We start from the raw sequence: 57,671 nt of genomic DNA on the forward strand, positions 1-57,671 counted from the left end.
ACCTACGACTGGGTGCGGGCGAAAATCTGGAAGGCCAAACTCGGCAATGGAGAGAAACTCGTGAGACTCGAATCCTTCGACGACCTCTCCAAGCACCCGATGGATATGGAAATGGCGGCCGACGGCTCCATCTGGCTGCTCGACTACGGCACCGAATGGTGGTTCAACAAAAACGGCAGCCTCATCCACGTTCTTCCGGAGTCCGCGAACCGCCCGCCGCAGATCGAGATCGAGGCGGTGGCCGACAAGCCCCTCACCTACACCGTCAAGTCCGCCACCGATCCTGAGAACGATCCCATCACCGTGACCTGGTGGCTCACCACCGGCACGACCGAGCGCAAGCTCGGCAGCGGGAAATCCATCACCATCGAGCCGAACAGCGGCAGCGAGATCCGCGCCGTCGCCTCCGACGGAAAAAGTCCGAACGCCGTCGCCCGCATTTCCCTCACCCAGGAAGCCGCCGCGCCCGAGCTGAAGCTCTCGCTGGATGGCGACCCGAAATCGCTGGGCTTCGGCGAAAGCGTCGGTTTCAAGATCACTGCGGAAAAATCGCCGGACGCCGCACAGGTGAGCGTCCGCGCCCGCTATATCCCCGCGACCGGCCACGATGCCGGAGGCCCGCAATTCCCCGCCGCCATCAACGCCCTCGTCACCTCGAACCTCTGCCTCGCCTGCCACCAGGTGGACGTCACCTCCGTCGGTCCGGCCTACGTGAACGTCGCGCTGAAATATCGCGGCCAGGCCGACGCCCTCGATAAGCTGAAGGCGAAAGTCAAAGCAGGCGGCGGCGGCGTCTGGGGCGAAGTCCCCATGCCGCCCCAGATCGCCCTCAAGGACGAAGATGCCGACACCATTCTCCGCGCCGTCCTCGGCCTGGCAGAAGGCATCAGCGAAACCAAGGGCAGCAACGAGGGAAAAATCACCCTCGCACCAAAACCTGCGGGAGCCGAAGGCGGAGCTTGGGAATTCAGTGCCGAAGCGCCGGGCTACACCACCGCGAAGTTCAGGATCCCGGCAAAGTAGCAGTCAATAGTAAGGGGCGGGCCCACTCCACGGCTTTCATCAAGTGACATTGAACAAGCCGCTTGATAACCAGTGCCTATGATGACAATGCTGAATATCGGGATTCTGGAGCCCCTCCGGAGCAGTTCCATCTTTTGGAACCCTGATGCGGAACCTTGAATCCGCCCGTATTACTGATTGGCAGCTCCGAAATCGCCGCATAGCTTCGCGCCCTTCGATGTCCGACAAATCTCATTTTCACTTCACCGGTATCTGTGGCACGGCCATGGGGGCCGTCGCCGCCGCCATGAAACAACGCGGGTTCACCGTCACCGGTTCGGATGCGAACGTTTACCCGCCGATGTCGGATTTCCTGCGCGGGCAAGGCATCACCATCACGGAAGGCTACCGCGAGGAAAACATTCCGGCGGACACGGACGTCGTCATCATCGGCAACGCCATCTCCCGGGGGAATCCCGAAGCCGAGGCCGCGCTCGACCGCAAGCTGCTGTATCATTCCCTGCCGGAGGTGATGAAGGAGTTTTTCCTGCGCGGGAAACGCAATTTCGTCGTCTCGGGCACCCACGGCAAAACGACCACCTCGTCCATGCTGACGTGGATTTTCAAGAACGCGGGCCGCGATCCCGGCTACATGATCGGCGGATTGCCGAAAAACCTCGGCTGCGGCGCCCATTTCACCGACTCGGACATCAACGTGCTGGAAGGCGACGAATATGACACCGCCTTCTTCGACAAGCGCTCGAAATTCCTCCACTACCTGCCCGAGTGCGTCATCGTGAACAACGTGGAATTCGACCACGCGGACATCTACAACTCGCTGGACGAGATCAAGCTGACGTTCCGCCGCCTGCTCAACATCGTCCCGCGCGGAGGCTGTGCCTTCATCAATGGGGACGAGCAGAACTGCCTCGATGTCGCGGACAAGGCCCCCTGCCCCGTCACCCGCGTGGGCTTCGGCGAGAACTGCTCCCTGCGGATTGAAAACCTGAACTACGAGACGGACCGTAGCTCGTTCACCCTCGGTGGTGTGGGCTACTCGATCCGGATGACCGGCGAGTTCAACGTCCGCAACGCCGCGATGGCCGCCGCCGCCGCCTCCTTCGCCGGGCTTTCCGCCGATGAAATCCGCGACGGTCTGGAATCCTTCGACGGTGTCGCCCGACGCCAGGAACTCAAGGGCGAGGTGAACGGCATCAAGGTCATCGACGACTTCGCCCACCATCCGACCGCCATCCGCCTCGCGGTGCAGAGCCTGCGCCAGCGCCACCCCGAATCCCGCCTGTGGATTCTTTTCGAACCCCGTTCGAACACCACCCGCCGCGCGGTTTTCCAAAACGAACTCGCGGAATCCCTCGCGCTCGCGGACTTCGCCGTGGTCGCGGCCCTGACCGACGTTCACAAGATTCCGGAAAACGATCGTCTGGATCCTGACCGGCTCTCCGCGGACATCGCCCGCCTCGGCGGCCGGGCGTGGTATCTCGCGGATGTGGAAACGATCGTCGGAAAAGTCAGCGAGCTTGCCCAACCCGGCGACATCATCGCCGTGCTCAGCAATGGCGGCTTCGGCGGCATCCACCAGAAACTCTTGGCCTCACTCGCGTGATCTGGCAAACTCCGCCCAGCACCGCCATTTCTCCTGATCAATGAAGTTCCGTCCTGTCATCACCTCCCTCCTGCTCGCCTGCGCGTCCGCCGGCCTCACCAGCTGCTTCAGCAGTTCCAAGGTCAATACGAAGAATGAAACGAGCGTCGGCCAGCAGCTCAGCGACCTGGACAACGCCTACCGGCGCGGCATCATCACGGAAAAGGAATACCTCAAGTTGAAGAAGGCCATCATCAAGGCCAACGACTGAGAGTTACCGCGTCGAATCACCATCACTCCTGGCAACAGGAGCGGATACCAGCCCTGGACGGTGTGAAGCCGATCCGTGGGTTTTTCATTTTCTACCACTTCCGGGGTATTTTCACCGCTCCCGCATCGCCGGAGCCGCCCCCATTAAGGGGGGCAAGCGTGGAGTGGAGTTGCTTTCGCAAACTTCGTGGGATTGCAATGCGGGATCGGTCTTCACCTGTCGGGTGAATTCCTCCCACCGCCCCAAACCCATGAAAAACAAGTTATCGCTCCTTTCATTCCTCACGCTTGCCGCCTCCACCCAGCTTCACGCGGCCACCCGCATCTGGGATGGTGGCACCGGCGGCACCGGCACCGATCTCGGCCAAGGCATCAACTGGTCCGGCGACACCCTGCCCAGTGCGGCCACTCCCGACACGGCACAATGGGACGGCTCCGTCACGGGTCCGCTGACACTTCTCTACACCACCGCCAACATCGGCGGCACCTCGGGAAACGGAGGCATCAACCTCGATGTGACCTCGGGACAAACCAGCTCGCTGACCCTCGATTCCGGAGCCGTGACCTCGGCGATCCGCATCAACAATGTGACGCTCGCGAGCGGCAGCGGAGCATTCAAGCTGGGAGATGCGGCGAATGCCTTCAACATCACCCTCGGCGGCGCGGGCGGACAAACCCACACGTGGACGAACAACTCCGCCAACACCGCAACCATCGAATCCGAAGTCCGCTTCGGAATGGGAGGCAGCGGAACCCACACGCTGGCACTGGACGGTTCGGGAAATTGGGAGGTGAAAAACAACCTCGCGGCATCGAACGCCGGCGCCATCCTCAATGTTTCAAAAGCCGGAGCCGGTAGTTTGATCGTCAGCGGAACGAGCGTCTTCGCCACCGGTTCGCTCGGAGCCATCAATATTTCCGCAGGAAAAACCGACATCGTCACCAATGGTTCGATGACCCCCATCGGCATCACCTCCGTCGGCACCTCAGCCGTCACGAACGCCCAGCTCCTCATCAGCGGTGGCAGCTTCAATGCGAATGTCGGAAACAACGCCTACGACGCGAGCATCAGCGCGGGGACCACCTCCGGAGGAGCGGGCGACATCCGCCTCACTTCCGGGACCCTCACGGTGAAGAGACAGCTCGGCCTCGGAACCTCATCCGGTGGCTACGGAGCCTACACCCAGACCGGCGGCACGGCATCCGTCGGCGGATTCCTCGCCATCGGACTCGGCACCGGCACCGGAGTGTTCAACCAGAGCGCGGGAAGCTACACGAATTCCGCCGGAGCCGTCACGAACGGAGCCGGGACGGGAAGCCGTGGCGTCATGAACCTCGGCGGCACCGCCATCTACAATCAGAGTGGAACGGGCGACACCGGAATCTGGCTGGGAGAAAACGGCAACGGAACCCTCAACGTCTCCGGCAGCGCCACCCTCACCATGGCAGCCGTGAACAATGGCATCCAGCTCGGCCGGTTCGCTTCCGGCAGCGGAACGTTCAACCTGAACGGCGGCACCGTCACGACCTTTTCCGTGAACAAGGGCGCGGGAGCCGGAACACTGAACCTCAACGGCGGCACGCTCAAGGCGGCGGCGGCGAATGCCGGTTTCCTCACCGGACTCACGAGCGCCTTCGTTAACAGCAACAGCACTGTCGACAACAACGGCTTCGCCGTCACCATCGGCCAGGCCCTGCTCGCACCCACCGGAGATGGGGTTTCCGCCACCGGGCTCGGTGTCAGCGGCGGAGGATTCATCAACACTCCTCTCGTCACGATCACCGGCGGTGGCGGTAGCGGAGCCACCGCCGTCGCGAACATCGACGCCAGCGGCAACCTCACCGGCATCACGATGACCAATCCCGGGGTGGGCTACACCTCCGCGCCCACCTTCGCCCTCGTCGGCGGCGGCAGCGGGAACACGGGGGCCATCACCGGCACCGCCACCCTGGCCGCCAACACTTCCGGCGGGCTGACTTTCACCGGCACCTCGGCAGGCTCCACCACGCTTGCGGGAGCCAGCACCTTCGCCGGAGACATCACCATCAGCGGCGGCATCTCGCTGATCGCGAACCGCTCGAACAATACCGACAATCCCACCAGCAGCGCCCTCGGAAACAACCAGGTTTCCCGCGTCATCAACATCACCGGCGGCTCGACGCTCCAGTTCAACGCGGGCGACACGCTCGGCAGCGCCGTTTCGAACTTCGGCACCCGCATCGTTGTCGGCCCCGGCTCCACGGTCACCAACGGTGGCGGAGTTTTCAACCGCCTCGGCTCGCTGGACCTGAACGGTGGCACGCTCTCCACTGTCAGCGGCGCGGTGGCGGGTTACCAGTCCTACAGCTTCGACGCGAACGCGGTCGTCACCGTGGGGGGCAGCGCGGCCTCCGCCATTTCGGCAGGGGCGGGCGCGTTCTCCGGCGTCCACCTCAATACGAACACGGAATTCAACGTTTCCGACGCGACCGGCGGCAGCGCCGCCGATCTCGTCATTTCCGCACCGCTCATCGACCGCAATGGCAGTGAGTCCGCGGCGGGAGGGTTGAAAAAAACCGGTGCCGGCACCCTCACCATTTCCTCCGCCAGCACCTACACCGGTCCCACCGCCGTGGAGGCGGGCACGCTGCTCGTGAACGGCTCGCTCGGGGACACCGCGGTCACCGTCGCTTCCGGCGCCACCCTTGGCGGCACGGGCGGCAGCATCGGCGTCACCACGGGTTCGGTGGATGTGGCCGTCGGCGGCATCCTCGCCCCGGGTTCCTCCATCGGAGGGCTGATCGTGAATGGCAGCGTGACGGTGGCGGGAACCTACTCGTTCGAATATGACGGCGGCACCGGCACCGCCGATTCGCTCGATGTGAACGGCACGCTCACCCTCAACAACGCCACGCTCGTGCTGAACGACCTCGCGGGAAATTCCTATACGCCCGGCGAGAAATTCACCCTCTTCGCCTACGACAGCCTCACCCCCGGCAGCCTGTTCTCAGGCTACTCGGACGATACCGGATACACTTTCGGCGGCGGAGACTGGATCTTCAACTATGACGACACCACGGCGGGTCAGAATGGCGGCATCGGCACCCGCTTCATCACCATCACCGCCGTCCCGGAACCCACCACCGCACTGCTCGGCGCGCTTGGTTTGATGGCGCTCCTCCGTCGCCGCAGGGCCTGATCCGAGGGGCGGTCCACCCATTGCCAATATGAGCCAGGGAGCTGCAACTCCTTGGCTTGTCATCGCCAGATCGGCTCGTTAGAAGTCAGTCCTCACAATGAAGGACTCACTCCTCCACGCGCTCGACATCGGGACGCTTGCCCTGTGGGCGAGTGTCACCTTGCTCGCCGCGGTGGCCATTGGAGTTCCTTCGTCCATTCCGCAGGCAGCCGTCGCGGCGGGAGGAATGACTACCGAAATCGGGTCGGATTTTTTGATCGGCGACACCCCGGACGAGTCCCCTGAGGAAGATTGGGCGAAGGAAATGGAGGAAAATACCACCATGCCCGCCAAGGCGGCCCTGCCCTCCCCACCCTCGATGGCACCGAGGAAAAGCGTGAGTCCGCTGCCGGAAATTCCCAAGTTGCCCCGTCCTCCCGGCCGCGCCGTTCCCTCCTCGTCGATTGATACCCGCCTCGCCGCCGGCCACACGCCCGGTCCCGCCTATCCCGCCGCCGCACGGGCGGCCGGCCAGACCGGCACCGTCGTCATGAGCTTCACCGTGAATGGGGCGGGAAAGGTGGTTTCCGCCTTCGTTTACACCTCGTCCGGCTGGCCCCTGCTGGATCAGGAGGCCCTCCGCACCGTGAAGACATGGACCTTCCCACCGGGTGAGGCCATGGCGTTGATCCGTCCCCTCGTCTTCGAACTTCCCTGACCACCAATGCTCGCAAACGTCGTCGTCGAGACCCTGGAGAAAGGCGGTTGGGTGATGTGGCCCATCGTCCTCATCTCGTTCCTCGCGCTTTGCACCATCCTGGACCGGGTGGTCTGGTGGAACCGCCTGCGGATCGGCATGAATCCGCAGGCACGTGAAAACGCGCGCGCCGCCCTCCGGACCGGAGATTTCACCACCGCGTGGAAACTCGGGAAAAACTCCGGCGATCCGTTTCTGGCCAATCTCCACCACGGCATGACCCATGCGAAAACCTCCATGCTCGTCGCCATGCAGCTTCACGCCAGCCAGTTGCTGGAAAAATCCGAGGCCCGCCTCTGGGTCATCAGCACGCTCATCACTCTCGCCCCCTTGTTGGGGTTGTTCGGAACGGTCGTCGGCCTGATGGGTTCCTTCGCCAGCATCGGCGAAGACCAGCTTGCCGTCACGAAAGTCACCGGCGGCATCGGCGAGGCGCTCATCGCCACCGCCTGCGGCATCGCCATCGCGGTGCTTTGCCTGTTGCCCTACAATTTCTTCCGCAAGCGCACCGCCCGGCTCCGCGGATCGCTCGCGCATTGGATCAACCACACCGAACTGCTCGTCCTCGCCGCAGGAAAAAACGGTCACCGGCTGGGAAACATCACCTCCAGTCCGAACAAACACGGATCATGAATTTCAGCTCGCTTCCCATGCTCAACGCCATCGGCTGCCTGTTTCTCGCAGGGGTCGTTTTCACCCAATGGGCGAAAGAAAGCCGCGACGCCGATGCCGCGACCCAGCTCCGCTCCGAACTCGCGGCGGCCCAGGACTCCGCGAAAACGGAAAAAAGGCACTCGGACACCCTGGAACGCGACATCGCCGTGCTGAAACAATCCTTCGAAGCCACCCGGCTCGCCGCCGCCAAGGCACAGAAAAGCAGCGCCGCCACCGTGATGGAAAGCCAGCTCGCCACCGCCACCGAACAAGTGGAGACATGGAAAAACTCGCTCGCCGACCGTGACTCCCGCATCAGGGAACTGGAAAACGATCTCATCGCCACCCGCCGCCGCCTCGATGAAGCCATCGTGCGGATCAAGCAGGCCGAAGTCCGGTGATTTCCGGGAATCAAGCTGGTTCCATTCCCAAAATCATCTCTCCTCAACCTGCGAGGGCAGCATCAAGGCGAAGGCCGCCGCCGGGATGAAGAGCCAGGACGCCGTCAGCAACACTCCGGCGAAGTCGCCCTGGACCTTGTTGAAAATCCCGAAGAACACCACGCCCACCGCCGAGAGAATGCGGCCAATGTTATAACAGAACCCCGCGCCCGTGCTCCGTAGCAGAACCGGGAACAGCGGCGGCAGGCACATGGTGAAAAGTCCGAAGCAACCCTGCATCAGCCCGATCACGGCGAACAATGCATACGTCACCGACAAGCCATGCGTGCCGGAGAAGGTATACCACATCACCACGAAATAACCGCCCAACATCAGCGCGATGGCCCTGCCGTAACCCATCTTCACCGCAAGTGCTCCGGCCACGAAATTTCCCACCAGCGATCCGACCATGATCCACAGCAGCGCCATCACCGTCGCGCCATCCTTCGCCGCTTTCGCGGTTCCCACTTCCGGCAGGCTCCGGATGTAGCTCTGCTGCCAGAACATGAACGTCCAGTGCGCCGTGAGGGAGACCGCGCAGATCAACATCACCCGCCACGTGACGCTCCTTACCTCCGGCCCGAAAAGCTCACGGATTCTGGGTGCGGGCAGGTCCTTCCTCGCCTCGCTCCACTCCTCGGTCTCCGGCACCGCACGGCGTATCCACAACGTGATGAACGCGGGCAGGACGCCCACCAGGAAAATCCACTGCGGCGGATGTCCTTTCAACAGGGCTCCCGCGAGACAGGCCAGCAGGATCCCGCAGTTCACCGCGCTCTGGAGCGTCGCCGCGATCCACGGACGCCACCGCTTCGGCCACGTTTCCGACAGGAGCGAGGCTCCCACCGCCCACTCGCCACCGATGCCGAGCGCCGCGAGGAAGCGGAAGACCAGCAGGTGCCACCACTCGGTGGAAAAATACGACAGTCCGGTGAAACACGCGTAGGTGAGGATCGTCAGCACCAGCGCCCGGCTCCGCCCGATGAGATCCGCCACCCGGCCGAAGAAACCACCACCGAGAGCCCAGCCGACAAGGAACGCCGCCTGGATGATCGACGCCTTTTTCCCGACCTCCGGGTCACTCTCGCCCGTGACCAGCAACTGCGCGACAAACGCCGTCGCCACCAGTGTGTAAAGATGCATGTCCAGGCCATCGAAAAGCCAGCCCAACCAGGCCGCCAGACCGGAGCGGCGTTGCTCGGGAGACAGGTCACGCAGATGTTGGATTTCCTGTGTGGAATGTGGCGTAGGGTTCATGGGTTCCCCATGTAATTGGTCTCCAGGCATCCTCCGGCGAGCAAAAAATAGGACCAGGAAACGGACAGGTCACGCCTCCCCTTGCCAGCTCATCTTATCGGCCCAACATCTCGATACACTTTTCCCGCCATTCGATGGACTTCTTGGCGCGGACCCTGTGGAACCACGCGTATGTTTCCGGCTTCAGCGAGTCTTTGGAACGGACCGCCCGCGTATACGCCATCGCGAGCATACTCTGGCGCTTTTTCTGGATTTCAGCCGTGGCGGCGGTTCCCCTTGGTCCGCCCCCCCCCAGATTCATCTCGGAATAGGCTTTCACCAGAGGGTGTTCACGGTTCTTCAGGTACAGCTCGGTCTCCTCCCCCGTGATACCGAATCTCACCCTGCGGCCTACCAACCCGCATACCAATGTTTCGGTTTGATAATCCAACAAGGCTTTTCCGTCCGCCAGGAACTGGCCGATTTTCATCGTTTTCCATTTGAGATCCCGGTCAAGCCGGCAGGCGAAGCGGCGGGCCTGTCCCTGGCGGGTGCCTTCGGACCACACGCTGTCCTGTTCGTCGCTCATGTAGCTTGCCAATCCCACCACCTTGCCTGTGGCCACATCCAGGATCGGCCCGCCGTTGTTATCCTTGTTGTTCTCAGCATCCACCTCCAGGGTTTCGGCACTGGTTCCAAGCACCAGGCCATTCCTCACCGTGACCGCGGCATTTTCTCCACCCGCCCCGATGGCCGCGATCTTCTGATTGATCCGCAACGGCGGTTGGCCGGGATAAAAATCGAGAAAATCCTTCACCTCCTCGGTGATCTCCATCCGGACGGCATCCACATTTTCCGCAGCCTCGAGATTTCCGAATTTCTTGAAGCTGACTCCCGCGGAGTTCTGGATCACCAGCCTTGTGTTCCCCATCAAAACGCCGGCGGTGGTATAGACATAGGTTTTGCCGCCACTTGAGCCGACGAATCCGGTACCCGCCGATTGATCTCCCTTGATGTAAAGGACGGCATTCGAGATCCGGGGACCGACCTGTCCCTGCGCGTCAAGAATACCGCCTGCCTCCTGAGGCACGGGAGCGGGGTTTTTCGCCAATATTCCCGCCCTCTCGCTTTTCAGCGCGGCGATCTTCAGGTCCAGTTCCCTGATGCGCTGGCTCGTCGCGTCATCCGCCATGGCACAAGCCGCCGTGCAAACCAAAAGCCCCAATGTCGAGATAAGCTGATTCTGTTTCATGGCCCGTTTACTTCAGTTTCTGCAACTCCCGGTTCAATTCCACGAGACACTCCTTGCGCTCCACGATCGCCTTCATGGCGCGGTCGCGGTGGAACCATGCGTAGGTCTCCGGTTTCAGGGAATTCTCCGACTGGATGGCCCGCGAAATCAGGGTCGAGACCAGAATTCCGAATCTTCTCCTGATCTCCATGGTGCTGGGATCGCTTTTGCCGCCAAGCATCTCGTTGAACATGCTCCGGTACGCCTTCACCATTTCGTGATCCTGGTTATCGCTGAGGATCTTCTGAATGGCCGGATCATTGGAGCCGATCGACCTCACCCGGCTGCCGCCGTACTCCGGCAATCCCGCCATGATGGCCAGGCAGACATCGTTCAGCGCCTTGTATCGATCCACCGCTTCGCTGCTTTCCAGAAAGGCGCCGATCTTCATGGACTTCCATTTCCATTCCTTGTCGAGCCGGCAGGCGAACCGGCGCACCTTCTCCTGAGGGGCATCCCGTTTCGTCGTGGAATTCCGCAAAAGGGTGAGGTGGGTGGCGAGCCCGACGACCCTGCCGGTCTCGACCTCCACCACCGGCCCGCCGCTGTTGCCCTGGATGATGGCGGCGTCTATTTCCAGGCTGTCCGCGCTGGTCCCGAGAACCAGTCCCTGCTCCACCGAGACAACACCGTTGCCGCCGCCGTTGCCGAGTGCCGCGATCTTCCTGTTGATTTGCAATGGTGGCTCCGCGGGACGGAATTCGAGGGAATTTTTCACCTCCTCCAGGATTTCCATCCTGACCAGATCCGCTCCTTCGGCGGCCTCCAGGACACCGAATTTCCTGAAACTGGCGCCACTGGAATTGCGGGCGGAAAGCTTGCTGTTCCCTGAAAAGACGTGAGCGGCCGTATAAACATATTTTTTCCCGCCCACCGATCCGATGAAACCGGTGCCCACCGATTTATCGCCCTCGATGATGACCACCGAGTCGGTGATTTTCGGATTCACCTGGCCTTGCGCGTCGAAGAGGCCGCCTGAATCGACCGCCGCCGGCGCGGGCATGGTCTCAAGGAGCCTGGCCCTCTCGCCCTCCAGCTCGGCGATCTCACGGTCGAGTTGCTTGAGACGCTCCGTATCCGCCTCATCCGCCTCACTCACGGAAGAAAAAACCAACAATGCCAGCGTGGGGAGGAGGAACTTCGGATTCATGCGGGAATGCGGTGACTCGGCTGTCTAGGAGCAAACCGTATTTGAAATTTAACGCAACGATGTTCTGTTCCCATCGTTTTTTCTAACACACCGGGACCCGGTGGATGCGGTTGCGGATCATGTGAGGCTCCCGCGCCCTCTCATCTCCGCCTCACCGGAGCCTTCCTCGCGGAAGCGATCTCCACAATCAGCCGGTGCAGCACGAGCCGGTGATCGAGACCGGTGGTGACCAGGGCCTGATCGGCCTTTAGCGTGGCTTCAAGCACGTGCTGGAGACCGGCGAGTTCGAAATTTTTCGCATTGTCGGCGGCGAGGAAAATCGGAAAGACATTCACCCCCGAGCCGTCCTTTTTCTGAGGCAGCCACGCGCGGTCCGCTTCGGGAAGGCGGTTGAGACCACCTGAGAAGGCGCTGTAGTTGCCCGTCGGAACCTTGAGCTTCTCGATGATGAGCTTCGCCATGAAAAGATTCCTTACGACGCCGATGACGGAAGCGCGCATGATTCCGATGGCGGATTCGTCGGCTTCGAGCTGCTCGTCGATGAGCTGGATGGCGCGTGACGCATTGCCCATCTGGATGGCCTTGCCGATCTCGAAGACCACGGCGGCGCGGCTGAGCGGGACGAGAACGCGCACATCCTCCTCGGTGACCTCCCGGCGCCCGGTACCGAGGTAGAGATCCAGTTTTTCAAGCTCGTTGCCGATCTGCTGCGACTGTTCGCCGGCCAGCATCACGAAAAGAGCCAGCGCGTCCGGTTGAAAACTCAGATCCAACTCGCGCGCGCGCCGGGTGACGAGCGCGGCGACCTGGTCCTGCCAGTCGTCCCGGCTGGTGTCGATCCGGTCGTGGACCTGGACGTCGGCGGCCTTTTCGATGAATTTCCAGAATCCCCGGCGCTTGTCGATGCCTTGGGCGGTGAGGAGGAATTTCACCCCATCCGGGATGCCGCGTTCCAAGGTGGCACGCAGGCTTTCCACGCCGGCCTCGGTGCGCTGCGAGCGTCCGGTGACATTGTCCGCGAAGAAATTGGCATTGCGCAGCCAGACAACCTTGTCCCCGCCGAACATCGGCAGCGTGAGCAGCGCCTGCACGGTGGAGGAACAGATTTCAAAGGCGGACTCGGAATTGTCCGCGATGCCGTCGATGGTCTCGTGGGTGAATCCATCGTCCACCCCGCCGGTGAGCTGGTTGTAGAGATCGAGCGCCTTCTCCCGGACCAGCCCCTCGTCGCTGCCGACAACGGCAAAGAAATTTCCGGATTTCTGGGGAGTTGTCTTCGGTTTGGCAGCCACGGGGATTTCCTAGAGTGATGCGGCGGGCGGTGCAAGCGCGGGGTAAGCCGCCCGTATTTCGCCAACCGGGGCTTGACGCGGCAGGCGGATCACCGAACCTGCCCGCCGATTGCCACAAGCCGCTGACATATCGTCGTTTCTCGGGGACTCCCGGTGGAAGGACCGCTTCGACGACGAGATCCTCGCCGCGGCGAACCCGTTGGTCGGCAAGGTGAAAGACCTGCGGACGGAAGAAACCGCACCGGGTTCCGTGAGCCTTTTCGGCACCGTGGCGAAGGACGACGCGGAGGTGAATCTCTGGCAGGCGGGAAGTGGCTGGGAATTCGAAACGTTCTGCTCGTGCGACATCGGTAGCTTCTGTCATCACGCCGCGGCCATCCTCACGAAAGCGGCGAAGGAACGCGATCCCTCGCGCCTTCACGGCCGCGGGGTGGCGGGTGCCGTCGCCGCCGCTCTCCCGAGCGCCCGCGAGCTGATGAAAGCCCCGCCGGAAGACCTGCCGCGCGTCCGGCTGGATGCGGCGTTCGAGCTGCGCGTCACCCGCGAGCCGGTGGACAAGGCCACCCGCCTGCTGCTCCAGTCGCTCGGCCAGCCGAACGTGGATCACTGGATCATCGCCGAGGCCGCGGTTGCCTACGGCAAACATCGTAGTTCGCTGCGCTCGAGCGCCCCGGACTGGGTGAGCACCATCACCCACGAGGGCCAGGCCGCCATCCTCCAGCACGACACCGCGGCGGAAAACGCCGCCGCGCAACAGCTCCGCGACACCGGACTTTCATCGCTTCAATCCAACTCCGCCTGGAGGTTCCTGCTGAACCTCAAGTCCCGCGAGGAGTCCCACAGCAAGGGACCGGACCGCTGGTTTCCCGATCCCAGCCGGATCGAAACGGACGCCTTCTGGCACCAGTTCCGCGGCGAAATGGTCGAACGGCTCGAATCACTCGGCTGGACGGTGCGCGTCTCCGACAACGTGGGCCACCGCGTGCACGAGGCGGATCCCGGAAAATGGAACAGCTCGCTTTCCGCAGGCGACGGCGGGTGGTTCAGCCTTTCCGTGGGGTTCGACGTGGGCGGCGAGCGCTACGACCTGCTGCCGATCCTGGCCGGATTGCTGGAAAACGATTTCCTGGAGGAAACGCTGGATCGCCCGAACAACGGCCACATCTACGCTCCCCTTCCGGACGGCGACGCTCTGAAACTGCCCATCGGCCGCGTGCGCAAGATCCTGCAACACCTCGCCGCGCTGATCGATCCCAAGTTCCCTGACAAGGCACGGCTTCACGCGCTGGACGCGGCGTCTCTGGCGGGACTGGAAGGCTTGGGAATCGACACCCCTCCGGATCTGAAGGAGCTGGCGGACAAGGTGCGGGATTTTTCCGGAATCGATCCGGTCCCCCCGGCGACTGGCCTGCAAGCGACCTTGCGCGACTACCAGCTGGCGGGATTCCACTGGATGCAGTTTCTCGCACGACACGGGTTGCACGGTATTTTGGCGGACGACATGGGTCTCGGGAAAACCCTGCAAACCCTCACCCACATCCTGACGGAAAAGAAATCCGGCCATTCGCGTGGTCTGCCGGTGCTGGTCGTGGCCCCCACCTCGGTCGTCCCGAACTGGCGGGCGGAAGCGCTCAAGTTCACCCCGGAACTGCGGGTTCTCGTCCTGCAGGGTGCGGATCGGAAAAAATACTTCCGCTCCATTCCCCATGCGGATCTGGTCCTCACCTCGTTCGCCCTGCTCCAGCGCGACATCGACAAGCTGGCGACGGTGCCCTTCCATCTCGTGGTGCTGGACGAGGCGCAATACATCAAGAACCCGCGCTCGAAGATGGCGCAGGCCGCCTGCAAGCTCGACTCCCGCAACCGGCTCTGCCTGTCCGGCACCCCCATCGAAAACCACCTCGGCGAGTTGTGGAGCCTGATGAATTTCCTCGTTCCGGGCTTCCTCGGCTCGGAAGACGCATTCAACAAACGCTTCCGCACCCCCATCGAAAAAGACGGCGACCAGGAGCGGAATGCCGTGCTGAAATCGCGGGTCGCGCCCTTGATCCTGCGCCGGACGAAAGACCAGGTCGCGAAAGAACTGCCGCCGAAAACCGAACTGGTCCACCTCATCGAGCTGAACACCGGCCAGAAGGACCTTTACGAGACGGTGCGCGCCACGATGAACAAGCGGGTGCGCGAGGCCATCGCCGCGCGGGGCGTGGAGCAGTCACAGATCGTCTTCCTGGACGCGCTGCTGAAACTCCGCCAGATCTGCTGCCACCCCAAGCTCCTGCCGGAAGACTACGAGCATGATGTGGTGGACTCCGCGAAGCTGGATTTCCTCACCGAACTGCTGGCGGTATTGATCGAGGAAGGCCGGCGAATCCTGCTGTTCTCGCAATTCACGACGATGCTGTCCTTGATCGAAGCCCATCTGGTGAAGGAGAAGATTTCCTATTTGAAACTCACGGGCGCCTCGAAAGACCGGGGAAAACTCGTCGAGGATTTCCAGAACGGAAAGTCGCCCGTTTTCCTCATTTCGCTGAAGGCGGGAGGCACCGGCCTCAACCTGACCGCCGCCGACACCGTAATCCATTACGACCCATGGTGGAATCCGGCCGCCGAGGCCCAGGCCACGGACCGGGCCTACCGCATCGGGCAGAACAAGCCGGTCTTCGTCCACAAGCTGCTTTGTCAGGAGACGGTGGAGGAGCGCATTCACCAGATGCAGCAGGCAAAGGGCAAGCTCGCCTCCGGCATCCTCGCGGACGCGGACATTTCCAACAGGCTCGACGCGGAGACGGTGAGGGCGTTGTTGGACTCCTGAAAGGCGGATCAAATGAATTTGACTAAATTTCTGGTCATTTTACATTAGCCTCCATGGTCACCAAGCAACTCAGCATCTCCGAGTTCAAGGCGCACTGCACCGAGGAGATCCGCGGCGTGGAAAAGGGCGACACGATCATAGAGCTCACACGCCACGGCAAAAAAGTGGCGGTGGTTCAAACCGTCCTCCGGGAAGTGTCCCCCCCGGATCTGGCAAGCTGGATGGGCAGTGGCAGGGGAATGGTCGCCTATGGGCCTGGCTACGATGCCTCGGCCTCCGCCTGGGAGGCTTCCGATTGGGAAAGTTGACACGCCCCGCTCACGCATATGAGTGCGAATTATTTGCTGGATACCTGTGCGTGGCTGGATGCGTTCGCCGCCCCTGAGCTGTTGAAACCCTCCGTAAGGAAGCTTCTGTCGGAGGAAAGCGTGCTCCATGTTTCGGCCATCAGCCTCCTCGAAGTTTCTCGCAAGGAGGCCGAAGGAGAGCTCATTTTCGGGGTGGCGCTGGCCAAATGGTTCCAGCTCGCCCTGCCGGAAGGCCGGGTGCGGGTTTTGCAAATCACGCCGGATGTGTCGATCGACGCCACCCGTCTCCCTGCATGGGAACACAAGGATCCCGCCGACCAGATCATCGTCGCGACCGCCCGTGTCCATGGGCTGAAGGTCGTGACCTCGGATTCCAAAATCCTCAAATACCCGCATGTGGCGAGCATCGCCTCACGCAAATCCTGATCGCCCGTGAAACTCACCCCCATCTCTCCAGCCAATCCGCAGGCATTCTCAGCGGTTTGCCCTCCGGCATTTTCACGAGGGCGAGTGATTGCCGGGCGGTGACGAGCAGCGCGCCGTCGGACTCGCGGATCATTTCAAACCCACACCAGAAGCGGGCGCGGGAGACCTCGCCGAGCGTGCCGCGGATCGTCAGCCAGTCGCCGAGCTTCGCCGGGCGCTTGTAGTCGATCTCGGTGCGGGTGACGACGGGGAAAATGTGGGTTTCGAGCATGGACGGGAGATCCATGCCCAGCTTCGCGGCGAGACGGGTGCGGCAGGTCTCGATCATCCGCAGGTAGGCGATGTTGTGGACGACCTGGCCGCAGTCGGTATCGAAAAACATCACTTCTTCACGGGTTTCGAGGGTCGGGGCGCTGTCTGGCATGGGTTGAATCTGGCCGAACCGGCCCGGATCTGCAATGTTCGCTTGTGACAAGGCGTAGGGATGGCGTTATCTCAGTGCGAATGGAGTCAGGAAAATTTCGTCTTCTCAAAATGGTGAGCCTGCTGGGGGTGTTGTCCACCGCATTGAGCGCCGGGGAATTCTCCCCGCCGGCGGAGGGCCCGGTCGCATTCCGCCGGGATCGCATGCCATTGGACGTGGAGACGATGGCGGATGTCGCGGAAAAGCTGGCAACCCTCGCGGATGGGCTTGACCCGCAGACAGCCCGGGAAAGGCGTGGGGCGGCGCAGATGCTGGCGCTTTCCCTGGCACTTGATCCGGGAAACAGCGCGGCACGTGGATTGATCGAGGATTTCACCGCGGGAAAACACAAGCGCGATGCGGATGACGGCAAGATGGAAAAAAGCCGTGCGTCGCTGTGGCAGGTCATCGGCTGGCTCGACACGCCGGAAGCCGGGCCCCAGGGGCAGTCGCTCGCGGCATGCCTGAAGGATGTGCTCGTCATTTCAGATCCGAAGGACCCGCGCGGAGAATCCCTCCGCGAGGCGGGCGAGCGGGGCAAATGGGCGGGCTGGATTCCGCCGCTCGCCAAGTATGAGACCGTGGTGGCGGCCGCCGGAGACACGCCGGTGGAGCCGGTTCCCGCCGAGGTGCGTCTTGAGAAGGCGACGGTGAAGACCATGCTTTTCTCCGCCGTGAACACCGGCCGGATGCCACAGACCGTGCCTTTCGTCGCGTCTGTCTCCATGACCTCCGAGCGGACGGACAACGACGCGCCTTTTTTTGTCCACGTCGGTTCCCAGGCGGGAGCCATGCCAACCGGGGATCTGATCAAGCTGCTGGAGAAACAGCATGGCAAGCTCCCTGCGGGAATCCGGGTGACGATCGGCGTGGAAGGATCGCAAATCCTGCCTCCGGCAAAAAACACTCCCGCGATCAATGCCGCCGCGGCGGTCCTGGCCAGCGCGGCGGTCACCGGGAATGAACCGGATGCGACGATCATCGGCACCCTGGATGAAGCGGGAAATTTCTTGGTGCCTCCGGATCTCTGGAGCCAGCTCCGGTCGCTCGGCAAGGGTAGCGGAGGCCGGCTGATATTGCCCGCGGGCGCGGCGGATACCCTCCCCTCCCTGCTTGCGATGGAGCAGCCCCAGTTCTTCTTCGACTACGAGGTGCTGCTCGCGGTCAATTTCAAGGATGTGCTCGAACTGTCGGTAAAAAATCCGGAAGGTCCGCTCGCAAGCGCCACCAACAAATTTCGCGAACTCCGCGAAAAATCGACCACGCTGCCGGTGGGACAATACGTCGGAAATCCATTCGTCCGCCGCCGTTTGTTGGAGACCGCGCAGGAAGTGCCGAATCACTACTCGGCGAGGATGCTCGCCTTGCAGGGATCGGGAAACCGCCCGGTGTTCCTCCCGAGGAAACTCCTGATCCACGAGCTGCGCCGCGCCATCGAGCCGATGGAGTGGATCACGAAGCGCACGAGCCCCGGCTATACGGACGAGGAAATCCCGCGCATCGCCCCCACCTACGAGACCTGCCGTAGCGCGGTGGACGGCTTGTTCCGCTATACCGAGAAGAGCGACCGCGACCTCCTGACCTTGGTCCAGGAACTCGTGGCGAAGCTCCGCCCTCTCGACCGGGCGACCACGAAAGCCCGGGATTATTATGACACGGTGAGCCCGATGCAGGCCGCCCAGACGGCGATCATGACGACCTACGCCCAGGTTTCCCTGCAACTCGCACTGGATGGCACACGTTAGAATCACCAAGCAGCGAATCATGCGTCTCATCCCATTCATTCTCATGATGGCGGCGTCCTTCTGCCCTGCCGTGGAAATTCCGGCAGGCGGCGTGGAACTGATCACGACACAGGAAAAAACCACCGCCTGGACAGGAACGGTCGGACATGCGGAAAAAGTTTCCGTAGATGGACAGGATTTCTCCCAGGCGATGCGGATCACCGTGGACAAGGCCAGTCCGGAACAACCGTGGAACGCGCAACTGGCAACTCCCCTCACGACCGGGCCGGTGAAAAGCGGCGACAAGCTGCTGATCACCTACATGGCGCGCTGCCCGGTGGAAAAAGAGGGGCTTGCGATGGCGAAAGTGCAGTTGAAAACTCCGCCCCATGACATGCTCGGGATCACCGAGAATGCCAGGATCGGCACCGCATGGCAGGCTGTCCATCAGGTGATCGTGGCGAAGCTGGACGCGCCGGAGGGCACGGCCGAACTGGCGATTTTCCTCGGCGAACAAACCCAGACGGTGGAAATCGCGAACGTCCGGGTGCTCAACTACGGCCCGGACTTCGACATCACGAAACTGCCGCGTCAGAAAGACACCTACGAAGGACGCGGGCCGGGAGCCCCGTGGAGAAAAGCGGCGCTGGAACGCATCGAAAGTATCCGCAAGGCGGACTTTTCGATACGGCTGCGGGGAAAAGACGGCGCCCCGCTCGCCAACACCGCGGTGGAGATCGAGCTGGACCGCCACGAATTCGGCTTCGGCACCTGCGTGACGCGCGGGATGTTGACGATGGAGGGACCGGATGGCGACCGCTACCGCGACATCGTGCGACGGACGTGCAGCCGGGTGGTTTTTGAAAACGATCTGAAGCCGGATACCTTCCCCCATGACACGCAGGGCAAGGCGGAGCTGGAGAAGAGCATGGCATGGCTGGAAGCAAACGGAATTTCGATCCGTGGCCACTACCTGATGCAGGAGGCGGTGGATGGTTGGACCCGCGAACGCCTGGCGGATCCGGCGAAGGCGCGGGAAGCCTTGCTGGCCAGCTCGCGGGAACGCATCGCCGCCATCGGTGACCGGGTGACGGAATGGGATGTGATCAACCATCCCATCGCGTGGAAAGGGGCGGAAATGCTCGGACAGAAAGGTCCGCCGCTCGACGGCGTGGGCATGGAGATCTTCCGTGAGGCGCGCCAACTCACCAACCTGCCGCTCTGCATCAATGAGGATCAGATTTTCCGCCCCGGTCCCCAGCAGGACAAGACCTACGAGTTATTGGAAAAACTCAAGCGCGACGGCGTTCGGGTGGATGGACTGGGAAACCAGGCACATTTCCACAGCAGCTACCTGCCCTCGCCGGAGGAACTGCTGCGCGTGACGGACCATTTCACGTCGGTGGTGCCGAAGCAGGTGATCACCGAGTTCGACATCGCGACGAATGGCGACGACCAGCTCGCCGCGGATTATCTGCGGGACAGCATGATCGCTTGTTTCAGCCACCCCGCCTACGATGGTTTCCTCCTGTGGGGTTTTTGGGAAAACCGCCACTGGATTCCCGAAGCGGCCCTTTGGAAGAAGGACTGGACACCGAAACCCGCCGCCCTCGTCTGGGAAGAATGGCTGTGTGAAAACTGGCACACCAAGGAAACCCTGGTCAGCGATGCGGACGGCAGGGTAAGCTGGCGGGGATTCAAGGGCAGCTACAAGGTGAAAACCGGAGCACGCGTGACGGCTCCGTTCCAACCTGGCAAGACGTCCGAAATCGTGATTCCGGATTAGTGCGGCTTCGGCTGCGGTTCGTCGCCCAGGAGCTTGTCCAACTCCACGACACGCTCCCAAGGCAGCCGCTTGCGCTGGTATTTCTTCCAGATGATGTCGCGCAGTTCGCGCAAGGCTTCCTCGGACGGCGGGGTCATGTCCGTCCAGGTGGGATTGCGTTTCTGGGTGGTGGTCATGATGGTCCACTTGCCGCCGAGGTAATAATTCGCTCGGTAGTAAACCTTTCCCTCGTCGGTATTTTCGAACCACTCGTGACTTTCCATGCCGGAGACTGGCCCGCCGGGGGGGCGGAGGCAAGTGATATGGGACCGGGTTGAGAAATCGCCATCGACTCGCCGCCGCATGCCCGGCATCATGCCCGCATGGCACACATCGGCACACGCGACTCACTCCGGATCCTGAACGAGAAAACCTTCGGGCTTTATCTCGATGGCGGCGATCTCGGGGAAATCCTGCTGCCGCGCCGCGAAATGCCGGAGAAGTGGACGCTCGGGGAGTTCGTGGACGTCTTTCTCTACAACGACTCCGAAGACCGCCCGGTCGCCACGCTGAAGATGCCGAAGGTCATGCCCGGCCGGTTCGCCCGGCTGAAGTGTGTGGCGGTCACGGGCGTCGGCGCGTTTCTCGACTGGGGGCTGCCGAAGGACCTGCTGGTGCCTTTCCGCGAACAGAAGGTCCGCATGGAGGTCGGGAAAAACTACATCGTGCACGTGCATGTGGACGAGCAGACGGCACGCATCATCGCCTCCACCCGGCTCACCCGCCACATCGACCAGGAACCGCACGACTTCCGCACCGGCCAGGCCGTGGACCTGATGGCCTATGCGAAAACCGATCTGGGCTACAAGATGATCATCAACGACACGCACAGCGGACTCATTTTCGCCAACGATGTCTTCCAACCCCTGCACCCCGGAGAGATGCTCAAGGGTTACATCGCCGACGTCAGGCCGGATGGAAAAGTCGACCTCACCCTGCACGCTCCCGGCCGGGCGAAGATCGACGACCTGGAAGGCCAGATCCTCGCGGAACTCAAGGCGCGCGGCGGATTCTGGGCCATCGGCGACCATACCTCGGCTGCGGAAATCAACGAAGAGCTGGGGGTCAGCAAACGCGCCTTCAAACAAGCGACGGGAGCGTTGTTCAGGAAACAGGTCATCCGCATCGAGGAAAGAGGTCTGCGGCTGCTTGAGGAAACCGATTGGTCGCCCAGCGAAGGATGAGACCGGGATCGATCCTTTGAATCCCGCGCCTATTTCCTCTTCTTCACCGCCTTCTTCTGCTCGAAGCTGACGGCTTTCGGGTCGAACGCTTCCGGATCATACCCCGGGTGCGCCCACTCGATTTCTCCGTGCAGGGCCTGCATGTATTGGAAAGTCCCGCCAAAGTCCTCCGGGGGACAGGCACGCTCGCCTTCCAACACCACCGGACCGCCTTCACCGGCGGCCCATTTTTCGAAAACGATCTCATGGATCCATTCGTCCGCGAAATCGTAACGATAAAGGATGCGGATCGGCAGACGGCGCTTTCCAAGGAATTCCTTCACCGTCAGCACGGCCTCGTCCTGGAACTCACCCGCCGTCTGGTCTTCCAGACCCACCGGGCCGATGACATCGACCAGCCGCTTGCCTTTTCCGTGGCGGAACTCGTGCGGGCTTTTGTTGTCCCAGCCCATCACCGACTGGATCGCGTCGCTGAACTGGATGAACGTGACTTCCGAGGAAATGGAGAAACGCCGCCAGATCTGAGGCTGGATCCCATACAGAAACACCTTCACCACCACACGGTTCTCGTCTTTCGCCTTCGCCATGCCAAGAGCTTGTGGACATCCCGCCGGAAAAAATCAAACCCGGATTTCCTCCAACATTTTCCCGCCCGCGCGAATCCCCCAAAACCTCGGCTCGACCGACCGCCATCCGTCACGCTAATTGAATGTCATGGAAAACGAATCCTCCGCCGCCATTTCCACCGCTCCGGCAGTTGGTAAAAAGCACCATTTCCGCTTTCACGCGCGCCACCTCCACCTTGCCCCCACTTTCGGAAACGACTGGTTCGCGCTCAAGGCGGAAGCCTTCGCGCGTTTTTTCGGCACCCCCACCTTCCTCGTCGGGCAGACGGTCATCGTCGGGGCATGGATCATCCTGAATACCACGGGAGTGGTGAAATTCGACATCTACCCGTTCATCCTGCTCAATCTCGCGTTCAGTCTCCAGGCCGCCTACGCCGCTCCGCTGATCCTGCTCGCCCAGACGCGCCAGGCGGACCGGGACAAGGCCCATGCCGATGCCGACGCCCAGCACCGCGAAGACCTGGCCGCCGCCAGCGAACAGCGGGAAAAACTCGCCTCCGCCCAGACGGCCACCCTTCTGGAGCTCGTCCGCCAGAACACCGAACTGACCGCCATCACCAAGACGCTGAGTGAACGGATCGAAGTCCTCACCGCCGAAGTCCACCAGCGCATCACGGAAAATTCAGCAAACTGAAACCACCGGCCACGCCGCTTTCCTGCCAGAACCGACTCCGCGAAATGAAGCTTCCCGAACCCGATGCGACCGAGGTCGAGCGAGACATCGCCATCCACATCTTCACCGCCTCCGCGGCGCTCGTCGGCGTCTGCCTCACCGTCATCAGCATCGTGGGCCGCATCACGGTTGGAACAAAAATCCACCGCCTGGAAGACGACCTGCTGGCGGTCGATGCCATGGTTTTCCTCGTTTCCTGCCTGCTTTCCTACGGCGCGCTGCGTGTCCGGACGAAACGCCGCATGCACCGGCTGGAAACCGCGGCCGACATCGTCTTCATCATCGGCCTCTGCGGCCTGGTGCTGGCCTGCGGCCTGATCGTCTGGACCGTCGTTTGACGGCATCGGGAACATGAACCACCTTTCCCCATGGCCGACGTCTTCACTCCGGAAAAACGGTCCGAAGTCATGGCGAAAATCCGCGGCCATGACACCAGGCCCGAACTCATCCTGCGCTCCCTGCTGCACCGCCATGGCTACCGGTTCACCATCCGTGGCCCGAAAAACAAACTGCTGCCGGGCCGTCCGGATCTCGTCCTGCCGAAGCACCAGACCGTCATTTTCGTCCACGGCTGCTACTGGCACGGCCATGAGCACTGCAGACATTTCCGCATCCCCAAATCCCGCAGCGACTGGTGGACCCTCAAGATCGATGGCAACCGCGCCCGGGACCTCCGGGTGGAGAAGCAGCTCCGGGCCCTCGGCTGGCATGTCGTCACCATCTGGGAGTGCGCCCTGAAAACCGCCGCCGCGCGGAGCTGGTTGGAAAAGCGGTTGCCGAAGCTTCTGGGGTGATCGCGGCGTTTTCATTCCGATTCAACCCGGAGTTGTGATCCGGCGTCCATCTGCTAGTTTCCCGCCGCCCGATGAGTTCCACCCAGTCTCCAATCCCGGTTTCCACCGGAGTCGTCTTCCAAGCCCGTGGTGTCCGCAAAGTGTATCACACCGGTGAACTCGACGTGGTGGCCCTCCACAGCGTGGACATCGACCTGAACGCCGGCGAACTCGTCTGCCTGTTAGGCGCGTCCGGCAGTGGAAAATCAACCCTCCTGAACATCCTTGGCGGATTGGATGTGCCCAGCTCGGGCGACCTCATTTACAAGGGTTGGCCGCTGGATGGATCGGAGGAGAACACGCTCACCCTCTTCCGCCGGAACTGTGTCGGCTTCGTCTTCCAGTTCTACAATCTCATCCCCAGCCTGACCGCCCGGGAAAATGTCGCCCTCATCACGGGGATTTCCCGCAATCCGATGACACCGGAGGAAGCGCTGGAAATGGTCGGCCTCAGCGGACGGATGGACCACTTCCCTTCCCAGCTCTCCGGCGGCGAGCAGCAGCGTGTCGCCATCGCCCGCGCCATCGCGAAACGCCCGGAGGTCCTGCTCTGCGACGAACCCACAGGGGCGTTGGACGTGACCACCGGCATCGCCGTGCTGGAGGCTGTCGAACGCATCAACCGCGAGCTCGGCACCCTCACCGTCATCATCACCCACAACGCCGCCATGGCGGATATGGCGGACCGGGTGCTCCACCTGTCGGATGGGAAGATCGTCAAATCCTACCGCAACGACGTCCGCCTGCCCGCAGCCGAACTGAAATGGTAAATCGTCAAGAAGTTGAGTGTCTGAAACCGGGCGTTGAGAGCAAGATAAAGAATCCGATTCCAGCATCATCCGCTTCTTTCTCCGTCAACTCCCAACCATCCACTCTCAACCGTCTTTCATGATCTCCCCACTCGACCGCAAGCTGCTGCGCGATCTCGGCAAGATGAAAGGCCAGATCATCGCGGTCAGCCTCGTCATGGCCTGCGGTCTCGCGATGATGATCATGACGCGGAGCCTCATCATGACTCTGGAGAGCACGCGCTCCGCCTATTACCAGAAATACGCGATGGCGGACGTCTTCGCCAATCTGAAGCGCGCGCCGCTCTCCGTCGCCGAACGGCTGGCCACCCTGCCGGGAGTCGCCACGGTGGAACCGCGGGTCGCCGTGGAAGTGACGCTCGATCTGCCCGGCCTCTCGGAACCCGCCACCGGCCACATCATTTCCCTGCCTGAGGACGGCGGCCCGCAGAAGCTCAACCGCCTATTCCTGCGCACGGGCAGGTTCCCCCGCTCGGACGAACGGCGGGAGGTCGTGCTCGGCGAATCATTCGCCGATGCCAACGGCCTGAAAACGGGCGACTCCCTCGTCGCCGTCATCAACGGCCGCCGCGAAACGCTGAAGATCTGCGGCATCGGACTTTCCCCCGAATACGTTTTCGAGGCACGGGCCGGGGAAACGCTGCCGAACCACAAGCGCTTCAGCGTCATCTGGATGAACTACCGCGCGCTCGCCGTGGCCTACAACCTGGACGGCGCGTTCAACAATGTGGTCATGGACCTCGCACCCGGCGCCTCTCCCCAGCCGATCATCGAGGAAATGGACCGCATCCTCGCGCCCTACGGCGCGGGCGGAGCCTACCTCCGCAAGGAACAGGCCTCGGCCCAGCGTCTGGATGACGAACTGCGGGTGCTCACATCCCTCTCGGTCGCCTATCCGCTGGTTTTCCTCAGCGTCGCCGCCTTCATGGTGAACGCGGTGCTCGCGCGCATCGTGCGGCTCCAGCGTGAACAGATCGCCCAGATGAAGGCGCTGGGCTACTCGTCCGGCCAGGTCGGCGGGCACTATCTGAAGTTCGTGCTGGTCATCGGCATACTCGGAACCGTCATCGGCGGAATCGCCGGGCGATTCCTGGGTAGCGGCCTGGTGGACATGTACACCATGTTCTTCCGTTTCCCCTCGCTGGTCTTCAAGATGGATTACAGCGCGATGGGCCTCGCGCTGTGCATCAGCCTCGGAGCATCCGTGCTTGGCGTCCTGACCGTCGTCTGGCAGGCGGTGAAACTCCCGCCCGCCGAAGCCATGCGCCCGGAGCCTCCCGCCGATTTCAAGCCCTCCCTCTTCGAACGCGTGGGCCTCACCCGTTTCTTCAGTCCTGTTTTCCGCATGGCCCTGCGGAACATCGAGCGCCGTCCATGGCAGGCGGTTTTCACCGCCGCCGGTCTCGCACTGGCCACCGGCCTCATGGTCCTGCCGGGTGCCATGGCGGACAGCATCGACTACCTGCTCACCTTCCAGTGGAACAAACAACAGCGCCAGGACGTCGCCGTTTTCCTGACCGAACCCGGCTCCGGCCGTGGCTTCCATGACCTGGAGCACCTGCCGGGTGTGATCCGCGCCGAGCCGATCCGCAGCGTGCAGGCCCGCCTGAAATTCGGCCACCGCCACCGGAAACTCTCCGTCACCGGCATCGACAAGACCGCGGATCTGAACCGCCTGCTGGATGACCAGGGGAATGCCATCAAGATGCCGGAGGACGGGCTCATCATGTCCGCCATGCTCGCGAAAATCATCGGTGCGCGCATCGGCGACGAAGTGGAGGTGGAGGTCCTGGAAGGACGGCGCCCCACCCTTCACATCCCCATTCGTGGCCTCGTCACCGACTTCGCCGGGGTCGCCGCCTACATGGACATTTCCGCGCTGCGGCGGTTGATGAAGGAAGGTGACACGGTGAACGGCGCCTATCTCGCGCTGGACCACAAGCGCTGGGACGAGTTCATGCGCGAGCTCAAGGACACGCCCGCCGCCGCGGTGGTGATGGTGAAACGCGACCAGCTCGCGGCCTTCCGCGACACCACCGGTAAAAGCATCGGCATCATCCGGAAGCTTTATTTCGTCCTGGCCACCATCGTCGCCTTCGGTGTGGTTTACAACAGCGCCCGCATCGCCCTTTCCGAAAGAAGCCGTGAGCTTGCCACTCTGCGTGTCGTGGGTTTTTCGCTGGCGGAAGTCCGTGGCGTGCTCGTTGGAGAACTGGCGATCCTCGTCCTGCTGGCCCTGCCCTTCGGGCTGTTGTTCGGGCGCGGACTGGCGCTTTTCATCATGTCCTCCTTCAGCACGGAGACCGTGCGCCTGCCCATCGTCATCAATTCGTCCACCTATTCCATCGCCATCCTCGTCGTGCTCACCGCTTCGGTCATGTCATTCGCGCTCGTCAGCCGGATGATCGCGAAACTCGACATGGTCGGGGTCCTGAAAGCCCGCGACTGAGATTGCTTCTTGGATTTTTTGAAACCGGATGATCAAAGCGGGCGGAGATGAGGAAGATGAGAACAACAATCGGTCTGATATGGATGCTCGCCCTGGCGGTGGCGAATGGAAAACCGGGGGATCCGGACCAGAACTTCACCCCGGAACTGCGGGCATGGGTCGCCCCCGACCACGTCACGGTGGCGGCCGACGGCCGGATCTGGATCGGTGGCGGCTTCGAACGGGCGGACAAATCGCCCTCGTCGGATCTGGTGCGGCTGGGAGTGAACGGGGGAATCGCGGACGAGCCCGCGCGCGGCTATCTCGCGGAGAAAAACGCGCTGGGTTTGGGAGGCTCGCCACCGGCGGTCGCACCATTTTTACTCGCCAATGGAGAATTCCTGCTGCCGGACGAATCCGACGGCTGGCTGCGGATGAGCGCGGCGGGCAAGGCGCTGGGCAAGGCGCTGGGCAAGGCGCTGGGCAAGGCATTCCCCGACCGGCAGGCAGGTCAGACGATCACTCCCCAGTTCGAACAAAACGGCTGGCTGTGGGTCATTCGTGACGGAGCGGACGGCCGGAGGGTTTTGGAACTGAGAAACGCGAAAACCGGCAGGCTGGTTCCAGGATTCACCCAAGCCGCCGACTGGCCGGGAGACCCGAGCGGCGTGGTCCCCGGACCGGCCGGGACCTTGTGGGTGCTCACCGCGGATTATTCAGAGCCATGGTTCGGTGCCTCCCCTCCTCCCGTTCCAGACAGGGTGTTTCAAATCGATGGAAACGGAGCGTTGATCGGAACCGCAAGGCAGTTGTTGAGCGGAAGACGGGCGGAGCGGTTGGCGGCCGGTCCGCAGGGGGCGTTCCGGGTCATCTACCGGCCGGACATGTCCCTCTGGAATTACTGGCCCGCTCCGAGCATCGCCGTCCACCGGGTCGACTGGCATGATCCGGATGGAGAACTGTCACGTTCCCAAGATTTCCAGGTTCCGATCTTCGGAGCGAAGTTCTGCTGGGCGGAGGCGGCGGATGGCTCCTACCTCGCAACGGGCATGTCCTCGATGTTTGCGGCGAGTCTTTACACCGGTTTCCCCACCGCCCTGCGACGCTACCACCCGGATGGAAGCCCTGATCCCACGTTTGAAAGCCATCAGGATGTCCGTTCCGTGGTGTCTCTGGCAGGTGGAAAATGGCTGCTCGACGGACTGCTCCGCATCAAGGCGGACGGCAGCAGGGATGCCACGTGGAAGGTTCCCCAGTTGGATCGACCGGCGGATGTGAATGTGATCGCTCCCCTGCCCGACGGCAGCACGCTGGTGGGCGGCGATTTCGCGACGGTGGACGGGCGCGTCCGGAACCGGTTGGTGGTGTTTCGCGAAAATGGAACGGTGGACCCGAAGTTCATTCTGGATGAACGGATCAGCGAGTGGAAGTCCGTCGCGGTTTCCGGAAAGGCGATCTATGTCGTCACCTCACAGCCGGTGAGCTATGGCGACGGGATCGTTTCGAATCTCGTGAAACTGCGTATGGACGGGACATTGATCGAAAGCTACCGGCCTGACATACAGGGATCCATATTCGACGGGAATTCCGGTCATCCACTTGTCACCGATGTTGTCAGCGTGCACGCCATCGGCCGGGATGGGATCCTTGCGAAAACATACAGCGCGAATGAGGTGGTAATCGTGAAGCTCCATCGGCTCGATGCGGACGGCTCACGGGTGGCGGGATTCCAAATCAACGACCAACAGTCGGTCTCCGGAAATGTCATGACCCGGAAGAACGGATCGTTCGTCGTCGGCGGGGTCATTTATTCAGCGAATGGCGGAGTCAAACGGGACCTCACCACCTACGATGTGGAGCTCCAGCCCCTGTGCGAAACACGCGACGGCGTGTTGTTTCTCGAGACCCGGAAGGCAACGCAACGCCGGCTGAGATTGTGGGAGAATTCAGGCTGGGCGTCATGGTTCCGCGCCCCGGCGCCGGACGCATTCAGCCAGGTTTCCGCAGTGCCGGGCGAATCGGGAAATCTCTATCTGTCGGCCGGATTTCAGAAAAAAGGTGCCAGACTTTTCAGGCTGTTCCCGAACGGCCGCATCGACAAGACCTTCATCAGTCCGGCATTCGCAAGCCGCGACAGACAGGCTGCGGGCAATTGGTGGAAAGCGAAGGAGTCCGGCAAGATCCCATGGAACCTTGCTCTCAATCAAACCGGGACCCACCCGCTCGCCTTGTCCTGGAATCCGCGGACGAAACGGCTCTGGGCGGGAGGTGATTTCAACCTGGTGAATGGCAAGGCCCGTGATGGACTGGCCTGGATCAAGGGCGGCCCGGCAAGCGGGTGGTCGTGGCGCTGAGAAAAACATCCGTTTTCTGAAACCCGGCATTCCTCTCCGGCGGATGACATGAGAGAAGGAGAATCACCAATGGGCGAGGCGGCGAAAAAAATGGACGCGGGCGGACGGACTGACGTCCGGGATGGGTCGCGGCTGCTCGCACGCATCGCCCGCCGGGATCCGGAGGCGCTTGCCGAGCTTTACCGGATGTGGGGCGACCGCTTGTACAGCATGGCGCTGCACTGGATCCGGGACGAGGGCGCGGCAAAGGAAGTGCTGCAGGATTGTTTCCTGCGGGTTTGGAAAAAAGCCGGAGACTTCGATCCTGAAAAAAGCCGGGGATTCACCTGGTGCGCGATGATCCTGCGCGGGCTGTGCCTTGATCATTTACGGAGCCGCAGGCGGAGGTCCGGAGTCTGGCATGATTGGGAGGCCGGGGCCGCACTCGAAGTCCCATCCCGTGGCGGCGTGGAGGATCTGGTTTTCCGGGAGACGGTCACCCGCGTGAGATCCGCTCTCGCCCGGCTGGATGACGCGGAATCCGAGAGCGTCCGGGCGGCGCTTTTCGATCCGGGCAGCATGCGGGACCACGCGCGGCGATGGGGCATACCGCTGGGCACCGCGAAAATCCGCATCCACCGGGCGATGTTGAAACTGAGAGAGCTTCTGCAGAAAGGAGATGACGATGAATCCAAATGACCTCGCGGACGCCACGGCGCGCGCGCTCGACCTGCTGGACCCGGACGATCCAGCGAACCCGGATCCAAGACTTTTCAGGGAACCTTGCCTCGCCGCTGAGATCCGGACGACGCGCGAAACTGCGGCAGATGTCTGGCTGGCGGTTTCCCCGCTTCACGTGGCACCTGCCGAGGTATTGCCCCGGTTGATGGCTGAGATCAGCGGATCAGGAACGCCTGCCCGGAAGAAGGGCTTCCCCATGATGCCATGGCTTGCGGCCAGCGGGTGGGCTGCCGCGGCAGTGGTGGCCATCGTCCTCTGGCCCAGCGAGACCAACCTCGGGTTGCAAAACCAAAGGGAAAAACTGGCGGAGGAGTCATTTTCATCCCATGCGGACCACCAAACGAAGGCCGAGCCTCTTCCGGCGTCGCGGGAAAACCGCATCAGTCATGACATCGCCCGACTTCAGGAACGTCTCGCCGACGCCAGGCGGGATCGTGGAGACCTGTCTCCAAGAGTGATCAACCTCACCGCTCCCGGGACCGTTCCACGCACTGAAGAGGAATCCCGGCAGCGGGTGCGGACGATCCTGTCACACGCGTTGCGTTCCACACTGGAAGTGGAAAGCGCTGCATCATCGGACCCGGCGACGCTCGTCATCGAACGTGGCTGGCTGCCCGACGGACTGCCTTTCCCGACAGATGACGGGATGATCCGACATCGGAACTTCCCCGAACATGCCTGGCGGGAAATGGGCCTCCTGCGGTCCGAGGACGGCGAGTTTTATGATCCCGAGGCGGACATCGTCTGGTCCGCCGATCCCGAAGGCAGGGGATTCATCGGACAAAAAGCCACCGCGGACGAGGATATCACCCGCTTCAACGACCATCCCGACACCTCTCCCCGGATTGCGACAAAACCCAGGACCTTACCCGAAGGATTCATCATCAAGAGCGCGGTTGATGACACGGCGGAGGTGGTGATCGACCAGGTCCCTCCGCCGGCCACCGGGACACAGCACCTCCTGATCGTCACCGACTCGTCCGGACACCAGGAAACGATCCCCGTCACACCTCCGGCTCCATCAACCGCACCGGATGAAGGCGGGGTGTCCACCCAATCCGGCCCTCTGCTGGCCGGAGGAGACACGCAACCACCCACCGGCGTCCACATCCCGGAGGGATTCGTGCCTCTGACTGTCGGTTCCGGAACCATTGTGATGACGATCCCCAACTTCTCCTCCACGAATTCTTTCCAACTGATAGAACGCTCCGATGTGCCCAACGGACAGCCGGACAGAATCATCGTCGAGAGTGGTCCTTGAAAGTGGTCGCAGGCTGGTCTAAACAAGGCAAGTCAGACATCATGGCAACACAGGACTCCGCCGCACCCTCCACCGCGCCTTGGGAAAACAAGCGCAACCCATCGGGAAAAAACCTCATCCGCCGTTCGATCCCGTGGTTGGGAGGCCTCGTATTGGTCGCCCTCATCGCATGGGGACTCTGGCCGAAACCCGTTGTCATCGAAACCGGTCTTGTCGCCCGCGGCCCCCTGACCGTGCGGGTTTCCGAGGAAGGCAAGACGCGGGTGAGGAACCGCTACATCGTGGCCGCACCCGTGGCCGGAAAAATGCGCCGCGTGCCGCTCAAACCCGGTGACGAAGTGAAGGCGGGTGAGACACTGCTAACCGCCATCGAGCCCGCCGTCACTCCCCTGCTGGATCCCCGTTCCCGAGCCCAGGCGGAAGCCGTCGTTTCCATGCGCGAGGCCTCCCGCAAGCAGGCCACCGAATCCCTGGCGGCCCGCAAGGCAGCCTTGGAAATGTCGGAGGCCGACCGGGACCGCATGCGCGCGGTCACCCAGGCAGGCTCCCTGTCCGATTCCGAACGTGACAGGATGGAGGCGGATTTTTCGATGAAATCCGCGGAACTGCGGGCGGCGGAGTTTTCCCTCCAGGTCATCGACTACGAACTCGCCCAGGCCCGTGCGGCATTGGCACGGCCCGAAGCCGACACCACGGGGAATCTGGTGGAAGTGAAATCCCCTGTCAGCGGACGGGTGCTGAAGGTGATGCAGGAAAGCGAGATGATCATCGCTCCCGGCACACAGATCCTGGAGATCGGCGATCCGGCGGATATTGAGATCGAAGCGGAAATCCTTTCCCGGGACGCGGTCTCGATCAAACCGGGTGATTCCGTGGAAGTGGAGCAATGGGGTGGCGAAACACCGCTCAAGGGCCGCGTCCGTCGCGTGGAGCCTGCCGCGTTCACGAAAATCTCAGCCCTCGGAGTGGAGGAACAACGGGTCATCGTCCTCAGCGATCTTGTGGAAATCCCTGAAGCAGCCAAGGGACTCGGCGACCGTTACCGTGTCGAAGTGCGGGTCGCCATCTGGCATGGAGACGACGTGGTCGTGGTCCCCGCCGGCGCCCTCTTCCGCGAAGGAAATGCTTGGAAAACCTATCTCTTCAAAGACAACACCGCAAAGCTGACACCGGTCGAGGCGGGCCACAGCGACGGGCGGTTCACCGAGATCCTGTCTGGTGTGGCGGCGGGAGACGAACTGCTCCTCCATCCGCCGGACACGGTGAAGGACGGCACCCCGGTGGTCAAACGCGCCGAGTGACGTCCATGCATCCCCCGTTGCGGATCACCCGGCTTGCCGCACGTCGTTTCGCACGCCGTGCGCTCGGGCTGGACACGCCGTTTCCCGACGTTGGCAGCGCGCTCGCCCACCACGGATACATCCAGATCGATCCCATCAACGTCTGCGGACGCATGCACGATCTCATCCTGCGGAACCGCGTGGAGAACTACCGGCAGGGTGACCTGATGCGGCACCTGCATGGAGACGGATCAACCATCCCCGCGGAATTCCGCACCGGCTTCGAACATCACCTGCCGGACAGCGGCGTGCTCGTCGCATTTCCATTGGACGCTTGGCCGCACCTGCTTTCAGCCATGCACCACCGCACGGAACGCGACAGCGCATGGTCGGGAAAACTGACGGCGGAGGAGATTGAACTTTCAAACCACATCCTCGCGGAGATCGCCATCCGGGGTCCGCTTTCCTCGACCGACATCGACGACAAACGCCGCAATGTCTCCGCGATATGGGGCAGCGCGACCCTTGCGAAATCCGTCCTCCAGAAGCTCTTCTTCCATGGCCGGGTCCTCATCGCCAGACGTGATGGAAACCGCCGTCTCTACGATCTCCCGGAGCGCGTCCTCCCCGCCGCCACACTCGTCGCCAAAGAACCCGATGCGACCGACACCGCGCGCTGGCTCGCCCTCACCAAACTCCGCCAGCGCCGCCTCGCCATTCTCAAGCGCGAGGAACTTAAACACGTCGCCGATGATGTCCAGGCCATCAAGCTGACCGACGCCGACTCCCCCACGTTCCACTGCTTGCGCGAGGATCTCGCACTCTTGGACGCCGCCGGCGCTCCATCCCCCGCCATGCTGCTGGCTCCGCTCGATCCTCTCATCTACGACCGCAAGCTCACTTCCGCGTTGTGGAGCTTCGATTACACATGGGAGGTTTATACTCCTCCGGGCAAACGCGTCCGAGGCTACTACGCGCTGCCGATTCTTTCCGGCGACGAGCTCGTCGGCCACGTTGATCCCAAAGCGAACTTCAAGACCAGGAAACTCGAAATCATCTCCCGCTCGGTGCGCCGTGGGCATCCGGTGGCGGGGTCTGTGAAATCTCTTGCGAAATTTTTAGGCCTGCGCTGAGAGAAATCCGCTCACTCCGGCTCATCGGGAGCCCTTCGGATCAACGCTTGGGTGATATCATCCGAATACGATGCCAGAAAATAAAGCGCCAAAGCCGGGTAAACAAAAAACCAGTTCTTCATGCTCAGCAGTCGTTCCATACGATGTGCCACCTCCGCAAGCACCGCTTTGGCCTGCTCCGGATCGCCGGATTTCTTCAATGAGTCCACGAGTTCCAATGCCAGTGGAGTGAGCAATATTGGAGGCCCGATTAAAAACCATGCCGCAAGCACCGAGGCAACGATAGCTAAAGCCAACACCCGTCTTCTGACCCATGGGTGCCTGATGGAAAAACCTTCGTGTAAAAGTGTGGAAACCGCAAACCATCCCATACCAGCGAAGGGTAACGAACGTCCTCCATTGGAAATCCACAGGCCCAGACACACGAAACCGATGAATAACGGAATGACACTCCAGCGAACTCCTTTCATTTCATGAGGCCCCAAGGCCTCGCGTCCTTCCCTGCTTAGCACAAGAATCCCGTCAAACATCGGACGCGCCACCATGGCGAGACAGATGAACAGCATGAAGGCCGTGCCAATCATCCGGCCAATGAGCCTCACCGCCTCGGGGTTGCTCCGTGACATCAGAAAATTTGGCAAAATCACACCCAACAAAACGCCGAAGACGACGATTTTCAGGATGGATAATCGCGACAGTGAAATTAACAGCCGCAGCAAAGCTCCCAATACCGGATTCCCTCGTTGGAGAGATTGGGCGAGACCCGTTCTCGCGTCTTCATTATCAGGATCGATACGCAGCGCCTCTTGAAAATGCATTCTCGCCTCAGGAACCGAATCGCGCTCCAGCAGAATCCATCCTCTGGCGGAATGATTGGCAGAGTCCTCCGGATCATCCGATAACAGTGCCAACGCCGAATCCTCGGCTTCCTCATGCCGACCGAGCTTGCCCAATGCGATGGTGCGGAAAAACCGGCAGACGTCATGATCCGGATCCATGGCTAGACCTTTCCCCGCATGCTCCAATGCTGTTTCCCATCGGTCACGATCCAGATAGATCCGGGTCAGCAGGGCGCGAAGATCCGCATCATCCCCACCGAGCGCCATTGCGGCATCAACCGACTGCTCAGCTTCCTTCAAATTCGTCGAAGCCAAAAGCGCCTCAGCCAGAATTTCATGGGGATAGCTCCATTCCGGTGCCAGACCAATGGCACGGCGGGCGGCTTCCTGAGCCTCCTTGGGCCGGTCCAACCGACAAAGCAATTTTGAAAGATGAAGGTGCAGTTCCACATCGTCGGGCTCCTTGGCAAGCAATGACCGGAGAATCGGCTCGGCTTCCGCAAAACGACCTCTCCGGATCAAAAAGGTGAAATGGACGGTTTCAGTGCTCATGGCTCGCGGACAGAGCCTCTGGATAGCAGGGCCTCCAACGGCGCGCGAGCAAGAAACGAAACAGAAAAACCAACCGTCAGGTGATCACACTTGACGTCACCTCACGAATTCCAGCTTCAAACTGAAGTTCGACGATCGCAAGCTAAGCGATGATCTCATGGATCACCTTGCCGTGCACGTCCGTCAGGCGGAAGTCCCGGCCGGAATAGTTATAGGTGAGCTCCTTGTGGTTCAGGCCTAACAGATGCAGGATGGTCGCGTGGAGGTCGTGGACGTGCACGGGCTTTTCAACGGCGCGGAAGCCGAATTCGTCGGTCGCCCCGTGGACATGGCCGCCTTTCACTCCGCCGCCCGCCAGCCAGGTGGTGAAGCCGTAGTGGTTGTGGTCGCGGCCTTTCATGACACCCGCGTTCGATCCGGCCTTGGGCAGTTCGACAACCGGAGTCCGTCCGAATTCGCCGCCCCAGATGACAAGCGTCTCATCCAGCATGCCGCGCATTTTCAGATCCGACAGGAACGCGCCGATCGCCTGGTCGCACTCGCCCGCGAGGCGGCGGTGGTCCTCGATGTCGTCGTGGCTGTCCCACGGCTGGCCGTCGCCGTGCCAGAGCTGGATGAACCGGACACCGCGTTCCAACAGACGACGCGCCATCAGGCACTGGCGGGCGAATTTTCCGGGGCCATACATCTCACGGATATTGGTCGGTTCCTTGGAAATATCGAATGCGTCCGTCGCCTCGCTCTGCATGCGGTAGGCGAGTTCGAAGCTGCGGATGCGGGATTCCAACTGCGGGTCATGGCCGCGTTCCGCGAGGTGGCGTTCGTTGAGCTTGCGGAGGAATTCCAACTGCCCCGCCTGCCGTGGATCGCGGGCGGAAGGGTTGCGGAGGTTTTCGATCATCCGGTCCACGTCCTCGATGGAGCTGTCCAGATAGGTGCCTTGGAAGCGGCCGGGGAGGAATGAGGCACGCCAGTTCTCCGCCCGCTTGATGGGCATGCCGCCGGGGCACATGGAGACGTAGGTGGGGAGATTTTCATTCTCACTGCCGAGGCCGTAGCTGACCCACGATCCCATGGAGGGCCGGGCGAGGCGGCCATCCCCGCAGTTCATGAGCATGAGCGATGGTTCGTGATTCGGCACGTCCGCCGTCATCGAGCGGATGACGCAGAGGTCGTCGGCGTGCTTCGCGGTGTGTTTGAAAAGCTCGCTCACCTCCAGCCCGCACTTTCCATAGCGATCAAAGGTGAAGGGCGTGCGCAACGCGGTGCCGGTGGGCCGCTCGGTTTTCAGGCCTTCCAACGGGATGACCTTTCCATGCTGATCCTGCAACGCGGGTTTGTGGTCGAACGTGTCCACCTGGGAGGGACCACCATTCATGAAAAGATGGACGACGCGTTTCGCCTTCGGGGCGAAATGCGGAATGAGGTTTTCCGTGGAGTTCACCACCATCCCGGACGCGTTCGCCGCGCCGCCGAACAGCCCTCCAAGCGCGAGACCGCCGAAACCCATGCCGCAGCGGCGGAGGAAGTCGCGGCGGTCCAGGATGATGTCATTGGCAGTGAGGCGGTGGGACATGGTCAGTCGATGAAGTGAAATTCGTTGGATGCCCAGAGCATCTGGATGAGATCCGCCCAGGGATCCGCCGCTCCAGGCATGGCTGGCGGAGCATCGGTGGTGGGAAACTGCTTCTTGAGATTTCCCACTTCCACCGGCTTCCCGTCCGGTTTTTCCCGGCCCATCACGCGCAGGTTCCAGCCGACGGAACCGACGGTGTCACCCTCGGGAGCGCGAAGTACGAAGTCCACCGTATCTCCGGCGGCGACACCGGCCCACTCTCCCTCGATGGCCGCTTCCGAGTCCGGGGCGAGCGGGTGGCTGATGAATTCCGAACTGCCGGACTTCGCCAGATTCCATGCCAGCGTGGCTCCGCCTTTTCCCGTGCGTTTGATGGTGCCGGTCATGCGGACCTCTCCCGCACCGAGCGCGCGCCAGCGGAGGATGAGATCGTGACCCGCGGCGGGATGGCCGCCGCCCGCTCCGGCGTTCAGCCAACGGATGGGCGCGGTCGCCGCGTCAGGACCCGTTTTCCATGTGCCGTCGGAAAAAATGGGAAATGCCTGGGCTTCACCCGGCAGCCCGCCGGTATCCGGCGCGTGGCGGATTTCCCACACTCCTGAAAGCCGTGGCTGATAGTCCGCCGGATTCACATGGTGCAACCATTCCAAGGCATCACGGCTCTCGTCCGCCGTGGGCGCGCGCTGATAGATGCGTTCGAAAAGCCAGTTGAGCTTCGCCGCATCATCCCCCAGCGCATGGAATTCGGGATCCGCCGCGAGCTTGGCCGCCTGCCGCAGGACGAGCGGGCCATTGAGGAAATACAACGCCTGCTGCGGTACCGTGGTTTCCACACGTTTCGGACTGTGATGGTCCGGATGCGGAAGATCGAACGAGATGAAGGTGCTCGACAAGGCATAGCGGTCCACAAAGCCATAGACGCTGCGCTTCGTGTCGGAGCTGCCATTCTCCAACGATATGGAACGGCCGCCGACGCCCTTTCGATCGAGGGTTCCCGCAGTGGCCAACAGGCGGTCGCGCATGGATTCGAAATCCTCCCGCCGCCGGTTCCACTTCCAGAAAAGCGTGTTCGCCTGGTCGATGGACTGGTTCGCTTCCGGCCCCTCCGCGGCGAGGCGGAATGCCTGGGATGTCAGGATGAGACGGTGGAGGTTTTTCAATGAACGGCCTTGTTCGTTGAAGCGCAGGGCGAGCCAATCCATCAGGGGACGCAACGCCGGGTCCAGTTGTTGGACTCCGAAATCCCCGGGATCCGCGAGAGGGTTTCCGAAGTGCCATGCCCACACCCGGTTCACCATCACGCGGCTGGCGAGCGGGTTCGCGGGATCGGCGATCTTTTCCGCAAGCGAGAGGCGCGGGCTCTTTCCTTCGGGGAACTTTCCACCACCGAGGAAGCTGAGCCACTCGCGGTCGAAGGCCTCGCCCTTGTTATCGGGGTTCCCCCGGACAAAAACCTGCGCGGGTGAGAAGTTTTTCCGATCCGCCAGACTCATCGCCCGTGGTGGCGAACCGGCGTGCTCGGTGAAAAGCCGGGTCTTCGCCCCCGCCCGCGCGCGGTTCTGGTTGCCGTCCTCCTGATCGAAAATTTCCGACACCCGGGCGGTATCGTAGGACAACGGGCAATCACCTCTCGCAGCCAGGGCTTTCAACTCACTGCCGTCCGGCGCGGCGGACCATTCCTGAGCGAGCGCGAGGCAGAGGGCTTTCCGGCCTGCCTCGTCGGCGGCATCCATTTCCCTCGCCCATGTGGCCAGTCGCGGCACGGCCTTGTCGCTCCATGCGGGTTCATTGAGGAAATCACGCCATCTCACCACGGCGGAGGGGCGGAAACGACCGCGCTTGAAGGCGTCGGCGGTGGATTTCCCGACGTCCCAGTTTTCCTTTTTCGCGATCCATGCGAGTTCCAGATAGACGCCGAACGACTCGGGCGTCCGGATCTGGTCCACGATGACCTGCCGTGCGGCGCGGTCGGCGTCCTCAAGCTTCGCCAGCTCGACATTGAACGCGGCGAAGGCGGCCTCGTCCTTCGGCTTGCCGATCACCGGCTTCTCGCCCGGCTCGTCCGTGTTTTCAAAAATCGAATACAGCGAATAGTAGTCCTTCGTGGTGATCGGATCGGACTTGTGGTCGTGGCAACGCGCGCAGGCGACGGTGCTGGAGAGAAAACCCCGGGTGACCACGTCCACGCGGTCGTCGATGGTTTCCAACCGGCCCGCGCGCGGACCGACTGTTAGAAAACCCAGTGCGGCGAGATCCGGGTGATCCGGCCTGTCGGTGAGCAGATCCGCAGCGATCTGGAGCTTGATGAAATCCCCGTAAGGCAGGTCTTCATTGAACGAACGGATCAACCAGTCCCGATAGGTGTAGGCGAAGGGATAACGGTTGTCCTGGTCGAAGTTGTAGCCCTGTGTGTCCGCGTAGCGGGCAACGTCCATCCAGTGGCGCGCCCAGCGCTCGCCGTAGGCGGGGCTTTCCAACAATTCATCGACAAGCGACTTCCACGTCGCATCGTCCGGACGCTCCTCGATCCGTCTGATCTGTTCCGCCGTCGCGGGCAGTCCCGTCAGCGTGAAGGCCGCCCGCTCGATCCAGACGCGCGGTGGGGCTTGTTTCGCCGGTTGGATTCCCGCTTTTTTCCACGCAGCCGCGAGGATGGCGTCGATGGGATGCGCTCCCGCTTCCGCGGATACCTTCGGTTCCACCGGTGGCAGATACGCCCAATGATCCTCGGCCTCGGCGTGTGCCGGGAGGACTGTCAGACTGATGGCCAGGAGGAAAAAACGCATGGAATTAGCACAAGATACACTCGTTCCGCCCGGATGTTTTCAAAATCGACAGAGAGAGTTCCGGTCTTGCCCTGTGCGAAATGCACTGTATCCGTGATCCATATGTCACCGAACATTTTAAAAGCCCTGCCCCTGGTCACGCTGATGGGCTCCGCCAACGCCGCCGACTGGACTCCGCTGTTCAATGGCAAGGACATGGACGGATGGACCACCGTCCTCGACAAGTCGAAGCCCGGCGAGGACCCGAATCACTACGTGCAGGTCCGCGACGGCTCCATCCACATGTATGCGGACACGGACACGTCCGCAACCGTGCCCTTCGGCGTGATCGTGCACGACAAGACATTCTCCCGTTTCCATCTGAGTCTCGAATACCGTTGGGGAGGGAAAAGATTCGCACCCCGGAAGAATGACATCCGTGACGCGGGTGTCATCTACCATGCCACCAACACCGGCAAGATCTGGCCGGATTCGGTGGAGTATCAAATCCAGGAAGGTGACACCGGCGACATCGTCTACCTGCCGAAATCCGGCCTCACCTGGATGCATCCGGATCCGAAAAGCGCTCCGGAGGGACAAGGCGACCCCGGCATGCTCCCTGAGGACGGAGGCACGCCGAAGGACTTCACCGGCACGAATTTCGCCTACGTCGGCCGCTACCCGGTGCTCGATACCGTGGACGGCTGGAATCATGTCGAGGTCATCGTGCAGGCGGACCGCTCCGCCGAGCACATCGTGAACGGCAGGACACGCGCCCGCATTTCCCAGCTTCAGGAAAAAAACGGTGACTCGCTGAAGGAAGGAAAAATCGCCCTCCAGCTAGAAGGCGCGGAGATCCTCTACCGCGACGTGAAGATCCGTGAACTCGGCGAACCGCTCGCCGCCGACCGCGGCGTGGTGTCGATGAGTGCCGTGAAGGGCCAGAAAACCCGCAAGGCCACGCTTACCGTCAAAAATCCCTCCGGCGGGCCCCTCGCGGCGGACATCTCCGTGGTTGGAAAAGATGCCGCCCTGTTCAAGGCCACCGCCACCGGTGCGACCATTCCCGCAGGCGGCTCGACCGTGGTGACGGTGGAGTTTTCCGGGACGGACACACCGGGCCGCTTCAGCGCGGGATTGCAGATCGGCAGCAAGGAAGAAGGCGCGTTTGTCATTCTCCAGGGCATCGGCCTCGCGGCGTTCGAAGGCAAGAACGAGCCTCCGTTGCAATCCATCGTCCACGCGCTCGGCATCCCGCTGGATGTGGGCGGCGGCAAGCTCGAGCTGGACAGCAAGAAGGACACCATCGGCCAGAGCGTCGCGGTTCCGGCATTCCAGGCGGCGGGCGCGGGGAAGATCCGTGTCACACCGCTGGCGAGATTCTCACCACCTGAGGACACTCCGTTCGGCATTGTGCTTTCCGGCGGGTCCGAATTGTCGGAATTGGGCAAACTCAGCGACTCCTCCGCGGAAATCCCGGACGCCCACCAGACCTTGTTCCCGCCTTTGGTTGGCGGGGCGGGCTCGGTTGAGTTCGACGCCCCGTCGAAGCCGTTCGCCTTCTATATGAAAGGACACAAGTTCGATTCGTTCAGCGATCCGGCGATTCCGACGAAAGCGGAAATCCCCCACACCGCACGGGTTTACCCTGTTAGAAACTACCAGGGCCGCAAGATGGAGAACGCTTGGCTGGTAGGCTTCGAGGAAGCGAGCAACGGCGACTACCAGGACGCGCTCTTCCTCATCGAGAACGCCGCTCCGGCGAAATAGAAACGCCGCACGCTTTTGGAACCCTGATCAAGTTGACGCAGCCCGGGCGGACTCCTAGGCTGCGTTTCCTTTATGAATGAACGCGGTTTTTCCACACTTCTCCGCCCTGGCGGCATCCTGCGATGGTCCACGGCATGCATCCTCGCCGGCACGCTTTCGAGCTGTGAGCGCAGCTATGTCGCCACCGAAAAGGATGTCGAGATGGCTGACATACAGGCGCGGATCGAGAAATTGGACGGCATCAAATCTTCGCTGACAAGCGGGGAGGTGACCAACAATTTCCATATCCCCGGCGTGGGTTATTACCATGCGGAGATCGGCAGGTTCCTCGAACATCCCTATGGCTTCGTGAAGGACGGTCTTCACTATATCAATGGCGAGTGGGAGTATTTCGCGAGGGAATCAACCGTCGCGGCGAGTCATCCGACGGCGAAAGCGTTGAGGCAGGTCGAGATGGCCCTGGAGGAGGAACAGAAAAACACGGCTCTTCCCCAGAACCAGCACCAAGGCGGGCTGGGAATGGGCAACGCGCTGATGATGTATTGGCTTCTATCAGGAAACCGCGGCGCTTACACCTCCGGTTCCGGATTTCAACAGGCCCGGCAGAATGTCAGCGGTTGGCAGCAGGACGTGGAGAAGAAGCGTGAGGAGACGAGGACATACGCCGCGATGAATCCCGGCTACGGCCGCGTCGTTGAAAAGGCGAAGGCGGGTGGAACGACCGTCAAGGTCGGCCAGTCCGTGCGGGGAGGCTTCGGCTCCTCATCGTCACGTAGCGGCGGCTTCTCGTATGGCGGATGACACAGCATGTTTTAGAAGCAAATATCACGGAAATGAAAACCGACATCCGCCTTGAAAACAACGCACCGCGCGCCGGATGGCGGCAGCGCGTGGAGGAAGCGGGCCTCATCTGGCATGGCGCCGATGGCGAACCGTATTGGACGGAGGATGAGCACCTCGTGCTCACGATGAAGGCCGCTGAAACCTTGGAAGATGCCGCGACCGAGTTGCACGCCCTGTGCCTGGAAGCCTGTGAGGAAATCATCAGACGCGACTGGTGGGGACGTCTCGCCATTCCGGAATCCGCCATCGGATTGGTGCAGACCTCGTGGATGACCCAGGACCTGTCCTTGTACGGCCGCTTCGATCTCGCATGGGATGGCAAGGGCGACCCGAAGCTGCTGGAGTATAATGCCGACACCCCGACATCCCTGTTGGAAGCCGCCGTGATCCAGTGGCAGTGGCTGGAGGAGGTCGCACCGGAGAGCGACCAGCTCAATTCAATCCATGAGGCATTGGTGGAACGATGGAAGTCAGTCTCGGAAAACCGCATCCACTTCGCCTGTGCCTGGGAAAATCTCGAAGACCGCCAGACAATCGCCTACCTCGCGGAAACCGCCGAGCAGGCGGGAAAAAGCGTCGAACTGTTGGACATTTCCGATATCGGATTTTCCCCTGGAGGACGCTTCACGGATCCGGACGAACAGGACATCGACAAGTTGTTCAAGCTCTACCCGTGGGAATGGATGGCCCAGGAGCCGTTCTTCGCCGAGATCGGCCAGGAGCGCCCGCGCTTCATCGAACCGGCATGGAAGATGATGCTGTCCAACAAAGGCATCCTTCCGATCCTATGGGAATTGAATCCCGGGCATCCGTTGCTGTTGCCAGCCTATCTGAAGAAAGAAGAACTGCATTCCCAAGGCGTACAGTTCTGGGTGGAGAAACCGTTTTTCGGGCGTGAGGGAGCCGGTGTGTCCGTGATGAACAGGGGAGACCGGATCCATGCGGGAACTTCCGGCCATGAGAGCGAGCCGGTGGTCTATCAGAAGCACGCGAACCTCTTCAACGCGGGCGGCAGGCATTTCGTCTGGGGCCTGTGGATGGTCGGCGACGAATGCCGCGGCCTGTCCGCGCGAGGGGACCGCTCTCCGGTGACCGGAAATCTGAGCCGTTTTTTCCCGCACCGGATCGACGGCTGAAGCGGCATGGTCAACGAACGGAGATGACGCGCTTTCCCCGGTCCGCCGTTTCGATGGAGAACCGGACGGGCAGGAATTTTTCAATGACGGAGATGTTGGTGGGGATGTGGTCGTCCGGTGCCATGGTCGTGAAGCTCCCCTCGCCCGCCAGGGCCATGGGCAGCAGGAGCTGGTCCGCCAGACAACGGCCGACCGCGGCTCCCGAACCGATGAAATCCTGTATGGTTTTCGCCGCACGCCTGCCGACACGCTCTGCGGTGACGTTGGTTTCCCCGAAGGCACTGGTGAGTTCGCTGGTGTGTTCAAAAACCGCTTCGTAAAGGCAGCAGACACCACGCCCGGGACCGGGTTCGCGGATCTCCACGCTGGCGTCGTCGCACGGATATTGGGCGAGCGCGGAGTCGAGGATGCGCCCGGCGATGTGGATCGGGAGATTCCGCGAAGGAACACGCAGGACCAGGGATTTCACCTCGCCCGGTTCGTGGAGATGGAAAGCCGCCAGCTTTTCACAAGGCTGGATCGTGGCTTCGATGATCCCGCCACCGACGGGCGCGAAGCCGCTTTGCACGAGCGACACCGTCGCACGGCCTCCCATCTTTCCCAAGGCCGGCAGGAACACACGGTCGATGAACTCGAACGGAGGCGCGAGCGGGTTATGGGTTCCACCTTCCAGCCGCAGCGTGCTGGCACCACCGGCATGCAACAGCGCGGGAAGCAAGGTCTGGAACAGCAGGCTGGTGCTGCCCGCGGTGCCGATGGAGAACCGATAATCTCCACCGCAGGTTTTACCGGCGCGGAAGACCAGCTCGGTGGAACCGATCTCCGCTCCGTCGGCGGTTCCGTTGGAGATTTCGCACGCGGCTTTCACACAGGTGAGATGCTGGCGCATGAGGCCGGGTTTCGGGCGCTTGCCACGGATGCTGGTCATGCGGAACGGCTGGCCGGTGACCATGGCAAGCGAGAGCGCCGTGCGGAGCATCTGCCCGCCACCGTCGGTGCCGTCGAGTTGGATGAGTTTCATTGGAAAAGAAGGGGAAGACCGGACGGATCGATGTGACCCGTCCGGTCTGTTAGAATCAATCATCCGCCGCACTTTCGTCCTTGATGACGAAGCGAGCTTGGAGTCTGGCCACCTGGCGTGCAAGACCTGCGGCTTCCACGCTGCGGAGGACCTCCGGGAAATCCTTGTAGGCGTCCGGGGCCTCGTCGATCGGATACTTGCGGCAGTTGGTGAGAATGTCGGAAGCATCGAAGTCCGCATCCACGGATTTCTGGTCGAGCGTGCGGGCGGCGTTCTTGCGACCCAGCCGGCGGCCGGCGCCGTGGTTGACCGACCAGGCGGTGCGCTCGGCACCACCTTCCGCCACCATGACGACGGAGCCGTCGCGGGGATTCCCGGGAAGCAGGATCGGGTGGCCGGTCTCGGCGAAACGCGTTCCTGCCAGCGCGAAGTGGCCGCCGGGGACGGCGCGTGTGGCACCCTTGCGGTGGACCCACGCCTTTTTCCCGGCAACGATCTCCTCTCGGGCGATGTTGTGCGAGATGAAATAGACGAGTTGTCCGTCGCATCCGGGCAGGATCTCCTGGAAGGCCTCCAACACGAGCGCGTTGATGAGCAGGTGGTTCACGGTGGCGAAGTTCGCGCCGATCGACATGTCGTCGATGTAGGCGTCCGCCTCGGGTGTGCCGAGTGGTGCGTAAACGAGCTGCTTGTCACCTGCGGGGAATGGCGTCGCCCAGTCACGGAACTTTTTCTCAAGATCCCTGAACTGCCCCTGGGCCAGCAGATTTCCGAGGCCACGCGATCCGCAGTGGCTGAGGAAGGAAACATGGCCGTCCTTGAGGCCGAACACGTCCGCGGTTTCCCTGGCGGACGGACGATCCACGACGCGGGTGATCTCGCACTCGCCGAAGTGGTTTCCACCACCGTAGGAACCGAGTTGCCCCACCTTGTCGCCGAAGTTCCTCACACGCCCGGTATCAAGGATGAATTCGAGCCTGCTACGGAGGGCGTCGTAGGTTCCGTCGTGACCACGGTGGGTGGAATCCTCGCAACGGTCCGCCCATTCCGCAGGGATTCCGAGCGCATCACAAACACGCTCGGTAGCCCCCTCGGTAACGGCGAGGAAACCAAGCTCGCTGTTGACCCTGCGACCCTTTTTCACGCTCCTCTGGCCACGACCGGCACCGGTGGGCGTGCGCTCGACGATGGCGTTGATGAGCGCGCGGCGCGTCACCTTGTCGAGGATCGCGTCCTCGGGAATGTCGAGCTGCAGCAGGGACATGGAGCACTTGATATCGACTCCGACGGGGCCGGGATAGATATGGGTGGGAGAAACCATGACGCAACCGATCGGCGCGCCGTATCCCACATGACCGTCGGGGTTCAGGATGACATCGGTGACACCGGGAGCCATGCGCGAGTTGACGGCCTGCTGGAGGCACATCTCGTCGAAGTTGTCCCGGATGGCGTCGGTGCCGATGACGGTGATGGGCTTCCCCGCGTCGTTGGGAAGAGGAATGAAGCCGATGGCTTCGTCGGTTTTATGGATGGTGTTCATGGTAATTATATAAAAAGTTTGATGAGGTGGTAAAACCCGAAAACTGTTGCGGCTAGAAAGATGCAGAAAACGATGAGGTATAGGTAAATGAGCAGTCGTTCCTTCCAGCCGGGGATAATTGGCTGAACCGGTGTTTCCTCATTAAGCACGACGAGTTCGACGCCGAGCTGTCCTTCATCTATCAATGCAGATTTCTCTCCGCCATCCAACAGGCGGGTGATTGCGTCGCGTAGCAGGCCCAAGCCGGGACGATTTCCCGTTAATACGCAATGGTCATGGTCGACATCTGCTTCAAGGAATGATTTTTGAAAGTCTTCTTTCATTTGATATGGGAGGAGGCGACAAGGAGTTGGTGAAACATTCCCGCTCTACCGCTGAGCTACCGGGCCGTCGATGGTGGTCCGGACGGGACTCGAACCCGCGACATGGTCATTCAAATGATGTAGTTCCACCGGCATTCGCCAGTTGGTTGGATGTTTTGTTGATTGAAAGAGAACCCGCGGCAAGGATTCGAAAGACATTTCCATCGCTCTATCCTGGCTGAGCTACCCGCTTGCGCGGGGTCGGATTCGAACCGACGACCTATGGGTCCCAATGTAGTCTTTCCGGGCATTCGCGGGAAGGTGGCGCTGGCAAGGGATTGTGAGACATTTCCGGTCTTGCGACCGGCGTGGGGATCGAACCCACTCGCGGAATTGAACTCCCGCTCACCTGTAGTCCCACAGGCATCCAGCGATGAAGGTTGGAAACCGCGACAAGAGAGGGAAGGATCCGATAATTGCTCTACCACTGAGCTACCCTGCTTTCGCAAGGGCCGGGATCGAACCGGCGACCAATGTAATCCTTCTGGCATTCGCGATTTCAAAGAAACTGCCGACAAGTAGTTCGGGGACGGGCCGTTGAGTTGCCATTACTCTATTCCGCATCTGCGGAAGTGGGATTCGAACCCACATCTGGCGGCATCATGTAGTCCCTGAGGCATCCGGCAGGAGGGGGATGTCAGCGCGGCGGCAAGGGATGATGAGAGGAATGGGTTTCGCAACCCGACGGTTTGTAACGTTGTAGTCTCATCGGCATCCGCCGCGCTGACAAAGGTTCATGCGGTTTTCATGTGTTTGGCGAGGGGTTGAAGTTCGATTTCCTTGATCCAGTGATGAGCTCCCTCCGCCCCGGCGGCGAAGCTGGCGATAAGGTCGAAGACGCTGTCGCTGAAACCCGCGATGTTGAGGATGTCCTTGCGATCGGGGGCCTGGGTGGTGGTGTTCGGGACGATGTCGATGCAGACGAGCTTCGCCTTCGGATTGCGGTTCTTGATTTTTTCCCACTCGGCCATCATCGAGGTTCCACGGCCAGCCTTCGGGTCCGCCCATGATTCGTTGTCGGAAACGAAAATCACGAGATCGGGGACGGCCTTTTCCTGGTTCAGCAAGGCAAGTGGGGCGGAGCAGTTGGTACCTCCTCCGCCGATCTTCGCGAGGGCGGTGGCATTGGTCATGACGGAGTCACGGGGATTGAGAGGCACTTTCACGACCTTCACCTCGAACGGCAACACCCGGGCCTCACGGTTCTTCCGGAGAAACGCGGCGGCGACGAGTGCGGCCACATCGATGCAACGGACCTTCGTGCTACCACCCTGGCGGTAGCCTGTGACGGGCGATTGCATGGAACCCGAGACATCCGGACAGATGACGACTTTCCCCTCGATCTTCGGGACATTGCCGATGGCGGTCTCCATCGCATCCTGCAAGGCGTTCTTCAAAACCCATGGCACCTCGGCCCCCGCATTCATGAATGCGATCAGAAGCTGGTAAGGGAAAACCCGGGCGCGGCGGACCTGGTCGGGATCAGCCAGACGGGCGGCGAGCCGCTTCACCATCTCCTCATCACGGAGCACGCCATGACGGGCGAAGGTGTTGAGGTTCATCCGCGTGGTCTGCCATGAGGCGTTGCTTGCGATGGAAGTCCATTCCTTTTCTCCCAGATCCTGTGCGGTGAGCATTTGGAACGGGACGTCCGGCACCTCGCCCTCACGGGAAGTCTTCCATGCTTCGAAGGCGCGGAGTGTTTCAGGCAGCGCGGCCTCGTCCCAAGGCTTGCCCACCAACCAGGCGTAGAACGCCTCACGGGTGGAGTCTGAAGGGCGGGGATGCACCATCTTCACCACATCGGCCAGAGAAGGATCATTGCCGACGGTCGCCTGGATGAGCTGGCGCTCCGTGGCACGCTCGAGCCATTTACGGACGAGGCGCTTCGGGGCGGAACCGAGCGATTTGCGCCCGGTGACTCCGGAACGGAGGATCTGTACGAAGTTCCGCAGCATTTTCCCGTTATCGATGACCTGGGGGAAAATCTCGATGAGCCGATCCAGATCGCGTGTCGCGAGCACGGCGCAGAGCAGGGCTGGCATGTCCTTCATGAATCCCTTCCGGCGGGCATAAAGCGCGGTCTGGGCGAGGAAATCGACATCCACTTTGTTGGCGAGATCCAACACGAGGTCGAGTTGGGATCCCGCGGAGGCATAATAGGTCCTCGTCAGGCACCCGGTGGCGGCGAGCCGGGCCAGAGCCGCCTTTGGAGACAGTTCGTAGGCGGGCGCTCCTGCATCGTTGACGGTGGTAGTCACAGGGATGAGCGCGCCACGGAGGGTTTGGAAAAGGGTCTTGTTAGCCATTTGGATTCGTTCGGTATCGTTCGAACGATTTCCTATTGGCATGCCCCGTACCAGATTTTCACCATCTCAAAAAATAACGCATAACATATTTATTATCAATGTTATTTTCGCCTGATATTTTTACGCAATGGCAACGACAGCGAATTCATTTGCCACATTTATATCTTTTAAGCTAGTTTTATATCCATGAAGCGAGTTCTGATCGGATTAATTGGAACAAAGACAGACAGCGGCACGGACGTGGCGCGTTGGGATTTCTGGCGACCCACGGTTTCGCTCTTCCAGCATCAGGATCTGCTGTGGGACCGGCTGGAACTATTGGCGGAGTCGAACTTCGCGAGGATCTCCCAACAGGTTCTCGACGATGTCCGGCAGGTCTCACCCGAGACAGAGACACGGCTGCACACGGTGAGCTACGGCAACGATCCCTGGGATCTGGAGACGGTCTATGCCACGCTGCATGATTGGGCGCGCGGCTACACATTCGATCGCGACAATGAAGAATACTTCATCCACATCACGACAGGCACGCACATCGCGCAGATCTCTCTCTTCCTGTTGAACGAGGCGGGCACCCTGCCGGGAAAACTGATCCAGAGTTCTCCGCCGCCATCGGCGCTTTCACGGCAGAAGAAGCCCGAACCAAGGTATTCGGTGATCGACCTGGACCTGTCGAAGTACGACCAGCTCAGCACCCGATTTCAAAAGGAACATGTCGAGGTAACGGACTTCCTGAAAAGCGGCATCGCGACGCGGAACGCCGGATTCAACCGGCTCATCGAACGCATCGAGCAGGTCGCCCTCCGGTCACAGGCACCGGTGCTCCTGACCGGCCCGACCGGCGCCGGGAAATCCCACCTCGCCCGGCGGATCTATGAACTACGGAAACAACGCGGCGGCTTGCGCGGGAATTTCGTGGAGGTGAACTGCGCCACCCTTACCGGAGACACCGCGGCATCGGCATTGTTCGGCCACACCCGCGGATCATTCACCGGAGCACAGAAGGACAGGCCGGGACTGTTGCGCGAGGCGGATGGCGGGCTGCTGTTCCTCGATGAGATCGGTGAACTCGGAACGGACGAGCAGGCGATGTTGTTGCGGGCGCTGGAGGACAAGACCTTCCTGCCGGTGGGTTCGGACAAGCCGGTGAAGAGCGATTTCCAACTTATCGCGGGGACGAACCGCGACCTGCGCGAAGCCGTGGTGACCGGACGTTTCCGTGAAGACCTGCTGGCCCGCATCCACCTCTGGACCTTCGCGCTGCCCGCGCTCGCACAACGCCGGGAGGACATCGCCCCGAATCTGGAATACGAACTCGACCGCCACCGCCGGTCGACCGGGCGGGAGGTGAGCTTCAACAAGGAGGCGAAGCTGGCTTTCCTGAAATTCGCCGAAGCTCCCGACTCACGCTGGAGCGGAAACTTCCGCGATCTGAATGCGGCGGTCACCCGCATGGCCACTCTCGCCCCACGGGGACGCATCCGGGTGGAGGAAGTGGAGGAGGAGATCCAGAGATTGCGGGAGAACTGGCATCGCCCGGGAGCCCAAGGGCGTGAAGCCGCCGTTGATCTCAAGGCCGTCATGAACGCTGAACAGTTGGATGGCATCGACCCCTTCGACCGGGTCCAGCTCACCTATGTGGTGGAGGTATGCCGGCGTGTGAAGACCCTCTCGGAAGCCGGACGGGAGATTTTTGCCATATCTCGAAACAAGAGAAGCGTCACCAATGACGCGGATCGTTTGAAAAAATACCTCGCGAAGTTCGAACTGAAATTCGAGAGCCTGCGCTGTTAGAGATCCTTCCGATTTCCCGTGACGTCCCTCCATTCTGTGCTTAGAAGCAGTGGATTATGAAATGGTCTCCACAGTGGTTGTTGTTGCCGGTCGCGCTCGGGGCGGGCTACCTGACAGGCAGGCAGGGACAGCCTCCGCAGCCGGGGCCGGCGACCGAGGAAAGCCGCCCGCGTGATACCCGCGCCGCCATCCGCAGTCCCAGAAACGACCCCTTCGGAGGCCAGGGATTCTCGCTTTCCTCGATGGAGGATCTTCATGAGCTGTTCAGGCGGCAGGGACGCTCGGTCGCATCCGCACGGGTGACGCTGGCGGTGAATTCGCTTTCTTCGGCGGAGATCCCCGCCCTGGTGGAGATGATCCAGAAGGAGGCGAAGGAGAATCCGAACCGCTACGATTCCGACAGCTACATGCTGATGGGCGCCCTCTTCGAGCGCTGGACGGCGGTCGATCCCACCGCGGCGCTCGCTTTTGTCGATTCCTGCAAGTCCCGTTCCTTCCAGAAGAATGCGGCGGGAAGCTGTTTCGCCGCGCTCGGAAAAGTCGATCCGGACCGGGCGATGTCGGAGTTTGAAAAACTGCCGAAAGGCGAGATCCGCGAGACGGCGGGCATGGCGCTGGTCTCCGCCTTGTCAGACAAGGACCCGGCCGCCGCTTGCGATCTGTTGGAAAAGGAAGCCAGCCCCGGGGCCTTCGGCGATTACTACACCGCGGAAATATTCTCAAGCTGGGCAAAGAAGGATCCCCTGGCCGCGGCGAAGCGGCTGGAGTCGATGCCGCCGGATCGCGTGGGTGATTACAGCGCCGGCCAGCTCGCGGCCAGTTGGGCACAGAAGGACCCGGCGGCGGCGCTGAAATGGGCGAAGACGCTCACGGGTGACCGCAAGTCGAACTCGGCGTCCGAGGTTTACAAGGTGATCGCCCGGGATGATCCGGCGAAGGCATGGGAGCAGCTGAAGGGCGAACCCGGACATTTGCGCGGCCGGATCTTCGGATCGATTCTCGAAATCGTGGCGGACGAGGATCCGAAAAAAGCGATGTCGATGCTGACAACGCTGGGCAGCAAGTCGGACCTGCGCATCGGAACGGACAACTTTTTGAACAGCTTGAGCTGGAATGACACCCGCCTTGCCTTCGAGGTGATCGACCAGGTCAAGGATCCTGCCACGAGGCGCGAAAACCTGGGGAACCAGATGTACAACGCGGCGTGGTCGTCACCCGAGCTGTTGAAGGAGCAGATCGGAAAACTCACCGACCGGGAGAAGATCGACACATCCGGCGCGGTCCTGCGCGGACTGGTCTCCTCGGACCCGGCGGCGGCCGAAAAGTATTTCCTCGAACTTCCCGAGGCGCAGCGAAGCACCCAGACCCTTTCGCAGATGCTCGCGCAGTATTCGAACACGAATGCGAAAAAGGCTTTCGAATTCGCGACCTCCCTCACCAATCCACAGGAACAGGCGGCGGCGGTGCGGGGACTTTTCCAAAATTGGAGCCGTGAGGATCCGGAAGCGGCGGCGGAGGGATGGAAAAAGCTCCCGTCCGGCCAAGGCCGTCTTGAAGCACTGGACAATGTGGCCGGCTCCTGGAGCCAGAGCGATCCGGAAGCGGCGAAATCATGGGCCGACAGTCTCACAGGTGTGGAAAAAGCGCGGGCGCTTGCCGCGGTCCTTCCAGCTTTGGCAAGGGACAATCCGGAAACGGCAAGCAGGCAGCTCGCCGCGATCATCGCCTCGCCTCCGGACGGTATGGGTCAGAACCTCGCATCATCCGCCGGCAACCTGGCGGGTCAATGGGCGGACGATGATCCGGCAGCGGCATCCCGATGGGCGGCATCGCTGCCAAACGGACCATCGCGTGACGAAGGACTGCAGGCGGTTTCCCGCGCTTGGAGCCAATATGATGCCGTGGCCGCCGCACAATGGCTCGGCACGCTGGAAGCCGGCAGTTCCCGTGATGCTGCGATCCAGCCGCTGGTGAATCAGGTGCGGAATACCGATCCCGACACCGCTTTTTCGTGGGCGGCCTCGATCAGCGATGAAAATCAGAGGATCAACGAGCTGCGGCAGACCCTGAAGTCATGGCGCAGGTCGGACTTGCAGGCGGCGAGGGCGACATTCGACGCGGCGAACCTTTCCGAGAAGGAACGGGAGAGCTTGGCGAAAGAGCTGGAATGACGCCAGTCCCGCCAATGGGAGCCATACGCCCATCGGTCGGTGGCATCCCGCCAAAATCCCTTGCGCCGCCCTATGCCCCCCGGACTTCTTCCGCGATGATCCGCAACCCGGCCCTCACGACCGCCTCATCCATGGCATAGGAAACGCGGATGCATTGGTGACGGTGGGGCCACCCCTCATCATCAAGTCCGAAGAAAAAGTGCTGTCCCGGGATGACCAGGACCTCACGCTTCTTCAAGCGCTCGTAAAGTTCCTGGGAGGTGATCTTCAACTGTGGAAACCAGAACCACAGGAACAGGGCACCTTCGCTGCGGTGCATGTACCACTCGATGTCATCGCCAAACGCATCCACCGCCGCTTGTCTGGCAAGGTTGCATTTCTCCTGGTAAAACGGCCTGACCACCTCGCGGCTCAATGACAGGATTTCTCCCGAACGAATCAATGGCAGGGTGATCTGCTGGCCGATGTTCGGATTCGACAGGCCCGCGATCGCACTCATCGAGCCAAGCGCCCGGATGAGTTCCGGAGGACCGATGACGATGCCGGTGCGCGTCCCGGGCAGGCCGATTTTTGACAAACTGTAGGTGAGCACCACATGCGTGTCCCAAAACGGCGTGGCATCCGCGAAGATGATGCCGGGAAAGGGAGCTCCGTAGGCGTTGTCGATGATGAGAGGGATGTTGTTCTCCTTCGCGATGGAGGAGAGGCGGGCGATTTCCTCATCTGTCAGAACATTTCCCGTGGGATTTGTGGGTCGGGACACGCAGATCGCCGCGATGTCCGGCGTGACTTCGAGCGCGTCAAAGTCGACCCGATATTTGAACTCATGAGGCGCGGTTTTTTCAATGAGCGGAGGAACGGCCCGGAACAAATCCCCACCGACACCCTGGTTCGCATAACCGATGTATTCGGGCACGAGCGGAAGCAGGATCTTCCGGCGTGAATCGTCCGGCATTTTACCTGCCAGCAGGTTGAAGAGAAAATAAAACGCCGTTTGCCCGCCGCTGGTGACGGCGACGTTTTCCGGGCCGAGCTTCCAACAGAACGTTTCGCGAAACAATGTGGCGACGGCTTGGAGGAAATGCGGATTGCCACGGGGAGGATCGTAACTGGTGAGAGAGCGCTGCAGACCGCCATCTTCCTCCATCAGCTCCTCCAAACGCCGCCGCCAGACCGCGTTCATTTCGGGAATGCGGGCGGGTTGGCCGCCGCCCAGCATCTTGAGATCCGGCCCTCCGCTGGCGATGGCGTGCCCGAGGTCATCCATCAGTTCCTCGATCCCGCTGCCACAGCCGAGGTGGCGTCCAAATTCTGAAAATTCGTATGACATCTTCGATGACTGCGTTCTATAGTGTCGGCCTCACTCCAAACCAACCAAACAACCATGTCCATCAAAGTCGGCGACAAAGCCCCGGATTTCACCCTTGTCAGTAAAACCGCGAATGGCCCGGAGCTGGTCACATTGAGCGAACTCATCGGCAAGTCCAACATCGTGCTGCTTTTCGTGCCAATGGCCTTCACCGGCGGCTGCACCACGGAGCTGTGTGAGATCTCCAACAGCATTTCGGAATATGACACGCTCGATGCCAAGGTGCTCGGCATCTCCGGAGACAACCCTTTCGCACAAGAAGCATGGGCGCAAAAAGAAGGCATCACCATCAGCCTCCTCAGCGACTACGAACACGCCGTGGCGAAGTCATACGGCGTGGCCTACGAGCAGTTCCTGCCATCCAAGAACCTGATCATGGGTGGAGTGGCGAAACGCTCCGTGTTCGTCATCGACAAGGAGGGAGTGGTGCGCCACGTGGAAGTGCTCGAATCCCCAAGCGACCTTCCGGACTTCGGCGCGATCAAAACCGCTCTGGGTTCGCTCTGAACATCCTGTTTCCAAATTCAAGAAGAGCCGCCGGGACACTCTCCGGCGGCTTTTTTTATTCAAGTTCCGCGATTGTGCCCGACCGCCCCGTGGTGACCTTTCGGAGTACCTTCGTTTGTGAGGCAACGGGAGTTGTTGGAACGATCCTTGAAAAATTTCCGGTGTCGGCTTGAATGCGGCGCCACGTGATTCATTCCGCTTATCCCTCCAAGGGGATCTCCAGACCGATCAGCCAGTCATGATACGCAATCCCAATGCCCGGCAGGGTTCTTTCCCGACAACCGCTTGGTCCGCGATACAACTTCTCAAGGAGGATGACCAGGCCGCAAGGGATGAGGCGCTGGCTTCCCTGTGCGAAACCTACTGGCAGCCCGTATTCCACTTTCTCCGGGGCATGGGCCGCAGCCATGAGGATGCTGAGGATCTGGCCCAGGGATTCTTCGCCATGCTTCTGCGCAAGGACGCCCTTTCACGCGCCGATCCCGGGAAAGGCAGGCTGCGATCCTACCTGCTCAAATGTCTGAAGCGTTTCCTGAACGATCACCACGACCGGGAAACAGCGGCAAAACGCGGGGGAAGCCCGCCGCCACCAGAGCACGGAGATGGCCGACACTTCTGGCATTCCGAAGGCATGGAGTTCCTGCCGCCGGATCGGGAATACGATCGCAACTGGGCCTTGAGCACCTTGGATGCGGCGCTCATGCAACTGGGCGGGAATTTCCGAAAACGATTCCCCGGCTTGGACGAGGCTCTTTTCGACGCCCTGCTCCCGCATCTGGATTCCCGTTCCGGACCTGCCGCATCCTTTGAATCTCTCGCCGGGCGGTTCGGGATGTCCGCGGACACGCTCCGCAGTCACGTGCACCGTCTCCGTAAAAAGCTGCCGGAGGCTGTCATCATCCAGGTGAAGACCACGCTGGCCGATCCCACCCCGGAGGAGATCCGCGAAGAGCTGGCAGCCCTGCGCGAATATCTATGACTAGGCTCCGCCCACCTCCTCCTTACTCCCGTGGACACCGCATCCTCCCATGATCCAGCAAGTCCGCCCCAGGCACCGGATGCCCGTGGCATCTTCGATGAGGCATTGAGGCAGCTCCACCCCATGGTCGGCTGGCAGCCTCCGGAGGCCGACACCTTGGCAAGCCTGCTGCCCCAATACCGGTTCTCGGCATTCATTGGCCGGGGAGGCATGGGCGCGGTTTACGAGGCGCATCACCCCGGGCTCGACCGGCCGATCGCCATCAAGCTGCTGCCGGTGGAGCTGGCGGAGGAGGCAAACTTTTCCGCACGCTTCGAGCGGGAAGCCCGGACGCTGGCCTGCCTGCAACATCCCAACATCGTCACTGTCCATGACTTCGGAAAAACTCCGGTGGGACATCTGTTTTTCGTGATGGAGCTGGTGGATGGCCCGGATCTGTCTCGGCTCATGGCCGCGGGCCCTCTGGAGCCCGGAGTGGCGGTGGAGCTCGCCATCCAGATTTGCGACGCGCTGGAATATGCCCACGCGCGCCAGGTCATTCACCGGGATATCAAGCCAGCCAACGTGCTGCGGCGGGCGGATGGCCAGGTGAAGCTGGCGGATTTCGGTCTGGCCCGCCTGATGGGAGAGCAAGGGGCGTCCGGAAACATTCTTCCCGAATCAAAACTGTCGGAAGTAGGGAACCCTGCCCACACCGGCACCCGCATGGGCACTCCGGGCTACGTGGCTCCGGAGGTGTTGAAGACAGGACGGTTCGACAACCGGTCCGACCTTTATTCGGTTGGCGTGATGCTCAGGGAAATGCTTCTCGGAACGGAGCCTTTGTCCGGAGAACCACCCTATGCCGCCGTGATCCGGCGGGCGACTGAGGAAAATCCTGATCTTCGTTATCAAAGTGCGGTGGAGATGAAGCGCGACCTCGCTCACGTCCGGAACTCCCCCGGAACCGTTGCCCGGGCGGACGGAAAATCGGACTCAGGCAGCAGGATTCCACATCGTGGATGGATGGCGGCGGGTCTTGCGGCCGCCGCCGTGATGGCATGTGCATTTGTATGGCGGCATGCTGATTCATTTCCAGATTCCGGAAGGCCTCATGTCTCCAGCGGTGACACTATGGCCTCTCCGGAAAACACCATCGCCACCAGCAGTTCCGGTTTTCCAGCGCTGCCGACAGCTGAGATTTTTCCGCCACCCTCGGCTTTGGTGCCTTCTGGAGATCTTTCCCTTGGGCCACCGTCAGACCAACCGTTGGAGAACATGGACGATCCACTTTCTTCGGAACTGCTCCGGGGCACCACACGGATCTTGTTCAATGGGAAGGACCTGTCCGGCTGGAGTGGACGTGGCGGTCACTGGACGGTGGAGAACGGCATGATCGTGGGCCGCATGCCCGCCGAGCCCGGGCTCAGCAACACCTGTCTGATCTGGCAGGAAAGCGACGTTTCCGATTTCGAACTGGTCTGCAGCTTCGGAGCACGGACCGGTTACCGCATGGCGAGCAATGGAGGAATCGAATTCCGGTCCACGGTCACCGAGGACTGGAATTCGGTGCTCCGGGGGTGTCAGGTGGATCTGGCCAGCATCAAAGAGATCACCGGCGCCCTCTGGGACAGTGATGGAAGACGCTACCTCGCGTCCCAAGGTCAGAAGGGCAGTCTGGTCGGAGGACCGGAGGGCGGTCCACCTGCTGTCAGAACCTCCGGTTTTGTCCGCCCCGACTTGTTGAAAAACCGGCTGCGTGAGGACCTATGGAATCACTGCCGCCTCGTCTGTATCGGAGGAAACATCTCCGTTTTTATCAACCATCGGCTGACCGCGTCCTTCCGGGACACTGCGGAAGGTTTGCCGCGATCAGGAAAACTAGGGCTGGAGGTATCCCTGATGGGTGACAACCAAGGGTTGGTCCGGGGAGAAATGCTGTATAAGGACATCCTCCTGACTCCGCTGAAGCAGGTGCCAGGGCGGGAAGCCGAAGCCATGGCCAGCCGCGAGGCCATGCTCCGGCCGGTCAGGGCCTCTTTGATGGCCGGCAAGTGGCACCTGCGGACCGGCCTTGCCGGATCCTCCTCCAAGGCGACCACCCTTCGGTTCAAGAACCGGGGCGTTCTGGAGCAGGATGGGGTGGACGCCGGACGATGGTGGGCTTTCGCACCAAACCGGATCCATATGCAATTCAAAGGAGACCCCGCCGTTTACAATCCGGACTCGGGTGCCGACTTTACCCTGAGCCCGGCTCTGGACCGCATGGACGGTTTTTCCTCCGCTCCGGGCGGCGGGGATATGGCTGTGAACCTGTGGGCTGGCCGGGATGCCGACGCACCTCCGCCGGAGTTTCCCGAGTAGCTGGAGCATCGGGAAAATTTTTGCCCGCACTCCGCAACGCGGGGATGGAGCGTTCCTTAGAATAGGTATGTCAGCCCGGGATC

46 protein-coding genes (1 of these 46 running past the window's edge) are annotated in these 57,671 nt (G+C 61.5%); 31 read left to right on the forward strand and 15 right to left on the reverse strand.

Annotated features, from left to right (window positions below):
- The 7 genes from JIN84_RS07435 to JIN84_RS07465 all read left to right on the forward strand — a co-directional run.
- Positions 1–1,023, forward strand: the 3' portion of a protein-coding gene (locus tag JIN84_RS07435) for a PQQ-dependent sugar dehydrogenase (protein WP_200350400.1). It extends 1,152 nt beyond the left edge of the window; 1,023 of the gene's 2,175 nt are visible here — the last part of the coding sequence; the start codon falls outside the window, past its left edge; the stop codon is at positions 1,021–1,023.
- A 217-nt stretch (positions 1,024–1,240) separates the two neighbouring features.
- The gene (gene mpl, locus JIN84_RS07440) at positions 1,241–2,626 is read left to right on the forward strand and encodes a UDP-N-acetylmuramate:L-alanyl-gamma-D-glutamyl-meso-diaminopimelate ligase (protein WP_200350401.1); all 1,386 of its coding nucleotides are present in this window, start codon (positions 1,241–1,243) and stop codon (positions 2,624–2,626) included.
- A 40-nt stretch (positions 2,627–2,666) separates the two neighbouring features.
- Positions 2,667–2,876: an SHOCT domain-containing protein gene (locus tag JIN84_RS07445; RefSeq protein ID WP_200350402.1), complete on the forward strand. Its 210-nt coding sequence runs from the start codon at positions 2,667–2,669 to the stop codon at positions 2,874–2,876.
- A 250-nt stretch (positions 2,877–3,126) separates the two neighbouring features.
- The gene (locus JIN84_RS07450) at positions 3,127–6,054 is read left to right on the forward strand and encodes a beta strand repeat-containing protein (RefSeq protein ID WP_200350403.1); all 2,928 of its coding nucleotides are present in this window, start codon (positions 3,127–3,129) and stop codon (positions 6,052–6,054) included.
- 97 nt (positions 6,055–6,151) lie between these two features.
- Positions 6,152–6,751, forward strand: a complete 600-nt coding sequence (locus JIN84_RS07455; RefSeq protein WP_200350404.1) for an energy transducer TonB — start codon at positions 6,152–6,154, stop codon at positions 6,749–6,751.
- 6 nt (positions 6,752–6,757) lie between these two features.
- A complete protein-coding gene (locus JIN84_RS07460) occupies positions 6,758–7,423 on the forward strand; it encodes a MotA/TolQ/ExbB proton channel family protein (RefSeq protein WP_200350405.1) in 666 nt (221 codons plus the stop codon).
- Positions 7,420–7,845 carry a hypothetical protein gene (locus JIN84_RS07465; RefSeq protein ID WP_200350406.1) on the forward strand — a complete coding sequence of 142 codons (426 nt, stop codon included), beginning with the start codon at positions 7,420–7,422 and terminating at the stop codon, positions 7,843–7,845. Before JIN84_RS07460 ends, JIN84_RS07465 begins: the two co-directional genes overlap by 4 nt.
- 33 nt (positions 7,846–7,878) lie before the next feature.
- Here the strand turns inward: JIN84_RS07465 and JIN84_RS07470 are convergent, their stop codons facing one another.
- The 4 genes from JIN84_RS07470 to holA all read right to left on the reverse strand — a co-directional run bounded on the left by JIN84_RS07470 (position 7,879) and on the right by holA (position 12,853).
- Positions 7,879–9,141, reverse strand: coding sequence for an MFS transporter (locus tag JIN84_RS07470; protein WP_200350407.1), 1,263 nt, complete (start codon positions 9,139–9,141; stop codon positions 7,879–7,881).
- Between the two features lie 94 nt (positions 9,142–9,235).
- Complete coding sequence (locus JIN84_RS07475; protein WP_200350408.1) at positions 9,236–10,372, reverse strand: hypothetical protein; 1,137 nt, start codon at positions 10,370–10,372, stop codon at positions 9,236–9,238.
- A gap of 7 nt (positions 10,373–10,379) precedes the next feature.
- Positions 10,380–11,561 (reverse strand): S1 family peptidase, encoded by a 1,182-nt coding sequence (locus JIN84_RS07480; protein ID WP_200350409.1) that lies wholly within the window; start codon positions 11,559–11,561, stop codon positions 10,380–10,382.
- Positions 11,562–11,701: 140 nt separating this feature from the next.
- Positions 11,702–12,853, reverse strand: a complete 1,152-nt coding sequence (holA, locus tag JIN84_RS07485; protein WP_200350410.1) for a DNA polymerase III subunit delta — start codon at positions 12,851–12,853, stop codon at positions 11,702–11,704.
- Positions 12,854–12,962: 109 nt separating this feature from the next.
- Between holA and JIN84_RS07490 the strand changes: the two genes are divergently transcribed.
- Genes JIN84_RS07490 through JIN84_RS07500 form a run of 3 tightly spaced genes read left to right on the forward strand, consistent with a single transcriptional unit; the run spans position 12,963 to position 16,399 of the window.
- Complete coding sequence (locus JIN84_RS07490) at positions 12,963–15,665, forward strand: DEAD/DEAH box helicase (protein ID WP_200350411.1); 2,703 nt, start codon at positions 12,963–12,965, stop codon at positions 15,663–15,665.
- Positions 15,666–15,718: 53 nt separating this feature from the next.
- Positions 15,719–15,973: a type II toxin-antitoxin system Phd/YefM family antitoxin gene (locus JIN84_RS07495; protein WP_200350412.1), complete on the forward strand. Its 255-nt coding sequence runs from the start codon at positions 15,719–15,721 to the stop codon at positions 15,971–15,973.
- A gap of 18 nt (positions 15,974–15,991) precedes the next feature.
- Positions 15,992–16,399, forward strand: a complete 408-nt coding sequence (locus JIN84_RS07500) for a type II toxin-antitoxin system VapC family toxin (protein WP_200350413.1) — start codon at positions 15,992–15,994, stop codon at positions 16,397–16,399.
- Positions 16,400–16,412: 13 nt separating this feature from the next.
- Here JIN84_RS07500 and JIN84_RS07505 read toward each other — a convergent pair whose 3' ends face one another.
- Positions 16,413–16,823 carry an acyl-CoA thioesterase gene (locus JIN84_RS07505; RefSeq protein ID WP_200350414.1) on the reverse strand — a complete coding sequence of 137 codons (411 nt, stop codon included), beginning with the start codon at positions 16,821–16,823 and terminating at the stop codon, positions 16,413–16,415.
- A gap of 110 nt (positions 16,824–16,933) precedes the next feature.
- On the opposite strand from JIN84_RS07505, the gene JIN84_RS07510 reads away from it, so the two are divergent.
- Both JIN84_RS07510 and JIN84_RS07515 read left to right on the forward strand, forming a co-directional pair.
- Positions 16,934–18,607 (forward strand): hypothetical protein, encoded by a 1,674-nt coding sequence (locus JIN84_RS07510; RefSeq protein ID WP_200350415.1) that lies wholly within the window; start codon positions 16,934–16,936, stop codon positions 18,605–18,607.
- 19 nt (positions 18,608–18,626) lie between these two features.
- Positions 18,627–20,372: an endo-1,4-beta-xylanase gene (locus JIN84_RS07515; RefSeq protein WP_200350416.1), complete on the forward strand. Its 1,746-nt coding sequence runs from the start codon at positions 18,627–18,629 to the stop codon at positions 20,370–20,372.
- Here JIN84_RS07515 and JIN84_RS07520 read toward each other — a convergent pair.
- Entirely contained in the window at positions 20,369–20,635 is a 267-nt protein-coding gene (locus JIN84_RS07520) for a hypothetical protein (protein WP_200350417.1), read from the reverse strand. The genes JIN84_RS07515 and JIN84_RS07520 overlap by 4 nt on opposite strands.
- 99 nt (positions 20,636–20,734) lie before the next feature.
- On the opposite strand from JIN84_RS07520, the gene JIN84_RS07525 reads away from it, so the two are divergent.
- Complete coding sequence (locus JIN84_RS07525) at positions 20,735–21,595, forward strand: CvfB family protein (RefSeq protein WP_200350418.1); 861 nt, start codon at positions 20,735–20,737, stop codon at positions 21,593–21,595.
- A 29-nt stretch (positions 21,596–21,624) separates the two neighbouring features.
- On the opposite strand, the gene JIN84_RS07530 is transcribed toward JIN84_RS07525, so the two are convergent.
- The gene (locus JIN84_RS07530) at positions 21,625–22,182 is read right to left on the reverse strand and encodes a plasmid pRiA4b ORF-3 family protein (protein ID WP_200350419.1); all 558 of its coding nucleotides are present in this window, start codon (positions 22,180–22,182) and stop codon (positions 21,625–21,627) included.
- Positions 22,183–22,309: 127 nt separating this feature from the next.
- Between JIN84_RS07530 and JIN84_RS07535 the strand changes: the two genes are divergently transcribed.
- From JIN84_RS07535 to JIN84_RS07580, 10 genes are all read left to right on the forward strand, one after another.
- On the forward strand, positions 22,310–22,855 hold the full coding sequence (locus JIN84_RS07535; protein WP_200350420.1) for a DUF1003 domain-containing protein: 546 nt from the start codon (positions 22,310–22,312) through the stop codon (positions 22,853–22,855).
- 44 nt (positions 22,856–22,899) lie between these two features.
- On the forward strand, positions 22,900–23,232 hold the full coding sequence (locus JIN84_RS07540; RefSeq protein ID WP_200350421.1) for a hypothetical protein: 333 nt from the start codon (positions 22,900–22,902) through the stop codon (positions 23,230–23,232).
- A 30-nt stretch (positions 23,233–23,262) separates the two neighbouring features.
- Positions 23,263–23,688 (forward strand): very short patch repair endonuclease, encoded by a 426-nt coding sequence (locus tag JIN84_RS07545; protein ID WP_200350422.1) that lies wholly within the window; start codon positions 23,263–23,265, stop codon positions 23,686–23,688.
- A gap of 71 nt (positions 23,689–23,759) precedes the next feature.
- Positions 23,760–24,497: an ABC transporter ATP-binding protein gene (locus tag JIN84_RS07550; protein ID WP_200350423.1), complete on the forward strand. Its 738-nt coding sequence runs from the start codon at positions 23,760–23,762 to the stop codon at positions 24,495–24,497.
- Positions 24,498–24,615: 118 nt separating this feature from the next.
- Positions 24,616–26,985: an ABC transporter permease gene (locus JIN84_RS07555; RefSeq protein ID WP_200350424.1), complete on the forward strand. Its 2,370-nt coding sequence runs from the start codon at positions 24,616–24,618 to the stop codon at positions 26,983–26,985.
- Positions 26,986–27,041: 56 nt separating this feature from the next.
- Positions 27,042–29,318: a delta-60 repeat domain-containing protein gene (locus JIN84_RS07560; RefSeq protein ID WP_200350425.1), complete on the forward strand. Its 2,277-nt coding sequence runs from the start codon at positions 27,042–27,044 to the stop codon at positions 29,316–29,318.
- A gap of 48 nt (positions 29,319–29,366) precedes the next feature.
- Positions 29,367–29,996: an RNA polymerase sigma factor gene (locus tag JIN84_RS07565; protein WP_200350426.1), complete on the forward strand. Its 630-nt coding sequence runs from the start codon at positions 29,367–29,369 to the stop codon at positions 29,994–29,996.
- Entirely contained in the window at positions 29,983–31,299 is a 1,317-nt protein-coding gene (locus tag JIN84_RS07570) for a hypothetical protein (RefSeq protein ID WP_234043262.1), read from the forward strand. Before JIN84_RS07565 ends, JIN84_RS07570 begins: the two co-directional genes overlap by 14 nt.
- Positions 31,300–31,340: 41 nt before the next feature.
- Entirely contained in the window at positions 31,341–32,600 is a 1,260-nt protein-coding gene (locus tag JIN84_RS07575) for an efflux RND transporter periplasmic adaptor subunit (protein WP_200350428.1), read from the forward strand.
- A 5-nt stretch (positions 32,601–32,605) separates the two neighbouring features.
- Positions 32,606–33,712 carry a DNA glycosylase AlkZ-like family protein gene (locus JIN84_RS07580; RefSeq protein WP_200350429.1) on the forward strand — a complete coding sequence of 369 codons (1,107 nt, stop codon included), beginning with the start codon at positions 32,606–32,608 and terminating at the stop codon, positions 33,710–33,712.
- Positions 33,713–33,723: 11 nt separating this feature from the next.
- Here JIN84_RS07580 and JIN84_RS07585 read toward each other — a convergent pair whose 3' ends face one another.
- The 3 genes from JIN84_RS07585 to JIN84_RS07595 all read right to left on the reverse strand — a co-directional run bounded on the left by JIN84_RS07585 (position 33,724) and on the right by JIN84_RS07595 (position 39,465).
- The gene (locus tag JIN84_RS07585; protein WP_200350430.1) at positions 33,724–35,103 is read right to left on the reverse strand and encodes a tetratricopeptide repeat protein; all 1,380 of its coding nucleotides are present in this window, start codon (positions 35,101–35,103) and stop codon (positions 33,724–33,726) included.
- 142 nt (positions 35,104–35,245) lie between these two features.
- Positions 35,246–36,679, reverse strand: a complete 1,434-nt coding sequence (locus tag JIN84_RS07590; protein ID WP_200350431.1) for a DUF1501 domain-containing protein — start codon at positions 36,677–36,679, stop codon at positions 35,246–35,248.
- 2 nt (positions 36,680–36,681) lie between these two features.
- The gene (locus tag JIN84_RS07595; protein WP_200350432.1) at positions 36,682–39,465 is read right to left on the reverse strand and encodes a DUF1549 and DUF1553 domain-containing protein; all 2,784 of its coding nucleotides are present in this window, start codon (positions 39,463–39,465) and stop codon (positions 36,682–36,684) included.
- A gap of 102 nt (positions 39,466–39,567) precedes the next feature.
- Here JIN84_RS07595 and JIN84_RS07600 point away from each other — a divergent pair, with 102 nt between their 5' ends.
- The 3 genes from JIN84_RS07600 (at position 39,568) to JIN84_RS07610 (ending at position 43,193) form a co-directional block, all read left to right on the forward strand.
- The gene (locus JIN84_RS07600) at positions 39,568–41,214 is read left to right on the forward strand and encodes a 3-keto-alpha-glucoside-1,2-lyase-like domain-containing protein (protein WP_200350433.1); all 1,647 of its coding nucleotides are present in this window, start codon (positions 39,568–39,570) and stop codon (positions 41,212–41,214) included.
- 72 nt (positions 41,215–41,286) lie between these two features.
- Complete coding sequence (locus JIN84_RS07605; protein WP_200350434.1) at positions 41,287–42,015, forward strand: hypothetical protein; 729 nt, start codon at positions 41,287–41,289, stop codon at positions 42,013–42,015.
- A 32-nt stretch (positions 42,016–42,047) separates the two neighbouring features.
- A complete protein-coding gene (locus JIN84_RS07610) occupies positions 42,048–43,193 on the forward strand; it encodes a glutathionylspermidine synthase family protein (RefSeq protein ID WP_200350435.1) in 1,146 nt (381 codons plus the stop codon).
- Between the two features lie 10 nt (positions 43,194–43,203).
- Here the strand turns inward: JIN84_RS07610 and rtcA are convergent, their stop codons facing one another.
- From rtcA to JIN84_RS07630, 4 genes are all read right to left on the reverse strand, one after another.
- Positions 43,204–44,214, reverse strand: coding sequence for an RNA 3'-terminal phosphate cyclase (gene rtcA / locus JIN84_RS07615; RefSeq protein WP_200350436.1), 1,011 nt, complete (start codon positions 44,212–44,214; stop codon positions 43,204–43,206).
- 55 nt (positions 44,215–44,269) lie between these two features.
- Entirely contained in the window at positions 44,270–45,754 is a 1,485-nt protein-coding gene (locus tag JIN84_RS07620; protein WP_200350437.1) for an RtcB family protein, read from the reverse strand.
- Positions 45,755–45,759: 5 nt separating this feature from the next.
- Positions 45,760–46,077: a hypothetical protein gene (locus JIN84_RS07625; RefSeq protein ID WP_200350438.1), complete on the reverse strand. Its 318-nt coding sequence runs from the start codon at positions 46,075–46,077 to the stop codon at positions 45,760–45,762.
- Between the two features lie 773 nt (positions 46,078–46,850).
- Positions 46,851–48,425 carry a vWA domain-containing protein gene (locus tag JIN84_RS07630; protein ID WP_200350439.1) on the reverse strand — a complete coding sequence of 525 codons (1,575 nt, stop codon included), beginning with the start codon at positions 48,423–48,425 and terminating at the stop codon, positions 46,851–46,853.
- A gap of 186 nt (positions 48,426–48,611) precedes the next feature.
- On the opposite strand from JIN84_RS07630, the gene rtcR reads away from it, so the two are divergent.
- On the forward strand, positions 48,612–50,219 hold the full coding sequence (gene rtcR / locus JIN84_RS07635) for an RNA repair transcriptional activator RtcR (protein ID WP_200350440.1): 1,608 nt from the start codon (positions 48,612–48,614) through the stop codon (positions 50,217–50,219).
- A gap of 56 nt (positions 50,220–50,275) precedes the next feature.
- The gene (locus JIN84_RS07640) at positions 50,276–52,390 is read left to right on the forward strand and encodes a hypothetical protein (RefSeq protein WP_200350441.1); all 2,115 of its coding nucleotides are present in this window, start codon (positions 50,276–50,278) and stop codon (positions 52,388–52,390) included.
- 70 nt (positions 52,391–52,460) lie between these two features.
- Here JIN84_RS07640 and JIN84_RS07645 read toward each other — a convergent pair whose 3' ends face one another.
- On the reverse strand, positions 52,461–53,720 hold the full coding sequence (locus JIN84_RS07645; protein ID WP_200350442.1) for a valine--pyruvate transaminase: 1,260 nt from the start codon (positions 53,718–53,720) through the stop codon (positions 52,461–52,463).
- 54 nt (positions 53,721–53,774) lie between these two features.
- Here JIN84_RS07645 and JIN84_RS07650 point away from each other — a divergent pair, with 54 nt between their 5' ends.
- The 3 genes from JIN84_RS07650 (at position 53,775) to JIN84_RS07660 (ending at position 57,588) form a co-directional block, all read left to right on the forward strand.
- On the forward strand, positions 53,775–54,266 hold the full coding sequence (locus tag JIN84_RS07650) for a redoxin domain-containing protein (protein WP_200350443.1): 492 nt from the start codon (positions 53,775–53,777) through the stop codon (positions 54,264–54,266).
- A 238-nt stretch (positions 54,267–54,504) separates the two neighbouring features.
- Positions 54,505–55,245: an RNA polymerase sigma factor gene (locus JIN84_RS07655; RefSeq protein WP_200350444.1), complete on the forward strand. Its 741-nt coding sequence runs from the start codon at positions 54,505–54,507 to the stop codon at positions 55,243–55,245.
- A 30-nt stretch (positions 55,246–55,275) separates the two neighbouring features.
- On the forward strand, positions 55,276–57,588 hold the full coding sequence (locus tag JIN84_RS07660) for a protein kinase domain-containing protein (RefSeq protein WP_200350445.1): 2,313 nt from the start codon (positions 55,276–55,278) through the stop codon (positions 57,586–57,588).
- The last annotated feature ends 83 nt before the right edge of the window (positions 57,589–57,671 follow it).

The organism is Luteolibacter yonseiensis (genome assembly GCF_016595465.1).
Taxonomy (GTDB): Bacteria; Verrucomicrobiota; Verrucomicrobiia; order Verrucomicrobiales; family Akkermansiaceae; genus Luteolibacter; species Luteolibacter yonseiensis.

What these genes read in the sequence shown, in the direction of transcription:
- mpl (WP_200350401.1), top strand. Translation starts at nt 1,241, where the DNA reads ATGTCCGACAAATCTCATTTTCACTTCACCGGTATCTGTGGCACGGCC.
- JIN84_RS07445 (WP_200350402.1), top strand. Translation starts at nt 2,667, where the DNA reads ATGAAGTTCCGTCCTGTCATCACCTCCCTCCTGCTCGCCTGCGCGTCC.
- JIN84_RS07450 (WP_200350403.1), top strand. Translation starts at nt 3,127, where the DNA reads ATGAAAAACAAGTTATCGCTCCTTTCATTCCTCACGCTTGCCGCCTCC.
- JIN84_RS07455 (WP_200350404.1), top strand. Translation starts at nt 6,152, where the DNA reads ATGAAGGACTCACTCCTCCACGCGCTCGACATCGGGACGCTTGCCCTG.
- JIN84_RS07460 (WP_200350405.1), top strand. Translation starts at nt 6,758, where the DNA reads ATGCTCGCAAACGTCGTCGTCGAGACCCTGGAGAAAGGCGGTTGGGTG.
- JIN84_RS07465 (WP_200350406.1), top strand. Translation starts at nt 7,420, where the DNA reads ATGAATTTCAGCTCGCTTCCCATGCTCAACGCCATCGGCTGCCTGTTT.
- JIN84_RS07470 (WP_200350407.1), bottom strand. Translation starts at nt 9,141, where the DNA reads ATGAACCCTACGCCACATTCCACACAGGAAATCCAACATCTGCGTGAC.
- JIN84_RS07475 (WP_200350408.1), bottom strand. Translation starts at nt 10,372, where the DNA reads ATGAAACAGAATCAGCTTATCTCGACATTGGGGCTTTTGGTTTGCACG.
- JIN84_RS07480 (WP_200350409.1), bottom strand. Translation starts at nt 11,561, where the DNA reads ATGAATCCGAAGTTCCTCCTCCCCACGCTGGCATTGTTGGTTTTTTCT.
- JIN84_RS07495 (WP_200350412.1), top strand. Translation starts at nt 15,719, where the DNA reads ATGGTCACCAAGCAACTCAGCATCTCCGAGTTCAAGGCGCACTGCACC.
- JIN84_RS07500 (WP_200350413.1), top strand. Translation starts at nt 15,992, where the DNA reads ATGAGTGCGAATTATTTGCTGGATACCTGTGCGTGGCTGGATGCGTTC.
- JIN84_RS07505 (WP_200350414.1), bottom strand. Translation starts at nt 16,823, where the DNA reads ATGCCAGACAGCGCCCCGACCCTCGAAACCCGTGAAGAAGTGATGTTT.
- JIN84_RS07510 (WP_200350415.1), top strand. Translation starts at nt 16,934, where the DNA reads ATGGTGAGCCTGCTGGGGGTGTTGTCCACCGCATTGAGCGCCGGGGAA.
- JIN84_RS07515 (WP_200350416.1), top strand. Translation starts at nt 18,627, where the DNA reads ATGCGTCTCATCCCATTCATTCTCATGATGGCGGCGTCCTTCTGCCCT.
- JIN84_RS07520 (WP_200350417.1), bottom strand. Translation starts at nt 20,635, where the DNA reads ATGGAAAGTCACGAGTGGTTCGAAAATACCGACGAGGGAAAGGTTTAC.
- JIN84_RS07525 (WP_200350418.1), top strand. Translation starts at nt 20,735, where the DNA reads ATGGCACACATCGGCACACGCGACTCACTCCGGATCCTGAACGAGAAA.
- JIN84_RS07530 (WP_200350419.1), bottom strand. Translation starts at nt 22,182, where the DNA reads ATGGCGAAGGCGAAAGACGAGAACCGTGTGGTGGTGAAGGTGTTTCTG.
- JIN84_RS07535 (WP_200350420.1), top strand. Translation starts at nt 22,310, where the DNA reads ATGGAAAACGAATCCTCCGCCGCCATTTCCACCGCTCCGGCAGTTGGT.
- JIN84_RS07540 (WP_200350421.1), top strand. Translation starts at nt 22,900, where the DNA reads ATGAAGCTTCCCGAACCCGATGCGACCGAGGTCGAGCGAGACATCGCC.
- JIN84_RS07545 (WP_200350422.1), top strand. Translation starts at nt 23,263, where the DNA reads ATGGCCGACGTCTTCACTCCGGAAAAACGGTCCGAAGTCATGGCGAAA.
- JIN84_RS07550 (WP_200350423.1), top strand. Translation starts at nt 23,760, where the DNA reads ATGAGTTCCACCCAGTCTCCAATCCCGGTTTCCACCGGAGTCGTCTTC.
- JIN84_RS07555 (WP_200350424.1), top strand. Translation starts at nt 24,616, where the DNA reads ATGATCTCCCCACTCGACCGCAAGCTGCTGCGCGATCTCGGCAAGATG.
- JIN84_RS07560 (WP_200350425.1), top strand. Translation starts at nt 27,042, where the DNA reads ATGAGAACAACAATCGGTCTGATATGGATGCTCGCCCTGGCGGTGGCG.
- JIN84_RS07565 (WP_200350426.1), top strand. Translation starts at nt 29,367, where the DNA reads ATGAGAGAAGGAGAATCACCAATGGGCGAGGCGGCGAAAAAAATGGAC.
- JIN84_RS07570 (WP_234043262.1), top strand. Translation starts at nt 29,983, where the DNA reads ATGAATCCAAATGACCTCGCGGACGCCACGGCGCGCGCGCTCGACCTG.
- JIN84_RS07575 (WP_200350428.1), top strand. Translation starts at nt 31,341, where the DNA reads ATGGCAACACAGGACTCCGCCGCACCCTCCACCGCGCCTTGGGAAAAC.
- JIN84_RS07580 (WP_200350429.1), top strand. Translation starts at nt 32,606, where the DNA reads ATGCATCCCCCGTTGCGGATCACCCGGCTTGCCGCACGTCGTTTCGCA.
- JIN84_RS07585 (WP_200350430.1), bottom strand. Translation starts at nt 35,103, where the DNA reads ATGAGCACTGAAACCGTCCATTTCACCTTTTTGATCCGGAGAGGTCGT.
- JIN84_RS07590 (WP_200350431.1), bottom strand. Translation starts at nt 36,679, where the DNA reads ATGTCCCACCGCCTCACTGCCAATGACATCATCCTGGACCGCCGCGAC.
- JIN84_RS07595 (WP_200350432.1), bottom strand. Translation starts at nt 39,465, where the DNA reads ATGCGTTTTTTCCTCCTGGCCATCAGTCTGACAGTCCTCCCGGCACAC.
- JIN84_RS07600 (WP_200350433.1), top strand. Translation starts at nt 39,568, where the DNA reads ATGTCACCGAACATTTTAAAAGCCCTGCCCCTGGTCACGCTGATGGGC.
- JIN84_RS07605 (WP_200350434.1), top strand. Translation starts at nt 41,287, where the DNA reads ATGAATGAACGCGGTTTTTCCACACTTCTCCGCCCTGGCGGCATCCTG.
- JIN84_RS07610 (WP_200350435.1), top strand. Translation starts at nt 42,048, where the DNA reads ATGAAAACCGACATCCGCCTTGAAAACAACGCACCGCGCGCCGGATGG.
- rtcA (WP_200350436.1), bottom strand. Translation starts at nt 44,214, where the DNA reads ATGAAACTCATCCAACTCGACGGCACCGACGGTGGCGGGCAGATGCTC.
- JIN84_RS07620 (WP_200350437.1), bottom strand. Translation starts at nt 45,754, where the DNA reads ATGAACACCATCCATAAAACCGACGAAGCCATCGGCTTCATTCCTCTT.
- JIN84_RS07625 (WP_200350438.1), bottom strand. Translation starts at nt 46,077, where the DNA reads ATGAAAGAAGACTTTCAAAAATCATTCCTTGAAGCAGATGTCGACCAT.
- JIN84_RS07630 (WP_200350439.1), bottom strand. Translation starts at nt 48,425, where the DNA reads ATGGCTAACAAGACCCTTTTCCAAACCCTCCGTGGCGCGCTCATCCCT.
- rtcR (WP_200350440.1), top strand. Translation starts at nt 48,612, where the DNA reads ATGAAGCGAGTTCTGATCGGATTAATTGGAACAAAGACAGACAGCGGC.
- JIN84_RS07640 (WP_200350441.1), top strand. Translation starts at nt 50,276, where the DNA reads ATGAAATGGTCTCCACAGTGGTTGTTGTTGCCGGTCGCGCTCGGGGCG.
- JIN84_RS07645 (WP_200350442.1), bottom strand. Translation starts at nt 53,720, where the DNA reads ATGTCATACGAATTTTCAGAATTTGGACGCCACCTCGGCTGTGGCAGC.
- JIN84_RS07650 (WP_200350443.1), top strand. Translation starts at nt 53,775, where the DNA reads ATGTCCATCAAAGTCGGCGACAAAGCCCCGGATTTCACCCTTGTCAGT.
- JIN84_RS07655 (WP_200350444.1), top strand. Translation starts at nt 54,505, where the DNA reads ATGATACGCAATCCCAATGCCCGGCAGGGTTCTTTCCCGACAACCGCT.